Genomic DNA, 41,043 nt, shown 5'->3' with positions numbered 1-41,043 from the left:
GGCCGGCTGCTGCGCCTGCTGTGCGCCCGGGCCGGCGCGGGCCGCCTGAGCCGCACACATGTCGAGGCGATCGAGGCGCTGTTGGTCGCCGCGAACCGCGGACCGGCCTCTCTGCCGGGAGGCTGGACGGTGAACCGGTCGGCGGACCGGATCCATCTCGCGGCGCCAGGTCGGGTTGAATAGCGGCAGGCGCCCGGGGCAGCGGGTGCGCAGCCGCAGCAGAGATGTCCGACGAGCAAGCCACGGCACAGACACGGCAGACACGGGAGACACGGTGGACACCGAACACATGGGCTCGGACCTGGAGAAGGTGCTGCTGACGCAGGAGCAGATCTGGGACCGACTCGACGAACTGGCTCAGCAGATCTGGGCCGACTACGAGGGCAAGGACGTGCTGCTCGTCGGCGTGCTCAAGGGGGCGGTGCTCGTCATGGCCGATCTCATGCGGGCGCTGCCGGGCACGGTGCCGATGGACTGGATGGCGATCTCCTCGTACGGCTCGGGCACGAAGAGCTCGGGTGTCGTGCGCATCCTCAAGGATCTCGACACCGACATCACCGACAAGCACGTGCTCATCGTCGAGGACATCGTCGACTCCGGTCTGACGCTGAGCTGGATCAAGGCGAACCTCGCCTCGCGGCACGCCGCCAGCGTCGAGGTCTGCACCCTGCTGCGCAAGCCCGACGCCGCCAAGGTCGAGGTCGACGTGAAATACGTCGGCTTCGACATCCCCAACGAGTTCGTCGTCGGGTACGGCCTCGACTATGCGGAGCGGTATCGCAACCTGCGCTGCGTGGGCACACTGGCTCCGCACGTGTACTCGTGACGACGACGACGGGCGAGCCAACCGCAGGAACACGCCGGTCAACGCGGACGTTGCGCATTGATGGATCGCCGGCCGGGACCCGACGACGGACGAGGACGATGAGGAAGGACCGGGGCGTGTTCGCTCCGAAACATCGATGAATGTGAAGCGGATTCTCAAGCAACCCCTGTTGTGGGTGCTGCTCGTGTTCGTGGGTCTGATGCTGGCGCTGAACCTCACCAGCGACACCGAGTATCAGCGCGTCGACACCTCGCAGGCGGTGCAGTTCATCAACGGGGGTCAGGTCTCCAAGGCGGAGTTCACCGGCGACGACCGGATCGACCTGACGCTGAGCAGCCCGCAGACCGTGGGTGAGGCCCAGAACGTCGACAAGGTGTACACGCTCTACGTGCCGCAGCGCGGCGAGTACCTCACCCAGCTCGTGCGCGAGCACGCGCCGGCGCAGGGCTACAACGACGCGCCGCCGCAGACGACCTTCCTCGGCTCGCTGCTGATGAACCTGCTGCCGATCATCATCCTCATCGCGCTGTTCTGGTTCCTGCTCTCGCGCATGCAGGGCGGCGGCGGCCGGATCATGCAGTTCGGCAAGTCCAAGGCCAAGCTCGCCAGCAAGGACATGCCCAAGGTGACGTTCGCCGACGTCGCCGGCGCCCAGGAGGCGGTCGAGGAGCTCACCGAGATCAAGGAGTTCCTCTCCGAGCCGGCCAAATTCCAGGCCGTCGGCGCGAAGATCCCCAAGGGCGTGTTGCTCTACGGTCCGCCCGGCACCGGTAAGACCCTGCTCGCCCGCGCCGTGGCCGGGGAGGCCGGGGTGCCGTTCTACTCGATCTCCGGCTCCGACTTCGTCGAGATGTTCGTCGGCGTCGGCGCCTCCCGCGTGCGCGACCTGTTCGAGCAGGCCAAGGCCAACAGCCCCGCAATCGTCTTCGTCGACGAGATCGACGCCGTCGGCCGGCACCGCGGAGCCGGTCTCGGAGGCGGTCACGACGAGCGCGAGCAGACCCTGAACCAGCTGCTCGTCGAGATGGACGGCTTCGACGTCAAGACCAACGTCATCCTCATCGCCGCGACCAACCGGCCCGACATCCTCGACCCGGCGCTGCTGCGCCCGGGCCGCTTCGACCGCCAGATCGCGGTCGAGGCGCCGGACATGATCGGGCGGCACAAGATCCTCGAGGTGCACGGCCGCGGCAAGCCGCTGGCCCAGGGCGTCGACCTGCTCGCCGTCGCGCGCCGCACCCCCGGCTTCACCGGCGCCGACCTGGCCAACGTGCTCAACGAGGCCGCGCTGCTCACCGCGCGCTCCAACGCCCAGCTCATCGACGACCGCGCCCTCGACGAGGCCATCGACCGGGTGGTCGCCGGCCCGCAGAAGCGCACCCGGATCATGAGCGCCAAGGAGAAGAAGATCACCGCCTACCACGAGGGCGGGCACGCCCTCGTCGCGGCGGCGCTCAACCACACGGACCCGGTGAGCAAGGTGACGATCCTGCCGCGTGGTCGCGCGCTGGGCTACACGATGGTGCTGCCCGCCGACGACAAGTACTCCACGACCCGCAACGAGATGCTCGACCAGCTGGCCTACGCCCTCGGCGGGCGCGTCGCGGAGGAGATGATCTTCCACGACCCGACCTCCGGCGCCGCGAACGACATCGAGAAGGCCACCGACCTGGCCCGCAAGATGATCACGCAGTTCGGCATGAGCGAGCGGATCGGCGCCATCAAGCTCGGGCAGAGCCAGGGCGAGGTCTTCCTCGGCCGCGACATGGGCCACCAGCGCGACTACTCCGAGGGCCTGGCCGCGGTCGTCGACGAGGAGACCCGCCGGCTCATCGAATCCGCCCACGACGAGGCCTGGCACGCGCTCAACGACAACCGCGACGTGCTCGACCACCTCGTGCTGGAGCTGCTCGAGAAGGAGACGCTGAACGCCGAGGCACTCGCGCAGATCTTCGCGCCCGTGCACAAGCGGCCGGTGCGCCCGGTGTGGCTCTCCAGCGACCGTCGCACGGTCAGCGACGCCCCGCCGGTGCTGACGCCGGCCGAGCGCGCCGCCCTGGAGCGGGGGGAGAACCCGGACGGGCTCGGCGCGGAGCACGAGGAGCACCCCGTCGCGGAGACGATCGAGGTCCCCGGGGGTGGCCATGTCGACCCGTCCGCCGGCTGAGGCGGACGCATCGGAAGGTGACCTCGTGCCGCGCCGGGTCGACCGGCCGCGGATCGAGGCCGCCGTCCGCGAGATCCTGCTCGCCATCGGGGAGGACCCCGACCGGGACGGGCTGCGGGACACCCCCGCCCGGGTCGCGCGCAGCTACGAGGAGATCTTCTCGGGGCTGAGCCAAGATCCGGAGGAGCTGCTCGCCACCCAGTTCGAGATCGACCACGACGAGATGGTGCTCGTGCGGGACATCGAGCTGTACAGCACGTGCGAGCACCATCTCGTGCCGTTCCACGGCGTCGCGCACATCGGCTACATCCCCTCGACGCGCGGGCGGGTGACCGGGCTGAGCAAGCTGGCCCGGCTCGTCGACGTGTACGCCCGCCGCCCGCAGGTGCAGGAACGGCTGACGACGCAGGTCGCCGACGCGCTCGTCGAGCATCTGCAGGCCCGCGGCGTCATCGTCGTGCTCGAGTGCGAGCACCTGTGCATGTCGATGCGCGGCGTGCGCAAGCCCGGAGCCCGCACGATCACCTCCGCGGTGCGGGGCATCCTGCGACGGCCGGCCACCCGCGCCGAGGCGATGAGCCTCGTGCTGCGCAGCAGCTCCCGGTGACCGCGATGTCCACGGGCGACACCGGCACCTCGCGCGGCCCTTGCGGGGCGGGCAACCCTGCGACGCACCCGACCTCGCTGCAAAGCACCGGCTCCGGGCCGCTGCTCATGGGCGTCATCAACGTCACGCCGGACTCGTTCAGCGACGGGGGCCGCTGGTACAGCGAGAGCAACGCGGTCGCGCACGGAGTGCAGCTCGTCGCTGATGGCGCCGCCATTCTCGACATCGGGGGCGAGTCGACCCGACCCGGGGCTGCGCGCCCCGACGTCGAGGAGGAGCTGCGCCGCACGGTGCCCGTCATCCGTCGGCTCACGTCGGACGCCGGCCTCGGGAATCAGCGCGTGACGGTCTCCATCGACACGATGCGAGCTCGTGTCGCCGCCGCCGCGATCGAGGCCGGCGCCCGCGTCGTCAACGACGTCAGCGGCGGGCTCGCCGACCCGGACATGGCGCGGGTCATCGCGCAGAGCGCCGACCTCGGCGTGGAGTTCGTCGCGATGCACTGGCGCGGGCACAGCGACCGCATGCAGCAGCGGGCCGTGTACGACGATGTGGTGCGCGAGGTCGGCGACGAGCTGCTCGACCGCGTCGACGCGTTGGCCTCCGCCGGGGTCGACCCGGCCCGGATCGTGCTCGATCCCGGGCTCGGGTTCGCCAAGACCGCCGAGCACAACTGGACCTTGCTCGCCCATCTCGACCGGCTCGGGGCCCTCGGCTTCCGCGTGCTCGTCGGGGCATCCCGCAAGAGCTTCCTCGGTGCGTTGGAGGCGGGCGCCGATGGGTCGCCCGCGCCGCCGGAGCGTCGGGAGGCCGCCACCGCCGCAATCACGCTGCTGTGTGCGCAGGCCGGAGTGTGGTGCGTGCGGGTGCACGACGTGCGGATGTCCCGCAGCGTCTTGCGGGTCGCCGACGCGGTCGCCTGGCACACCGGTCAACCCTGTCAGCCGGTAATGGATCACCCGATGGCACCGGGGGAGGGCGCGTGAGCCCGGGCCGCGACGTCGTCGAGCTGCGCGGGGTGCGCGCGAATGGCAGGCACGGCGTGCTGGCCCACGAGAAGGTCGAGCCGCAGCCGTTCGTCGTCGACGTCGATCTCGAGACCGACCTGAGCTGGGCCGGAGCCAGCGACGCCCTCGGGGACACGACGAGCTACGCCGACGTGGCCGCCGACATCGTCGCCCGCCTCACCGGTCCCGGGGTCGACCTCATCGAGCGGCTCGCGCACCTCATCGCCGGGGACTGCCTGCGGCACGAGTTGGTCGAGGCGGCCACCGTGACCGTGCACAAGCCGCAGGCGCCTGTCGGGGTGGAGTTCGGTGACGTCGCCGTGCGGGTGCGTCGCGGCCAGGGCCGCACTGCCGTCGTCGCGCTCGGCGGCAACCTGCCCAGAGTCGGTTCCGACGTCGGAACCGAGGTCGGAACCGGAGCCGGCGGCGGAGTCGGCACGGGCGAGGTGGCGGGAGGCGTCGCCGACACCCTGGCGTCGGCCGCGCTCGCGCTCGACGCCCTGCCCGGCACGAGCCTGCGGGCGCTCTCGCCGCTCGTGGCGTCCGACCCGATGCCCTTGCCGACGGACCCTGGTACCCCGTTCGCCTCTGATGCTCCTGATGCTCCTGATGCCTCTGATGCGCTCGGCGGCGCCGCCGGGCCCGGTTACCTGAACGCGGTGGCCGTGCTGCGCACCGACCTGCACCCGCGCACGCTGCTGGCCCGGCTCCATGAGATCGAGGCCGACCACGGGAGGGTCCGCGCGCGGCGCTGGGGTCCGCGCACCCTCGACCTCGACCTCGTGCAGGTGCGCGGTGCCGCCGGCTCGCTGCGGCTCGACGGCGCTGTGCGGCTGCCGCACCCGGGTGCCGCCGAGCGGGCCTTCGTCATCGGCCCCTGGGCGTTCGTCGAGCCGGAGGCGGTCCGCGAGTTCCTGGCCGACGCAGGCGTTCCGGCGCCCGAGCTCGACGGGCTGCGGCCGGCACCGGCGTGGCCGGCCGCCGCGGCCCGCTTCGTGCGGCGCATCGGCGAGCTGCCGGCTCCCCTCGAGATCAACAGCGGCACGGGCACGGGCACCGATGCGGTCGCCGAAGAGCACGGCGCCATCGAGACGGGACGGCCGCGATGAGTCTGCGCGAGCACGGGGTGCGGGTGCGCGACGTGCTGACCGCCGCGGTGGCGGCCGGGGGGATCGCCTATCTGGTGCTCTCGTGGTCGTTCCGGCGTGACGCGACGCTGCCGCCGGTCTCGTGGGCTGTGGCGGTGGTGCTGCTCGTGGTGTGTGTCGGGCTGGCCCTGGCCGGCCGGCGCGTCCGCGCGACCGTGCGGCAGACCGCGCGAAAGCCGCTGGAACCACTGGCGGCCTACCGGGTGCTGCGCCTGGCGCAGGCGTGCGCGCTGACGGGGGGCCTGGTGGCCGGGGGCTACCTGGCGTACGCGGGGGTCGCCCTGCCGGATATCGACGCGTCGTCGGTGCGGGCCGCCGCGCTCAGCGCGCTGGCCGTGGCCGCCTCGGGCGGCGCGCTCGGCGTCGTCGGATTGTGGGTGCAATCGATGTGCCGCGTCGATCCGCCCGACGATTCGGGTGACGAACCGTACGCCGCGGGCGAGGCCTACGGGCCGGATTCGCATCGCGATTTCCGCGACTGAGCGCCGCGCCGACCCCGTCGCAGCGCGGTCGAGCAGCGCGCTCGAGCACCGCGAATCCGCCCGAGCCGGAGTCGATTCCGCTACTCGATCGGGCGCTGGCCGCGCTTCGGCCGGTGCGCGGAGGTGTCGTTCCGTGGGCGCCTGGGTAACGTCGGGGTATGCAGCAACGGCCGACCCGGCCGGCGCGTCTCGACGTCGGCATCGTCTCTGCGGGCCGCGTGGGCGCGGTCCTCGGAGCGGCGCTGCAGGCTGCCGGGCATCGGGTGGTCGCGGCCAGCGGGGTGTCCGACGCCTCCCGGCGCCGCGCCCGGATCCTCCTGCCCGGGGTGCCGTTGCTCGATGTCGAGCAGGTCGTCTCCCGCGCGGAGCTGCTGGTGCTGGCTGTTCCCGGCGCCGCGCTCGTCGATCTCGTCGTGGGGCTGACCGAACTGCGCAGCTGGCAGGCCGGCCAGATCGTCGTGCACACGAGCCCGCGCTACGGGCCGCAGGTGCTGGAGCCGGCGCTGGAACGACACGTGCTGCCGATCGCCCTGCACCCGGCGATGCGATTCTCCGGCAACCCCGTCGACCTGGAGCGCCTGCCGGACGCCTGCTTCGGCGTGACCTGCGCCCCCGCGCTGCGGCCCATCGGCGAGGCGCTGGCCATCGAGCTCGGCGGCGAGCCGGTGTGGGTCGAGGAATCCGCCCGGGCCCGCTACGCCGCCTCCGTCTCACACGCGGTCGACCATCTGTCGGTGGTCGTGGAACAGGCCGCCGACCTGCTGGCCGACGCCGAGATTCCCGGAGGCCGTCGCCTGCTGGCCACGCTCATGCTCACCGCGCTGGAGGGCGCCCTGCGCGAGGGTGACGACACGAGCCGCGTGGCCGCGCTCTCCGACCTCGACGCCCTGCGCGCCGACCTCGACACGCTGCATGAGAGCGCCCCCGACTCCCGCGCGGTGCACCTCGCGATGGCCAGGGCCGCGGCCTCCCGGGCGATCGCCGCGGGGCTGCTGCCGATTCCGGCGCTCGACGAGCTCTTCGACGTGCTCACCTCCCCGCCGACCGGGCCGAAGTGAGCCGACCAGGGTGCGGTCCGGCACCCCTGCGGCCCGGGGCACCGGGCAGGGCATAGCCTGAGCCAAGGCGCGTCCGCCACATCGGAGGGTTCGTGGATGAGCACGAAATCCATCCGGCCGGGGCGCCGCGCCGCCGCAGAAGTGGAGGAAGACAGTGGACCAGCTCTGGCAGATTGTCGCCGGCTTAGTGCCCTCGATCGGCATCGGCTTCTTGTTCTACAAGATCATGCGGGCGATCATCGAGTCCGACCGTAATGAACGGCTGGCGCATTCCCGCTGGGATGCCGAGCAGGATGCCCGCGAGCAGCGTTTGGATTCGATCGCCGAACAGCGGCGCGACTCGGCCCGCTGACCGCATTAGCCGGGCGCCGACCGGATCCTTGCCGAATTCTCACTCGTGGTCGCTTTTGTCGACGCGGAATTATCGACTACTCTGGGGGAGTCAGACGGCGTCGACGGCTAATTGCGACGCCAGTAAACGTGCTCGATGACAGACGGAGTGTGAGATGGCTCAGCGGGTGCAGGTGCTCCTGGTCGACGACCTCGACGGTGGAGTTGCCGACGAGACCATTTCGTTCGGATTGGACGGTGTCTCGTACGAGATCGACTTGTCGAAGTCGAATGCCGCCAAGCTGCGCGATACTTTCGGTGAGTGGACCGGTCACGCCCGCCGTGCCGGTGGGCGCCGGGCCACCGGCCGGCGCGCGGCCGCCTCGGGTCGCCGCCAGGACCTCAACGCGATTCGCGAGTGGGGCCGCCAGAACGGCTTCAAGGTGAGCGACCGCGGCCGGGTTTCCGGTGAGTTGCAGGACGCCTACGACAAGGCCAACAGCTGAACTAGGCGAACGCATCGAACGAGAGGGCCGCACCGCCGCGCGGTGCGGCCCTCTCGTCGCGCTTTCAATGCGCCTGAGCAGGATCCGAAAACTCGCGTGTGGATAACCGGGGTATTCACACCCCGGCCATGAGGTCCCCGTCGATTTTCAACCGCGACAACACTTCTCGCGGTCCCAGCTGATGCAGCACATCGGCCTCCGTGCTGGCGGCGGCCTCGATCTCGGCCCACGTGCGCGGAGCGGCGACGGTGGGAATCCCGCTGCGCCCGCGCAGCGAATAGGGGCAGATCGTCGTCTTGGCCCGCGTGTTCTGGCTCCAGTCGAGGAAAACCTTGCCGGGACGCAGGGCCTTCGTCATTCGCGCGACGACGAGATCGGGGTGTTGCGCGGCCAGCGTTTCCGCGAGACCCTGCGCCAGCGCCCGAGTTGAGTCGAGTTCGTGCAGGTGCGGCGTCGGCACGTAGATCTGCATGCCTTTATTGCCGCTCGTCACCGGCACCGGCGTGGCGGGCAGCACGCCCGCGAGCGCGTCCCGCACGAGCAGCGCGACCCGAGAGCACTCGGCGAGGCCGGCGGGCGCTCCCGGGTCGAGGTCGATGACGAGCCGGTCGGGTACCCGCGGCCGGCCCGCCGCGTCGACTCGCCACTGGTGCACATGCAGTTCCAGTGCCGACAGATTGGCCAGCCACACCAGGCCGGCGACGTCGTCGACCAGCGGGTAGGCGATGCTCTCGCCGCCCCGGGAGCCCGAGCCGCTCGCCCGCCCCGAGCCACCGGGGCGGGTACCGACGAGTTCGTCGCCGGAGCGGCGCGAGGAGTGCGCCAGCTCCACCCGGCGCACCCAGCGGGGACTCCCCGCGGGCAGGTTCTTCTCGAAGAACGACTGATCCCCGGTGCCGTGCGGCCAGCGCACCCGCGTCAACGGCCGGTCCCGCAGCTGCGGCAGCAGCGCGGGCGCCACCGCCATGAGGTACTGCATGACCTCGGCCTTCGTCGTGCCGGAGCCGGGGTAGAGCACCTTGTCGAGGTTCGTCAGCGCGAGACGGTGCCCGTCGACCTGCACGGTCGTGCGGTGCTGGTCAGGCATCGCCGAGCTCGCGCAGGTCGGCGGGGGTCAGGTCGGTGCGCACCCCCAGGAAGCTGGGTTGCCGCAGCCGCTCGCCGGCGCCCCCGGCGCCCGAGGCGCCCGAGACGTCCGAGCCGGCGGTGCCCAGCGAGCGCACGTCCACGACGATCCGCGGATGCACCCAGTGCGTGCCGGCGCGATCCGCCGCCGGCGGGGCGGGGTCGAACGGGCAGTCGGGTCGGGCCAGTTCCTGCAGCCGGGGCAGCAGCCGCGCTTCCTGGGCCGCCCCGAGCCCGCTGCCGACCCGGCCGAGGAAGCGCAGCGGCCCGACCTCACCGTCAGCGCCACCGCCGGAGCCGGCTGCGCTGTCGGCGCTGGTGCGGTGGGCGGGGCCGTGGGGACGGCCGACGAGCACGGCGCCCAGCCCGGCTCCGCGCACCGACTCCGGTCTCCAGCCGCCGATGACGACCGAGATCGTCGGGCGGTGCGGCACCTTCAGCCAGTGCGGGCTGCGCCGGCCGGGGTCGTACACCGACTCCAGGTGTTTGCTGACGACGCCCTCCAGGCCCTGGTCGCGGGTCGCGCGCAGCAGCGTCTCGCCGTCGGGGTAGGCCGGCGGCACGAGCACGCGCGGGCCGGGCAGCTCCAGCGACTCCAGCAGGCCGCGGCGGGTGCGCAGCGGCATCCGGGTGAGGTCGTGCCCGTCGAGGCGCAGCACGTCGAACACCAGGTACGTGACCGGCCGGGCCGTCGCCAGCCGCCGGGCGGTCGCGTCGCGGGCGTGAATGCGCTCGATGAGCCGGGAGAACGAGGGGAGTCCGCCGTCGAGGCTGACGACTTCGCCGTCGAGCAGCACGTCGGGGTGGGCGGTGGCCAGGGCGTCGGCGCCGGTCAGCTCGGGGAACCGGGCGGTCGCGTCGACCTCGGCGCGGGTCGCCAGCCGCACCCGCCCGGCGCGCACGTCGGCGAGGATGCGCATCCCGTCCCACTTCACCTCGTGCGACCACTGCGGACCCGTCGGCGGGCGCGGCGCCGGGGTCGCGAGCATGGCCTGCATGCCTCGATAGTGCCGCACCGGCCCGGGCGTCGCCCGCAGGCCGCGGTGGCGTCGTGACCACGATGTGGGCGATGCTGGTTCGGTCTTCGAACGCGGGCGTTCCGCGGGGTCCGCTTCGCTGGGCGCGGCGGGCGGCGGAGCCAGGACGAGGGAGGGGCGCGATGCGGGCGATCTGGAAGGGTGCGGTGTCGTTCGGGCTCGTCAGCGTGCCCGTGCGGCTGTACAGCGCCACCGAGAGCCACGACCTGCAGTTCCGTCAGGTGCGCGCCAGCGACGGCTCCCGCATCCGGTACCGGCGGGTGGCCGAGTCCGACGGCGAGGAGGTGGCCTACCGCGACATCGCGAAGGGCTATGAGACGGAGGACGGGCGCATGGTCATCCTCACCGACGACGACCTCGCCTCGCTGCCCAGCCGCAGCAGCAAGGAGATCAGCGTCGAGAAGTTCGTGCCCGCCGACGAGATCGACCCCATCCTGCTCGACCGGGCCTACTACCTGGAGCCGGACGCGGCCGCGGTCAAGCCGTACGCGCTGCTGCGCGAGGCACTGCGCGACTCCGACCGGGTGGCCGTGGTCACCGTCTCCGTGCGCACCCGGCTGACGACCGCGGTGCTGCGGGTGCGCGACGACGTCATCGTCATGCAGACGATGCTGTGGCCGGACGAGGTGCGCGAGGCCGCGTTCCCGGTGCTCGACAACGTGCCGGAGCCCAAGAAGGCCGAGACCGACATGGCCGCGATGCTCGTCGACTCGATGGCCGGGGACTTCACGCCCGAGGACTACGAGGACGACTACAAGGAGGCGGTCGACGCGCTCGTCGCGAGCAAGCTCTCCGGCGGCGAGAGCGTCGAGGCCCCCGAGCAGCCGGACGAGGGTGGCGAGGTCGTCGACCTGCTCGCGGCGCTGCAGCAGTCCGTCGAGCGCGCCAAGGCCTCCCGCGGCGGATCGAGCGAGGCGGGCCAGGCCGACGAAGCCGACAAGGGCGACGAGGGCGATGAGGGCGAGGCCACGGACGGCAAGACGTCGGGCAAAGGCTCTGCCAAGGGCTCGACCAAGGGCTCGGGCGGGGGCTCGACCAAGGGCTCGGGCCAGGCCGGTGCGAAGGCCTCCGCCAAGGGCTGCGGGAAGGGAACCGCCAAGAGCGCCAAGTCCGCCGGCAAGGGTCGCAAGGCCGGCAGCGGTCAGAACGACGACGCCGCCGCCGAAGAGAGCGGTACCGGTCGATCGCGAAAGGCGGGCTGAACGCCCTCCGACCGCGCTCGCCGGGCGGGGACGGAGCCCGCAGTAGCCTGAGTCGAGACATCTTCCGCCGGGGGAGAGGACCGTTTGGCCCGGGCGGACGAACGACAGGTCGCCCGGCGTCGGCGTAGTTTCGGGCCGTCGCGGCCCGCACGTCGACAGGGGAGTGGACGATGGCTGGGGTGGCCAGGGGCGCCCATGCGCTGGCTCGTGACGCGCGCCCGACCGCGCGCCAGGAACTGTTCGCGCGCGGCCTCATCTGGCTGCACGTGCTGGGCATCCTGGCTTCGCTGGTGCTGTGGGCGATGTTTCACCGCGGCCCGGTGCGGATGACCTGGTTCGAGCTGTTCTTCACGTTCCTGAACGTGCCCGTCTCCGGCTCGCCGGTGTCGATCGTGTTGTTGGCGTTGATGGCTCGGCTGCTCGTGGGGCGCAAACGGGCCGGCCTGGTCGTCGTGGCGATCTTCCAGGTGCTGGCGCTGCTGGCGGCCGTGGCCGCGGTGACCGCCATCGCGGTCTTCCCCGAGGACTTTCCCGAGGCCCTCGACTTCTGGTCGTGGCACTTCATCTCCGGCCTCGGCATCGACATCCTCGCCAGCGTGCCGGGGGTGCTGATGCTCGCGGGGTGCTGGTGGGCCCGCGCCTCGTTCCCCGGCCGGCTGCGCCGCGGTTCGTGGACGGTGCTCGTCGGCTGTATCGCCGCCGGCGCGGGGTTGGCGGTGCTCGTGGCCTGGGTGTCGCTGCGGTTCGCCATGCCGCAGCAGCCGACGCTGCTGTTCGTGCGCGCGGTCTTCGCGCGGTTGCTCGGCTTCGGCGGGCCGCCGCAGACGCACGGGGTGCACATCGACGCCTGGATCCTGCAGGTGCCCTCGGCCGTGCTGGCGTTGGGGCTGCTGCTCGGTGCCTTCCTGTTCACGCGGTCGGCCGACAATCCGACGCAGTGGACGGCTGATCGTGAGGTCGCGGTGCGCCGGCTCCTCGCGGAGCACGGCGACCTCGACTCCCTGGGCTACTTCTCGACCCGCCGCGACAAGGCGTCGGTGTTCAGCGACGACGGGCGGGCGGCGGTCTGCTACGACGTGGTGGCCGGCGTGTCGTTGGCCTCCGGTGACCCGGTCGGCGACCCGGACGCGTGGGGCCAGGCCATCGCCGCGTGGAAGGCCGAGGCGCGCCACTACGGCTGGATCCCCGCGGTGCTCGGAGCCGGTGAGGACGCCGCGCGCGCCTACGCCGCGCTCGACTTCGACGTGCTGGCCCTCGGCGACGAGGCGATCCTCGAACCCGACCGCTACCGCATCAACAACGTCTCGATGACCGATGTGCGGCGGGCCTGCGAGCGCGCCCGGCACGCCGGCGTGGAGGTGCGACTGCGCCGCCAGGACGAGGTGCCGCGTCCGGAGCTGGCCGAGATCATGCGCGCCGCCGAGCAATGGCGCGTCGGCGACACCGAGCGCGGCTTCTCGATGGCGCTCGACCGCCACGGCGATCCCGCCGACTGGAAGACGGTGCTGGTCACCGCGCACGAGCCCGACGGGCAGCTGGTCGGGCTGCTCAGCTTCGTGCCGTGGGGCGCGCGCGGGTTGTCGCTGGATCTCATGCGGCGCTCGCCGAAGGCTCCGAACGGCACCAACGAGCTGCTGGTCTCCGAACTCATGACGCGCGCCGGCGACATCGGGGTGCGCCGGGTGTCGCTGAACTTCGCGTTTCTGCGCGGCGTGTTCGCCGACGCCGAGCGCCTGGGCGCCGGCGTGCTCACCAGGTTCAACTCCTCGGTGCTCGGGGTGTTCGACCGCTTCTTCCAGCTGGAGCGGCTCTACCGCAGCAACCAGAAGTTCGAGCCGACCTGGGTGCCGCGCTACCTGTGCGTCGACAGCCGGGTCTCGATCCCGCAGGTGGCGGTCGCTTGCGGGATGGCCGAGGGGTTCCTGCCGAGGCCCGGTCTGCGCCGTCGCACCCCGATGCTCGACGCGGCGCACCTCGCCCAGGTGCGCGAGCTCGCGCGCGCCGAGCCGGTCGACGTCGACGCCCTGGCGCCGGCGCGTGGCGACCAGACCCGCGTGCGCCTGGGGCACCTGGAGGAGTTGTCGAAGCTCCCTAGGCGGCCGTACGTCTCCGGCTCCGTCGACACCATCGAGGTCGGCGACCTGGCCGCCGGGCTGTGGGAGCAGGAGCCGGCGCCGGCGCTGACGGTCACCGGCCGGGTGCGGGCGGTGCGCGACCACGGCGGCGTCGTCTTCGTGCGCCTCGTGCAGGGTCAGCGGCAGGTGCAGCTCGTCCTGGGACGCGACGCCCTCGGGCGGCAGCGGCTGCGCGACTTCACCCGGCTCGTCGACCTCGGTGACATCGTGTGCGTCGACGCCCGGCCCGGCTCCAGCCGCACCGGCACGCCGTCGCTGCTCGTGGGCGACTGGCGGGTGCTGGCCAAGGCGCTGCACCCGGTGCCGTACGGCGCGTTCACGGACGCCGACCTGCGGCTGCGGCAGCGCTCCACCGACCTGCTCGTGCACCCCGAGGGCGCCCGGCTGCTGCGGCTGCGCAGCGCGGTCGTCACCTCCCTGCGCCGCACCCTCGACGACGCGGGCTACACCGAGGTCGAGACGCCGATCCTGCACACCGTGCACGGGGGCGCCTCGGCCCGCCCGTTCACGACGTTCATCAACGCCTACGGGGTCGACCTCTCGCTGCGCATCGCGCCGGAGCTGTATCTCAAGCGGCTCGTCGTCGCCGGCCTGGGGCCGCTGTACGAGATCGGCCGCAACTTTCGCAACGAGGGCGCCGACGCCACTCACAACCCGGAGTTCACCTCGCTGGAGGCCTACCAGCCGTACGGCGACTACACGACGATGCGGTTGCTCACGCAGCGGCTCGTGCAGGAGGCCGCGACCGGGGTGCACGGGGAGCCGGTGCTGCCGCTGCGGCTGCCCGAAAACCTGCGCGAGGCGGCGGCGGGCGGTCAGCGGGTCGCCGTCGCCGACGACGTCGAGCCCCGCCTCGTCGACATCTCCGGAGACTGGCCGGTCGTCACCGTGCTCGACGCGGTCAGCGCGGCGGTGGGGCGCCCGGTGCGCCTGGACGACGACATCGAGAAACTGCTCGCTCTGGCCCGCGAGTTCGAGGTCCCGATCGGGCCGCAGATGGGGCCGGGGGCCATCGTCGAGGAGCTGTACGCCGAACTGGTCGAGCCGACCACCGTCTACCCGACCTTCTACGTCGACTTCCCGGTCGAGACCTCGCCGCTGGCGGGCGGGCACCGCCGCGACCCGCAGCTGGCCGAACGCTGGGATCTCGTCGTCGGCGGGATGGAGTTGGGCACCGCCTACAGCGAGCTCAACGACCCGCTCGAGCAGCGCCGCCGGCTCACCGAGCAGTCGCTGAAGGCCGCGGCGGGCGACGTGGAGGCGATGGAGGTCGACGAGGACTTCCTGCGGGCCCTGGAGACGGGCATGCCGCCGACGGGCGGCCTCGGCATCGGCGTCGATCGGCTCGTCATGGTGCTGACCGGCACGATGATCCGCCAGGTGCTGACGTTCCCGTTCGTGCGGCCGCGGGCTCGGCGCGGCTGACTCGCTGCCGACTCGCTGCTGATTCGCTGCTGGTTCGCGGGCGCGCGCCGCGCGGCGGAGAATGGGTGGATTCGGCCCTGCGTGAACGCGGTCCGAAATAGCACGGTGGGCGCGCGCCGGGCGTGCACAATGGACGACTCCGCGACGGGTGCGCCCGCGTTCGCCCTCAGCGGAACTTGAGTGTGTGGCGCTCAAGGGGTGGAACACCGATGCTCGAGGTCGCGTTGTGGCTCGTGGACACCGCGGTGAACCGCACGGAAACCGGGGTGTGACGAGGCACAGCTAGCATCGAGGTATCTCGATAGGCACAGGAGAGCTCATGTTCGAAAGGTTCACCGATCGGGCCCGACGCGTGGTCGTGTTGGCGCAGGAAGAAGCTCGCCTGCTCAACCACAACTACATCGGGACCGAACACATCCTCCTCGGCCTCATCCACGAGGGCGAGGGAGTCGCCGCGAAGGCTCTGGAGAGCCTCGGCATCTCCCTGGACGCCGTCCGCGAGCAGGTCCAGGACATCATCGGTCAGGGGCAGCAGGCCCCGTCCGGGCACATCCCGTTCACGCCGCGCGCGAAGAAGGTGCTCGAGCTGAGCCTGCGCGAGGCGCTGCAGCTGGGGCACAACTACATCGGCACCGAGCACATCCTGCTCGGCCTCATCCGCGAGGGCGAGGGCGTGGCGGCGCAGGTGCTGGTCAAGCTGGGCGCCGACCTGAACAAGGTGCGTCAGCAGGTCATCCAGCTGCTGAGCGGCTACCAGGGCAAGGAGCCCGCGGCCGCCGGCGTCGGCGGCCAGTCCACCCAGGAGGCCACCCCGGCCGGCTCCCTGGTGCTCGACCAGTTCGGCCGCAACCTCACCCAGGCCGCGCGCGAGAACAAGCTCGACCCGGTCATCGGGCGCCTGAGCGAGATCGAGCGGGTCATGCAGGTGCTCTCGCGGCGCACGAAGAACAACCCGATCCTCATCGGTGAGCCCGGAGTCGGTAAGACCGCGGTCGTCGAGGGCCTGGCCCAGGACATCGTCAAGGGCGAGGTGCCCGAGACGCTGAAGGACAAGCACATCTACACGCTCGACCTCGGTGCGCTGGTCGCCGGTTCGCGCTACCGCGGTGACTTCGAGGAGCGCCTCAAGAAGGTGCTCAAGGAGATCCGCACCCGCGGCGACATCATCCTGTTCATCGACGAGATCCACACCCTGGTGGGAGCCGGTGCCGCCGAGGGCGCGATCGACGCGGCGAGCATCCTCAAGCCGATGCTGGCGCGCGGTGAGCTGCAGACGATCGGCGCGACGACGCTGGACGAGTACCGCAAGCACATCGAGAAGGACCCGGCGCTGGAGCGCCGCTTCCAGCCGATCCAGGTCTCCGAGCCCACGCTGAGCCACGCGATCGAGATCCTTAAGGGCCTGCGCGACCGGTACGAGGCGCACCACCGCGTCTCGATCACCGACGGCGCGCTGGTGGCGGCGGCCAACATGGCCGACCGGTACATCAACGACCGCTACCTGCCCGACAAGGCGATCGACCTCATCGACGAGGCCGGCGCGCGGCTGCGCATCAAGCGCATGACCGCCCCGCCGGACCTGCGCGAGTTCGACGACAAGATCGCGCACGTGCGCCGCGAGAAGGAGGCCGCGATCGACGGCCAGGACTTCGAGAAGGCCGCCAAGCTGCGCGACGACGAGCGTCGCCTCATCGAGGCGAAGAACAAGCGCGAGAAGGAGTGGAAGGCCGGCGACATGGACGTCGTCGCCGAGGTCGACGAGGAGCTCATCGCCGAGGTGCTGGCGGCCTCGACGGGCATCCCGGTGTTCAAGCTCACCGAGGAGGAGTCCAGCCGCCTGCTCAACATGGAGGCGGAGCTGCACAAGCGCATCGTCGGCATGGACGACGCGATCAAGGCGCTCTCGCAGGCGATCCGGCGCACCCGCGCCGGGCTGAAGGACCCGCGTCGCCCGGGCGGCTCGTTCATCTTCGCCGGCCCGACCGGCGTCGGTAAGACCGAGCTGGCCAAGACGCTCGCGGAGTTCCTGTTCGGCGACGAGGACAGCCTGATCACGCTCGACATGAGCGAGTTCGCGGAGAAGCACACGGTCTCCCGGCTGTTCGGCTCGCCTCCCGGCTACGTCGGCTACGAGGAGGGCGGCCAGCTCACCGAGAAGGTGCGCCGCAAACCGTTCTCGGTCGTGCTGTTCGACGAGGTCGAGAAGGCGCACGCGGACATCTTCAACTCGCTGCTGCAGATCCTGGAGGACGGGCGCCTCACCGACGCCCAGGGCCGGGTCGTCGACTTCAAGAACACGGTCATCATCATGACGACCAACCTCGGCACCCGGGACATCTCCAAGGCCGTCTCGCTCGGCTTCTCGGCCGGGCACGACGCCGCCTCCAGCTACGAGCGCATGAAGAACAAGGTGACGGACGAGCTCAAGCAGCACTTCCGGCCCGAGTTCCTCAACCGCGTCGACGACACGATCGTCTTCCCGCAGCTGAAGGAGGACGAGATCGTCCAGATCGTCGACCTGATGATCGCCCGCCTCGACGAGCGCCTCAAGGACAAGGACATGGGCATCGAGCTCACGCCCGCGGCCAAGAAGCTGCTCGCCAAGAAGGGCTACGACCCGGTGCTCGGAGCCCGTCCGCTGCGTCGCGCGATCCAGCGCGACATCGAGGACATGCTCTCCGAGAAGATCCTCTACGGCGAGGTCGCGGCCGGCGAGATCGTCGGGGTCGACATCGAGGGCGAGGGCGACGACGCGAAGTTCGTCTTCCACGGCACCAAGAAGGAGCCGGAGCCGGCCACCGTGCCGGCGCACGCCGCGGGCAGCGACCACGGCAGCGGCGACCACATCACCGGTCTCGGTGGTGGCGGTGCGACTGGCGCCGAGCGTGGTGGCCCCGAGGGCGGTGCCGCAGCCGAGGGCTGAGTCCCGCACTCACCAGGCGTAAAGGGCCGGGCGTCTCATCGGACGCCCGGCCCTTTCGTCTCTGCCCGGGCTTGCGCTCTGCCGAACGGGCGGTATGTCGACCGATCGGCAGAGCGCCCAGGTCGGCTTCGGCTAGTCCGTCTCGAGGCCGGCGCTGCGCAGGATGAGCCGCGCGATCTCGTTCGGATGGCTGTACATCGGGAACTGGCCTGAATCCAGCTCGGTGACGCGGATCGGCGGGTCGTCGCGGCCGATCTCGTACTCGAGCCACTCGCTGCGGTAGTCCCAGCTCTCCGTGCCGTGCACGACGTCGAGGGGCACCTGCAGCTGCGCGTACAGGTCGCGGGTGGGAAAGCAGGGGTCGTCGGCGTCGAGGTCGTAGAACGTCATGATCGTCTGGCTGCTCGGCGAGGTCGTCCAGCCGCCCTCGACGCGGCGCAGGCCGGCGTCGACCTCGGCGCGCACCTCGTCTTGGGCGTCCACCATCCAGTCCGCCATGATCGCCGCCACCTTGGCTTCGGCGAGCTCCTCGATCTCGGCGCGGGTCGGCACCACCGAGTCCAGCCGAAAACGGTCGCGGAAGTAGGCGAGCATCTGGGGCGAGCGCACGACCTCGATCTCCTCCTGCGCCTGGGCGCGGGTGGGGGCGATCGTGCCGTTGATCGTCACGACGGCGCTGAACGCCTCGGGCCGCTGCACCGCCGCGCTCAGGCCCATGACGGCGGCGATCCACCCGGCGAGCACGAGCACCGGTCGGGTGAGCCCGAACTCCTGCGCCACCAGGTGCAGGTCGGCGCTGGCGACGGTGCTGGGCACGGCCGGCACCGTCGAGGCCATGTGGCCGCGCAGGGCCGGGGCGACGGCGCGGACCCGACCGCCCAGGGCGTCGATCGTGCGGGTCCATTCGAGTGGACCGAGGCCGAGGTGGTGCACGAGGAGAACGTCGGGGCCCTGGCCGCCGAAGTCGATGACCGGCAGATCGTCTCCCTCGGGCAGGCGCACGCGCTGTTGTTGCAGGAAAGGCATGACCCCCAGTGTGAGGCAGGGCACATCCGGATCGGCCCGTCCGGTTCGATCGTTCCGTCAACGGCTCTGCGCGAGCGCTCAGAGGTCGCCCGCCACGCGGTGAGCGGCGGCCTCGGTGGGCCTAGGCGGGGAGCGCGACGCGATCGTCGTCGACCGGCTCCGCGAGGCCGTCCTCGAGCAGTCCGTGCAGGCAGCGCCGCGCGCGTTGTTCGTCCTGCGGCCAGGCGGCGAGCACCTGCTTGCGCGGCACCGGGCCGGTCGCCGCGCGCAACACGGCCATGAGTGCCCCGCGCACCTGGCGGTCGGTGCCCGCCCACGCCTGCCCGCGCCGCGGTGGCCCGTCGTCAGGCGGACAACCCGCGGCCCGCCACGCGCAGGTCGATTCGATCGGGCACTGGCCGCAGCGCGGCGCCCGGGCGGTGCAGACGAGCGCTCCGAGCTCCATGATGGCGACGTTCCAGCGCGCGGCCAGTGCGGCCGGTCCGGTCCGCTCGGGCGGATCCACCTGGTCCGGCCGCCCGGGTTGCTCGGGTTGCTCGGGCGGCTGGGCGGAGCCGGGCACGAGCCGCCGCGCGAGCGCCGACTCCGCGGCGGTCAGCGCTTTAGCCGGGAGTGCCCGCCCGGAGACGGCCCGGGCCTGGACGCGGCGCACGTTGGTGTCGACGACGACGCTGTGCCGCCCGTACGCGAAGGCGGCGACCGCGGCGGCCGTGTAGGCGCCGACGCCGGGCAGCGTCAGCAACGTCTCCACGGTGTCGGGCACCCGGCCCCCGTGGTCGCGCACCATGGCCGTGGCCGCCTCGTGCAGTCGCAGCGCGCGCCGCGGGTAGCCGAGCCGGTCCCACATGCGCACGGCCTCCCCGGGGGAGTCCTGCGCGAGCGCGGCGGGCGTCGGCCAGCGCTGCATCCACCGCAGCCAGGCCGGTTCGACCCGCGCCAGCGGAGTCTGCTGCGACATCACCTCCGAGACGAACACCCCCCACGGGGTGGCGTCCGGGCGGCGCCACGGCAGATCGCGCGCATGCGCGTCGAACCACGCGAGCACCGGCTCGTGCAGGTCGACGCGGATCTCGGCCTCGCGCAGCTCGCCGGGCAGCTCGGGGCGAGCCGGCAGTTCGCGCGGAAGTCCGGGCAAGCCGGGCAGGCCGGCGCGCGACCCGGCCCGGGCGCAGGGGTGGCTGCCCACCTCAGACGTAGCGCTCGAGGATGCTCGACTCGGCGAGCCGGGACAGACCCTCGCGCACCGCGCGGGCGCGGCCCTCACCGACTCCGTCGACGGTCTGCAGGTCTTCCAGCCCCGCAGCCAGCAGCCGCTGCAGCGTGCCGAAGTTGTCGACGAGCCGATCGCGGATGATGCCGGGCAGCCGCGGCACCTTCGACAGCAGCCGGTACCCGCGTGGACTGACGCTCTCATCGAGGGTCTCAGGCAGCGTGGAGTGCCCCAGAGCGGCAGCGCTGGCGGCCAGGTCGAGCAGGTCCGGTGCGGACAGCGCGGCCATGCTGTCGAGCACGTCCTGCGGGCGGCGGCCGGACTCGGCGGGCAGGTAGTCGCGGATGACCAGGTCGCGCTCGTCCTCGATGCCGGCGATGAGCTCCTCCAGCTGCAGCGTCATGAGCCGGCCGTCGGTGCCGAGCTCGACGACGTAACCACTGACCTCCTCGTTGATGCGGCGCACCATCTCCAGGCGCTGTAGCACGGCCGTGACGTCGCGCACGGTGACCAGGTCTTCGATCTCCAGCGCCGACAGGGTGCCGGACACCTCGTCGAGGCGGTTCTTGTAGCGCTCGAGCGTCTGCAGGGCCTGGTTGGCCTTCGACAGGATGACCGCCGAGCCCTCCAGCACGTGTCGCTGCCCCCCGACGTACAACGCGGCGAGCGACATCGACTGGCTCACCGACACGACCGGGAAACCGGTCTGCTTCGCGGTACGTTCCGCCGTGCGGTGCCGGGTGCCGGACTCGCTGGTGTCGATCGACGCGTCGGGCAACAGCTGGGTGGCCGCGCGCACGATGCGGGTGCGCGTCGAATCCAGGACGACCGCGCCGTCCATCTTCGCCAGCTCGCGCAGTCGGGTCGCGGAGAACTCGATGTCCAGCGGGAAGCCGCCGGTGGAGATGCTCTCCACGCCCTCGTCGTGCCCCAGCACGACGAGCGCTCCGGTGCGGCCCCGGATGATCCGCTCGATGGCGTCGCGCAGCTCGGTGCCCGGAGCGACCGCGGCCAGCGTCGATCGCATCAGGTCGTCCGCGGCAGCACGATCCACACCCGGTGTCCTTCCTGCTCGGCTGATCCCCAGCGCCGATCCGGGGTGTCGCCCGCGCACACACCGGTGTCCACATCTTAGGCAGGCCCCCGAGCGGATCGGACATTGCGCTGGTCAGGATGCCTGTCACGGTTGACATCAGGCCGAGCGCGGCCGTCGCGCGGGCCCGCCACGCCGCCGAGAGCACGGCCGTCGCCCGGGCCCGCCACGCCGCCGAGAGCACCCCCGACAGCACTGCCGTCCGCACCGTTCGCGCTCCCGTCAGCACCGCCGGCTGCGCAAAGCTCTGCACCATCGTCGGCACCTCCTCATCGCAGGGCTGGGGCGTCGTTCATCGCCCGCACGGCGGCGGCGATGTCGTCGACCGGGCGCAGAGACAGCCCGCGCGGGATCTCGTCGGGTTCGAGGGCCGCGGGCGGCACCAGCGCGTAGCGGAAACCCAGCCGGGCCGCCTCCCGCAGCCGCCGGGGCAGGCCGTCGACGCGGCGGATGTCGCCGGCCAGCCCCACCTCCCCGATCGCGATGGTGTGCGGCCGGGGCGCGACGTCGAGCGCGGAGCCGGCGACGGCCAGGGCGAGGGCGAGGTCGGCGGCCGGTTCGCCGAGCCGCACGCCGCCGACGGTCGAGACGTAACAGTCGCTCTTGCCGGTCTTCACCTTGGCGTGCCGCTCGAGCACGGCCAGGATCATCGCCGTCCGCGAGTAGTCGACGCCGCTCGTCGTGCGTCGGGGCGAGGGAGCCTGCGTCGCGTTGAGCAGCGCCTGCACCTCGCAGACCAGTGGGCGACGCCCCTCCAGTGCCACGGTGACCGCCGTGCCCGGCACCGCGGCGTCGCGCGCCGACAGGAACAACCCGCTGGGGTCGGGCAGCCCGAGGATGCCGCGCTCGCCCATCTCGAAGCAGCCGACCTCGTCGGTGGGGCCGTACCGGTTCTTCACCGCCCGCACGAGCCGCAGCCGGGAGTGCCGCTCGCCCTCGAAGGACAGCACGACGTCGACGAGGTGTTCGAGCACGCGGGGCCCGGCGATCGAGCCGTCCTTGGTGACGTGCCCCACGAGCAGCGTGGCCATGCCGCGCGACTTGGCGGCCTGGATGAGCGCGGCTGCGACCTCACGGACCTGGGACACGTTGCCGGCCGACCCGTCCACCTCGTCGCTGGCCACCGTCTGCACCGAGTCGACGATGAGCAGCTCCGGCCGGATCGCGTCGATGTGGGCCAGCACCTGCGCCAGATCGGTCTCGGCCGCCAGATACAGCGACGACTCGAGGGCGCGGATGCGTTCGGCCCGCAACCGCACCTGCCCGGCCGACTCCTCACCGCTGACGTAGAGCACCCGACGGCCGCGGGCGGCCCCGCGCGCCGCCGCGTCGAGCAGCAGAGTGGACTTGCCGATGCCGGGCTCGCCGGCGACGAGCACCACCGCGCCGGGCACGAGCCCGCCTCCGAGCACCCGGTCGAGCTCGCCGATGCCGCTGCTCACGGCCTGGGTCGTGGCGGGATCGACCTCGGCGATCGGCACCGCGGCCCGGGCGGCCACCGGCGCCGCAGCGGTGCGCAGCGTCGGACTGCCGCTCGCGGCGCCCACCTCCTCGACCGTGCCCCAGGCCTGGCATTCGCCGCAGCGCCCGACCCAGCGCACGGCGGTCCAGCCGCACTCGGCGCAGCGGTAGGCGGGCCGGTCGCGGCGGGTGCGGGCGGTGTTCCTCGTCGACATGAGGCACACCGTAGGTGTGAGCACCGACAAGACCGCGCAGGGCCGAGCTCGCGGCCCGGTGCGGCGGCGAGATTCCCTGGTGGCGCGGGGGCGTCCAGGGGCGAGGATGGGGGGATGAGCCGACTCGAGATCGACCCGAGCGAGCACCGACCCGGTGACGTCTACCGCCTGCTGACGGCCGTGGTCGTGCCGCGCCCGATCGCCTGGGTGTCGACGCGCTCGTCCGCCGGCGTCGACAACCTCGCGCCGCACTCGTTCTTCACCGTGGCCAGCGCGAACCCGCCGATCGTGCAGTTCACGTCGGTCGGCGTCAAGGACACGCTGCGCAACGTGCGCGCCACCGGGGAGTTCGTCGTGCACCTGGCGCCCGCCGCGCTCATCGACGAGGTGAACGTCAGCGGCGCGGACCAGCCCGCGGGCGTCAGCGAATTCGACGTCGCGGGGCTGGCCACGGAACCGGCGGCGACGGTCGACGCGGCCCGGGTCGCCGACTCTCCGGTGGCCCTGGAGTGCCGCCTGCACGCGGCCCTCGACCTGGGAGCCTCGACGATCGTGCTCGGCCGCGTCGTGCACGTCGCCCTCGCGCGGGACGTGCTGGAGGAGCCGGAGCCGGAGCCGGGCCGGTTGCCGCACCCGCGGTTCGCCGACCTGGCGCCGCTGGCCCGCCTCGGACGCGACGAATACGCGCTGCCCGGTCCCGTGCGGCGGCTCCGGCGGGCCACCCACCCCGGCGGCCGCGATGCCGACGGGCGCGATGCCGGTGAGGGCGCGCCGGCGACTCGACGATGACCGGAGGGTGACCTCCCTCTCGCGGCGCGCCGCGGGTGATGCCAAGGTGGGGCCATGACCGACGCCTTGGACCCGCAGTCCCAGCTCGCCGACGACCCCGGCGCCCCGCCTCCGGACGTGCCGACCGACGGCGCCGCACCCAGCCCCGAGGAGCTCAACGAGGGCGAGCGCGACGGCAGCGGTGGCGAACTCGTCGGCGGGCTGCCCACCGACGAGAGCCCCGACGCGGTGGCGCAGGCCCGGGAGCGCGCGGCCTGGGACGACGACGCGCAGGAGAGCGCCGGGGTGCACCCGGCCGACGAAGAGGGCGAGTAGGCCCCTGGGAGACCGGGGAGCCGGTGGGGCTGAGCCTCAGTACCGGCGCCACCACAGGTTGACCGCGTAGTCCACGCCGGTGCCGGCGTGCTCGCGCAGGATGCTCGCGGCCAGCTGGGGGTCGAACTCGATGCCGACGACCGCCTCGAACTCGGCCCGCGTGGGCTGGTCCCAGCGGATCAGCAGCGGCTCGCGCTGCCACCCGCGGCGCCGCCAGAAACGCTCGATGGCCGTGTGGTCGTAGGCCGGCCACTGCCGACGGAACCAGCCGCCGAACGTGGAGCGGGAGGCGTCGTTGTCGATGACGAAGGCGGTGCCGCCGGGCGCCATGACCCGCTCGAGTTCGGCGAGCCCGGGTTCGCAGCCGGGGCCGAAGAAGTACGCCCAGCGGGCGTGCGCGACGTCGAACGAGTCGTCCTCGCACGGCAGTTCCTGGGCCAGCGCCTCGATGACCTCGACGTTGTCGAGCCCCGCGCCAGCGGCGTCACCGGCGATTCTCCGGCGGGCGGCGGCGACCAGCGGGGGATGCGGCTCGACGCCGACCACCCGCGCCGCGTCGGCCGCGAACATCGGCAGATGGAAACCGGATCCGCATCCCACGTCGAGCACCCGGGTGCCCCGCCAGTCCGCGATCCGGCGCATCTCTCTCGCGAGCACCCCGTCCGGGTCGACGCCCCGATTCTCCAGTTCGTAGATGTCCGGGTGCTCCCAGATGTTCGGGCTCGGCCGGGCCGCCGGCGACGGAGCCGGGGACGGCCCCGTCGCCGCGGAGGCGACTCCCGGAGCCGGGAAACCCGCGCCCGGCTCCGTCATCGCGGATCCTCCCCGCGGTCGCGCCCCAGCGCTCGCCCGCCGTGCGCGGCGAGGGTGGCCGGGTGCACGAACAGCGGCAGCAACTCGCGGGTCGGCCCGGCGTCCAGGGCCCGGACGGCGGTCAGGTGGGCGTCGCAGTGCCGCACCAGTTCGGCGTAGCCGGCTGCCCCCATGAGCTCGGTCAACTCGTCGGCGTGGCTGACGTACAGCGGCTCGTCGTGAGCGTGGGCGAGCGCGGATCCGGAGCAGTACCAGTCGAAGTCGTGGCCGCCGGGACCCCACCGACCACGTTCGTACTCCCCGATAGTCACCTCCAGGTAGCTGGACTCGTCGGGCAGCTCGACCGTGCGGTAGTCGCGGTAGATCGGCAGCTGCCAGCACACGTCGGGTTTGGCCAGCACGGGCGAACGGCCCTGCCGCAGGGCGTGCGCGTGCAGCGCGCACCCGGCTCCGCCGGGGAATCCCTCGCGGTTGAGCAGGATGCACGCGCCGTCGACGACCCGCGTCTTGCGTTCCCCGTCCTCCAGCTCGGTCCACCCGCAGTACGGTCCGGCCGCGTCGGCGGCGCGTGCCGGCGCGTCGTCACCCGCTCCGTTCGATGCGCCCGCGAGTCCGGCGAACTGCCAGGTGTCGGCGGTGAGTTCGGCGACGACCCCGGCCACGCGGGTGAGGTCGTCGGCGTCGCAGAAGTGGGCGCCGAGGCCGCAGCAGCCGTCGTGCGGGCGCTGCGCGGACAGCCCGCGGCAGCCCGCGCCGAAGATGCACCGGTACCCGGACGTGAGCCACGCCAGGTCGAGGCGGAACCGCTGAGCCGGCTCGGCCGGGTCCTCGAACTCCACCCACACCCGGGCGGGCGAGGCGGTGGGCGACTGTGCTGCTGACCACTCCATCGCCGACACTGTAGGCCGCGAGGTGACGCGGCGACCGCAACGGATAGCGTGCGGGCATGCGCCTCGGGGTCATCGACGTCGGATCCAACACCGTGCACCTGCTGGTCGTGGACGCCCACTGGGGCGCGCAGCCGCTGCCGGCGACCAGTCACAAGATCGATCTGCGGCTCTCCGAGCACACCACCGCCAGCGGCGACATCTCCGCTGAAGGAGCCGACCGACTCGTCGCGTTCGTGCACGAATGCCGAGAGCTGGCCGACGATCTCGGCATCGAACAGCTGATGGGGTTCGTCACCAGCGCGATCCGCGAGGCCCCCAACGGCGACGACGTGCTCGCTCGCGTGCTCGCCGAGACCGGCATCGATCTGGGCGTCCTGTCCGGGGAGGCCGAGTCGCGGCTGACGTTCCTGGCGGCCCGACGCTGGTTCGGCTGGTCCGCGGGCCGGCTGCTGCTCGTCGACATCGGCGGCGGCTCGCTCGAACTGGCCTCCGGCGCCGACGAGGACCCCGACGTGGCGCTCAGCCTCCCGTTGGGGGCCGGCCGGCTCACCCGCGAGCGCCTCGTCGGTGACCCGCCCGACCCGGCGGACGTCAAGGCGGTGCGCACCCACGTGCGGGTGCAGGTGGCCGGGGTCATGCGCGAGCTGAGCCGGGTCGGCGAACCCGACCTGTACGTCGGCACGTCGAAGACCATCCGGTCGCTGGCGCGCCTGGCGGGGGCGGCGCCCAGTGGCGAGGGCCCGTACGTGCGGCGCACGCTCGAGCGCGCGGACCTCAAGAAGATCGTGCCCAAGCTGGCCAAGCTGGGCGCCAAGTCGCGCTCGAACCTGCCCGGGGTGTCCAACCACCGGTCCCAGCAGATGCTCGCCGGGGCGCTGGTCATCGAGGCCGTCATGGATCTCGTCGGCATCGAGCAGCTCGTCGTGTGCCCGTGGGCGCTGCGCGAGGGCATCATCCTGCAGCACCTGGACCTCATCCCGGCTCCCTGAGCCGTCGCGGCCGCTCGCTATGGTTGAGGCCATGTCGGAGAAACGGCGGACGCCGCGGACCCCTGCTGCGGCCTCCTCGCCGAGTCCCTCGTCTGGCACTCCGGCCCGCCCGGGTTCTCACCGCCACCACCCGGACTCCGGCGCGCAGCCCGACGCCGAGCCCGCTGGGGTGCCCGCCGCGAGCCCAGCGCGGGTCACCCTGTCGACCGCCTCGGTGTACCCGATGGGCGTCGCGGCGGCCTTCGAGACCGCGGCCCGGCTCGGTTACGACGGCGTCGAGGTCATGGTTCTGTCCGACCCGGTCACGCAGTCGGCGGCCATCCTGGGGCGCCTCGCCGAGCGGCACGGGGTGCCGGTCACCTCCATCCACGCCCCCACGTTGCTCGTCGCGCAGCGCGTCTACGGCGCCAGCGACCCGTGGACAAAGATCGACCGATCCATCGACCTTGCCCACGAATTGGGTTGCCCGACAATTGTTTTGCACCCACCGTTCCGCTGGCAGCGGGAGTACGCCCGCACGTTCGTCGACGGGGTGGCCGAGCGCGAGCACGAGCGCGACATCACGCTCGCGGTGGAGAACATGTTCCCGTGGCGGGCGCGACAGCGGCATGTGCAGGCCTACCTGCCCGCCTGGGACCCGGTGTCGCAGCCCTATGACCACGTGACGATCGACCTCTCGCACGCCTCGACCGCGCACAGCGACGCGCTGGCCATGCAGGCGGCGCTCGGTTCCCGGCTCGCGCACGTGCATCTGGCCGACGGCAGCGGCTCGCTGAAGGACGAGCACCTGGTTCCGGGGCGCGGCAACCAGCCGTGCGCCGAGTTCCTCGCGGGCCTGGTGCGCGACGGCTATACCGGCGACGTGACGATCGAGGTCAACACGAGGCGGCGAGGAGGCCGACACCGACAGGCCGACCTGCGCGCGTCGCTGGCCTTCGCCCGCACGCACCTGGGCCAGTCGAACGACCCCGAGGAGGCCGAGTTGGTCGACGAATCGACTACTGCGACAGGCGATTCCGGCGAACGGTCGGAACCGATGGCGATGGCTCGGCGACTGAGCCGAGGCGGGCGGGAGCGGGCATGACGGCACGACCCGGCGCGAGTGAACTGGTGACACGCGTCGTGCAGGACCCCCGGGCCCGCCGGTTCGTGGAGTCGCGCGGCGTGAGCGCGCGCCTCGTGCGCCGCTGCATCGCCGGCGAGTCGCTGACCGCCGAACTCGACGTCACCGGCGAGCTGCTCGCCCGCGGCCGCCTCGTCAGCGCGACCTACCTGGCCGCCGACCCGATCGACCGCAGCGAGGCCAAGGACCGCCGCAAGCGGCTGCGCAAGCTGCTGCGTCGCCTCACGCAGGCCGGCTACGCGCAGGACGGCCGCACCGACATCAGCCTGCGGCTGGGCCTGCTCGGCGCCCACGTGGGCCGCGACGGCCTGGCGATGGCCACCGAGATGACCGGCGACATCGTCGCCGGCGCCGCGGAGGCGGGCACGCGCGTGACCGTGGAGACCGAACCCGGCCTCGACCAGGCCGCGGTGCTGGCGGCGGTCGCCCGACTGCGCCGCGATCTCAACGCCGACGTGGGAGTGGCGCTGGGGGCCAGCGTGGCCCGCACCGAGAGCGACTGCGCCGAACTCACCCGCGCCGGGGTGCCGGTGCGGCTCGTCCGGGGCCCGGTGCGCGCGCCCGGCACCGTCCGCGGCCGCCGTGAGGCCGACCGCGCCTACGTGCGCTGCCTGCAGCTGCTGCTGCAGCCGGGCGCGCACCCCACCGTGGCCACCCACGATCCGCGGCTCATCGCGATCGCCGAGGAGCTCGCGCGCCGCCGCGGCCTGGGCCCCGACGACGTGGAGTACCAGCTGTCGTACGGCGTGCGGCCACGCCGGCAGACGGTGGTCGCCGACCGCGGCGGACGGATGCGGGTCTACCTGCCCTACGGGCCGGACTGGTATCCCTACCTCGTCGAGCGGGTGGCCGAGCGCCCCGGCGACGTGCCGTCGCTGCTGGGCGCCTCGGGCTCCCGATGACCGAGCGAACCAGAGCGTGAGGAGCGCCTGATGGCAGAACACATGCTGGCCCTGCTGGGAGCCGGTGCCATGGGGTCGGCGGTGCTGGAGGCGGTGCTGCGGGCCGGGATCGTCACGCCCGAGCGGGCGCGCATCACGACGCTCGACGAGGCCGCGGCCGGCCGCTGGCGCGAGCGGGGCGTGGTCGTCGCGCCCGACAACGCCGCCGCCGCCGACGGCGCCGACCTGGTCGTCGTGGCGGTCAAGCCGCCGGATGTGCCCGGGGTGCTCGACGACATCGCCCCCGCGCTCGGCGCCGACGCGCTCGTCGTCAGCCTCGCGGCGGGGGTGGCGGCTGGCGACGCTGTCGCAGCATCTGCCGGCGGGGGCGGCCACCGTGCGGGTCATGCCGAACACGCCCGCGCTGCTCGGTGAGGGCATGGCGGCGCTGAGCCCGGGGGAGCACTGCGGCGCGGAGCAGCTGGACCTCGCTCGCGAGCTGCTGAGCGCCTGCGGCCAGGTGGTCGCGGTGCCGGAGAAGCAACTCGACGCGGTCACCGCGCTGTCCGGCTCCGGGCCGGCGTACGTCTTCGCGATCGCCGAGGCCCTCATCGACGGGGGCGTGCTGCTCGGGCTGCCGCGGCCGGTGGCCACCCAGCTTGCCGTGCAGACCCTGCTGGGGTCGGCGACCATGCTGCGGGATTCGGACACCTCGCCCGGGCTTCTGCGCGAGCAGGTCACGAGCCCCGGCGGCACCACCGCGGCGGCGCTGCGCGAATTCGACCGACACGGGCTCCGATCGGCGATCATCGCCGGCATGGAGGCCGCCCAGGCTCGGTCCCAGGAGCTGGGCGGCTGAGGGCGCCGGGCGGCGCGCGAACCCCGGCGTTTCGCCACGTTTCGTCGCCGGGCGCCGTTCGCGCTGCTGTGAACAGCTCGAATTCACCGGGGGACCGGAGCGGGTTACGGTCGCCTCGCCGCTGTTACTGTGGGACCGGTCCGGGGGTATGCCCCTGCACGAAAGGTGAGCCGCGTGAGCGAAATCAGTATCCGGGTCCTCGGGGAAGACGAGTGGGAGCAGTACAAGGAATTCCGCCTGCGCGCACTGAAGGAGTCGCCGGAGGCCTTCGTCGCCGACCACGCCACCGAGGCCGAGTACGACGAGAAGTTCTGGCGCACGCGCATGCGGCGGTCGCTGCGGCTGCTGGCCGAGCGTGACTCCGAGCCGGTGGGCATCCTGTCGCTGCGCGCGAACACCGACCTGTACGAGAACGCGGCGGAGATCTTCGGTCTCTTCGTGCCCTCGGAGTTGCGCGGCAGCGGTGTCGCCGCGGCGCTGGTGCAGGCCGCGGCCCGGCGGGCGCACGACAATGGCCACACCCAGCTCGTCTACTGGGTCGGCACCGACAACGGCCGCGCGGTGGCGTTCGCCAGCAGCTACGGCTTCCGGCCCACCGGCTACCGACGCCCGATGGCGCACCAGGGCGGCGAGGACGACGGCGACCAAGAGGCCGCCATGGTGCTCGCCCTGCACCGCTGAACCGGGCTCGCCCGTCCGGGCCGACACAACGCTGATCCGCTCGCGGCCTGCGCCCGTGCGTGAACCGCAGGGTTCGCACATGGCGCACGGCTGACTCGGCGGTCCCGACCAACAAATCGCTAGGGTGCGGTCATGGCAACGCAGGCCCACGTCATCTGGGACGACGGATTCACCGGGTACAACTTCGGGCTCGGCCACCCGATGAGCCCGGTGCGCCTGGACCTCACCGCGCGGTTGTGCCGCGAGTTCGGGCTGTTCGAAGGGTCGGACGTGCAGGTCGACGCGCCGGAGGCGGCCACCGACGAGGTGCTCGCGCGCATCCACGACGAGGCGTACATCGCGGCCGTGCGCAAGGCGTCCCTCGACCCGTCGGCCCCGCTCGAGCAGTTCGGGCTCGGCACCGAGGACGACCCCGCGTTCGTCGGCATGCACGAGATCAGCGCCCGCATCGCCGAAGGCAGCCGGCTGGTCGCGGAGTCGGTGTGGACCGGCTCCGCGCAACACGGCGTGAACTTCACCGGCGGGCTGCACCATGCGATGCCCGATCGAGCCTCCGGATTCTGTATCTACAACGACGCCGCGCTTGCCATCGACTGGCTGCTGGACAACGGCGCGAAGCGGGTCGTCTACGTCGACGTCGACGCCCACCACGGCGACGGCGTCGAGAAGATGTTCTGGAACGACCCTCGCGTGCTGACGATTTCGGTGCATGAGACCGGGGCCGTGCTGTTTCCCGGCACCGGCTTTCCCCGCGACCTGGGCGGGCCCGACGCCGAGGGTTATGCCGTCAACCTGCCCCTGCCTCCGGGAGTCGGTGACGGCGCCTGGCTGCGGGCGTTCGACGCGGTCGTGCCGGCGCTCGTGCGCTCCTTCGAGCCCGACATCATGGTCACCCAGCACGGCGCCGACTCGCATTTCACCGACCCGCTCGCGCACCTGTCGATCTCGGTCGACGCTCAGGTCATCGTCGCGCAGACGCTGCACGACCTGAGCCACGAACTGTGCGGTGGCCGCTGGGTGGCGCTCGGCGGCGGCGGCTACGAGGTCGTGGGAGTCGTGCCCCGCTCGTGGACCCACCTCGTGGCCATCGCGGCGCACCGCGACATCAGCGTGGAGACCGAGGTGCCGCAGCGCTGGCTGGAGGACGTGGCCGAGCGATTCGGTGTGCAGGCGCCGCCGAACATGGGCGACGGCACCTCCGAGCGCGGCCGCATCTGGTGGCGCTCCTGGGAGTCGGGGTACGACCCGGAGACCGCGATCGACCGGGCGATCATGGCGGCCCGGGAGGCCTCGTTCCCGCTGCACGGCCTGGACCACTGGTTCGACTGACTCGCCCTGACTCGCCCTGACTCGCCGGACGCGCCCAGCGGCGCCGGCCCGGGCCGGATGGCCGGCGGACCTCGCGATTACCGGGGCACGGACGGCGCAGAGTAAGGTGGGTCGAACTGTCCGACGCGTCGGCGCAGCACACGCACCGCCTCCCGTGCCCACTTCGGCACGTTCGGCCCGCGCCCGCGAGGGCGGCGGCAAGCCGGTGGCGTGCGCGTTGCGTCGATGTCGCCGGGTCGCCGCACGGCACCCGGATCGCGGGCAGCCCGACCGAACGCACTTCACGACAAGGACGACACATGGGCTCTGTCATCAAGAAGCGCCGCAAGCGCATGGCGAAGAAGAAGCACCGCAAGCTGCTTCGCAAGACGCGGCACCAGCGTCGCAACAAGAAGTGATGTCCGGCGGCGGCCGCGACGACGCCGGCCGCCGCTGCCAGTGGCTCATCGGCCACGGCTGACGGCCACCTGGAGGTGCGATGTCGACGGTGCTCGTCACCGGCGTGTCCCGCTACGCCGGGGCGCGGCTGGCTCGGGAGCTGAGCACACGAGCCGGGGTCGACCGGGTCATCGGCGTGGACCTGCCCGAACCGCAGTTCCCGCTCGGTGAGGCCGACTTCGTGCGAGCCGACATCGGCAACCCGCTCATCGGACGCATCATCGGGCAGGCCCGGGTCGACGTCGTCGTGCACCTGTCGATGAGCGCCGACGTGCGGTCCGGCACCGCGCGCGACTCTCAGAAAGAACGCAACGTCATCGGCACGATGCAGCTGCTGGCCGCCTGTCAGGCCCGGCCCGAGCTGCGCCGCTTCATCCTGAAATCGACTGCCTCTGTGTACGGTTCGTCGCCGAAGGATCCGGCCGTGTTCACCGAGGGCATGCCGACGGGGGCGCGCATCCGCGGCGGGTACCTGCGCGACGCGGTCGAGGTGGAGGGCTACGTGCGCTCGCTCGCGCGGCGGCGCCCCGATGTCGCGACCTGCGTGCTGCGGATGGCCCACATGGTCGGCAGCCAGGTGCAGTCGAGTTTCACCGACTACCTGCGCTCGTCGGTGCTGCCCGTGCCGCTCGGCTACGACGCGAGGCTGCAGCTGCTGCACCCCGACGACGCGGTCGACGCGCTGGCGGCCGCCGCGACCGGCACCTGTGAGGGCGTCGTCAACGTCGCCGGAGACGGGGTGGTCACCCTGAGCCAGGCCGCCCGCCTGCTGGGCAGCCCGACCCTGCCGCTGCCGACGGTGCCCGGCCGGCGCCTCGGCTCGCTCGCCCGCCGCTTCGGCGCCCCGACGCTGACCAACGACCAGATCGACTACCTGATGTGGGGGCGCGCCCTCGACACGGCACGCATGCGCACCGTGCTGCGGATGGAGCCACGGTGGTCGACCCGAGCCACCCTCGTCGACTTCGCCGCGGGTGTGGCCGCGCGCACCCCACGCGAACGCCCCGAGGGCCCGGAACGCCCTGAACGGGCCGGCCACCCGGGCCTCGGGCTGCCTGGGGTAGCAGGGATCACGGGGATGACGGGGCTGCCTGGGGTCGCGGGGATGTCACGGGGGGCGCGCGAATGAGCACCGACCGCGAATCCGCTCAGGCGCAAGCGGAGTTGGCACAGCGGCTCGAGCAGGGTGTCGAGACGCTCATCGCGGCGCTGCGATGGGCGGTGCGCGCGGCGGGCGGAGATCTCACCGAGCGTGAGGTCGAGCAGCGGGTGGCGGCCCTGTTGGCCTACCTGCGCCGCCGTCTCGCCGGCGAACTCGAGGTCGACGCCTACGGATTCGATGAGGACTTCACCGAGCACATCTACCTGCCGGTGCTCCGGGTGCTGTACCGGCGCTGGTTTCGGGTGGAGGTGCGCGGCATCGAGAACATCCCCGACGACGGCGCGGCGCTCATCGTCGCGAACCACTCGGGCACCCTGCCGATCGACTGCCTGATGACCCAGGTCGCCGTGCACGACACCCACCCGCGCGGGCGGCACCTGCGGCTGCTGGGGGCCGACCTGCTGTTCCGGCTCCCGGTGTTCGGTGAGACGGCGCGCGCCGGCGGCACCACGCTGGCCGCCCCCAGCGACGCGCAGCGCCTGCTCGCGGCCGGCGAACTCGTCGCCGTGTGGCCCGAGGGCTTCAAGGGCCTGGGCAAGCCGTTCGCCGACCGGTACCGGCTGCAGCGCTTCGGCCGCGGCGGCTTCGTCGGCACCGCGCTGCGCACCCGCGCCCCGATCGTGCCGTGCGCGATCGTCGGCGCGGAGGAGATCTACCCCAAGATCGGCGACCTGACGGCTCTGGCCCACCTGCTCGACGTGCCGTACTTCCCGGTCACGCCGACGTTCCCGCACCTGGGGCTGCTCGGGCTGGTGCCGCTGCCGAGCCGGTGGATCATCGACTTCTCACCCCCGGTCGAGGTGGCCGACCTCGGGGCCGAGGCCGCGGAGGACTCGTTGCTCGTGTTCGAGCTGACCGACCGGGTGCGCGAGACCATCCAGAGCCGCCTGCACGTGCTGCTGGCCGACCGCGGCTCGGCGTTCTGAGCACCCCCTGAGCAACCCCTGAGCACACGGTCCGAGCGACGCGCCCTGTCCACACTGTGTTCTCCAGGCGTTCGCCTGACCACCGGTTCCATAGAGTGGAGCGATGAGCACTGACGAACCTCGCGTCACCTTGATCACCAAGCCCGGTTGTCATCTGTGCACGCTGGCCCGGGAGGTCGTCGTGCGCGTGACGGACGAACTCGGCGTCGGGTGGCAGGAGCAGTCGATCCTCGACGTCGAGAACCCCGACCCGATGTGGTGGGAGCAGCTGCCGATCACGCTGGTCGACGGGCGCCCGCACGACTACTGGCGGGTCAGCGAGGGTCGGCTGCGCACCGCCCTGACCGCCTCCGGGCTGAGGTCGGCCTGAGAAACCTGGCCGTCCCGGGCGGGGCGTCCGCGCAACCGATCCGCCGGGAGATCTGCCAGGGGTGTGCAGGTCGCACACGCATCGCGGGCGTCGGGACCCGTGGGTCGCTGTTCCGCAGGCCGGTCCAGGCGGCGTTCAGGGTTTGGAACAAGACGACGCGCGCACATAAGGTAAGCACGGTCGTCATGTTTCCTGTGACGCGACTTTCGCCACACCGCCCCCGGGCGGGGTGACAACCCGAACGCCGAAGGAGCCGGTGACTTCCGTTGCCTGCCGACACCGCAACACCTCGTGACATCCCTGATGCCACGGTGGCGCGGCTGCCGGAGTACCTCCGGGCGCTGAGCGACTTCCTCCGCCACGACATCGACACGGTATCGTCCGGCGATCTGGCCGCTGCCGCGGGGGTGAACCCGGCGCAGTTGCGTCGCGATCTGTCCTACCTCGGCTCGTACGGCGTGCGTGGGGTCGGGTACGACGCCGCGCATCTCGCCGCTGAGATCGGCCGGCGACTGGGGGTCGGCGGTTCGCGCCCCATCGTCATCGTCGGGGCCGGTCGGCTCGGGCAGGCGCTCGCCGGGTATCCCGGGTTCGTCGGGTCCGGTTTCCGGGTCGTCGCCCTGCTCGACCGCGACCCGGGCGTCATCGGGCGCCGCGTGGGAGACGTCGTCATCGGAGACGTGGCGACGCTCGCGCAGGTCGTGACCGAGGAGGGTGCCGGGATCGGCGTGGTGGCCACCTCGGCCGAGGGAGCGCAGGAGGCGTGTGACGCGTTCGTCGACGCGGGGGTCACCTCGCTGCTGACGTTCGCGCCGGGCCCGCTGCAGGTGCCCGAGCGGGTGCTGGTGCGTCGCGTCGACATGGCCACCGAGCTGGCGGTACTCGCCTTCCGCTCGCGGGCCCAGGCGGCTGAGAACACTTCCGACGACGGCGGCGGCGCGGGTGACGATGTGGCCGGCGACCTGGGTGACGACGCGGATCTCGATCGGGGTCCGCGCAGGTTTTCTGGCGGCCTTTCGGCCGCGCTGACGGGCCGCAGCATCGAAGATGTCGATACCCCGGCCCACGAGACGACGGCACGGGTGGATACGGAGAGGCAGGTGGCGCGATGAGTCTGGTCGTCATGGGGATGTCCCACCGATCGACGCCGATCGACGTGCTCGAGCGGGTCGCGCTCGATGCCGACGGCGGCGCCACCCTGGCGCAGCACGTGCTGCGCGGTGAGAACGTCTCCGAGGCGGTCGTCGTCGCGACGTGCAACCGGCTCGAGGTGTACGCCGAGGTCAACGCCTTCCACGGCTCGGTCGACGACATCGGCGCGGCCCTGGTCGCGGCCACCGGCATGTCCCGCTCGGCGCTGGCCGACCACTGTTACGTGCACTACGAGGACCGCGCGATCGCGCACGTCTTCCAGCTGGCCTGCGGGCTGGACTCGATGGCGGTGGGCGAGCCGCAGATTCTCGGGCAGCTGCGGGCCTCGCTCGAAAGTGCCCGGGGAGCGGGCACCGCCGGCCCGGCCCTCAACGCGCTCTTCCAGCAGGCGCTGCGCGTCGGCAAGCGCGCGCACGCCGAGACCGACATCGACCGGGCCGGGCGCGATCTCATCTCCGAGGGGCTGGCCGCGGCCATCGACTACGTCGGTCCGCTGTCCGCCGCGCACGTGCTCGTCATCGGCGCCGGCGCGATGAGCGGTCTGGCGGCCACGACGATCGCCCGCGGGCGGCCCGCCTCCCTGACGATCGTCAACCGCACCTGGGCCAAGTCGCAGCGGCTGGCGCAGGACAGCGGGGGCCGGCCCCTGCCCTGGGACGAGCTGCACGAGGCCTTCGTCGACGCCGACGTCGTGCTCACCTGCACCGGCTCCCTCGGGTACGTCGTCAAGGCCGACGCGCTCGCCGAGGCGGCCGAGTCGGCGCCGGGGCGGGCCTCGCGACGCGCGATCATCGACCTCGCCCTGCCGCGCGACGTCGACCCCGACGTGGCGCTGCTGCCGAACACCCGGCTCGTCGGGCTCGCCGAGATCGGCGAACGCCTCGCCGCCCGCGCCGACGGAGCCGGAGTCGGTGCCGTGCGCGACCTCATCACCGCCGAGGTCGCCGCCTATCTCGTCGCGCGTCGCGGCCAGGAGGTCGGGCCCACCGTCGCGGCGTTGCGCACCCACGCGGCCGACGTGGTGGCCGCGGAACTCGCCCGGCTCGACGCCAAGGCCCCCGGCATGGACGACCTGACCCGCGCCGAGGTGCAGCTGACGATCCACCGGGTCGTCGAGAAGCTGCTGCACACGCCGACCGTGCGCGTCAAGCAGCTGACCGGCGCCGACGGCGCCGACTACGCCCGCGCCCTGCGCGAACTGTTCGACCTCGACCCGGGCAGCGCCGCGACCAGCGGCGCGACGCCCTCGCCGGGGGTGACGCGGTGACCACCCGCACGACCGAACCGCGCCGGACCGACGCCGCGCAGGCGCCGTTCACCGGCACGCTGCGGCTCGGCACCCGACGCAGCCGGCTCGCCACGACCCAGTCGCAGTGGGTCGCCGACCTGCTGACCGACCGCGGCCACAGCGTCGAGCTCGTCGAGATCGTCACCGAAGGCGACGTCAACGCCGCGCCGCTGACGCAGATCGGCGGCACCGGGGTGTTCGCCAGCGCGCTGCGCCGGGCGCTGCACGACGGTCGCATCGACCTCGCCGTGCACTCCCTCAAGGACCTGCCGGTGGCACCCGAACCCGGGCTCGTCGTCGCCGCCGTGCCGACCCGCGAAGACCCCCGCGACGCCCTGTGCGCCCGCGACGGCCTGACCCTGGAGGCCCTGCCTCCCGGGGCGCGTGTGGGCACCGGCTCCCCGCGGCGGGCCGCGCAGCTCGCGGTGCGACGACCCGACCTGCAGATCGTGCCGATCCGCGGCAACGTGGAGACCCGGCTGCGACGGGTCGGTGCCGACCTCGATGCCGTCGTGCTCGCCTGCGCCGGCCTGGCCCGGCTCGGGCTGCGCGGACACATCACCCAGACGCTGCCCACCGACGTGTTGCTGCCCGCCGCCGGCCAGGGCGCCCTCGCGCTGGAGTGCCGCGCCGACCGGCCCGACCTCGTCGCGGCGCTCGGTGCGCTCGACGACCCCCGCACCCGCGCGGCCGTCGAGGCCGAACGCGCGTTGCTGGCGACGCTCGAGGCCGGCTGCACCGCCCCCATCGGTGCGTTCGCCCGGCCCGAGGGCCAGACCGGGCTGCAGCTCGACGCGTTCCTCGGCGCCCAGGCCTCGCTCGTGGCGACCGTCAGCGCCGAGGCCGTCGCGGCCGGCGCGGACGCCGCCGACAGTGCTTCCAGCGCGGCCGCTGCCGGCAGCACGGACAGCACGGATACGGGCTCCGGCGCATCGGTCTCGAAGCCTGCGGTCGACACCGCCCGCCGCGGCAGCCTCACGGGCACGTGGGACGCCGCCACCGACCTGGGCCGGGCGCTCGCGCACCGGCTCCTCGACGAATCGCCGGAGGCGCCACCCCCATGAGCGGCCCCGGCCCGACCAGAACCCCTTCCGACGCCCGCGTGAGCAGCGCGGACGACACCGACCAACAGGAGTGCCAGACGTGAGCGTCACCGGCCGCGACCGCACCACCGCGCCGACCCAGGGCGCACCCATCCCCATGTCCGGCTCGGCACCTCGACCGGCCCGCGTGGCCTTCGTCGGAGCCGGACCGGGCGACCCGGGCCTGCTGACCGTGCGCGGCCGCGATCTCATCGCGGAGGCCGACGTGCTCGTCGTCGACGCGGGTGTCTCGCCCGACTTCGTCGCCCACCACGCCCGCCCCGAGGCCCGCATCGTCGACGCCGGCATCGCCGACGAGAGCGTGGAGTTGAACCGCGCGTCGCGGGCCAAGCTGCTCGTGCGCACCGCGCAGCAGGCGACGCCGGTGGCTCCGGCGACCCAGCCGGCCTCGGCAGCCTCGACGGCCTCGGCAGCCTCGACGGCCTCGGCGGCGACAACGCCCGAGCGCACCGACTCGACCGACCCGCGCGGCGCCCAGGGGGCCACGGACATGGACGAGAAGACCGACTCCCCGACCGGATCGACCGCGCCGAGCGCGCCGGCCGGTGCGGCGGGTGCGGAGCGCTCCGCGGACCGGCCGCTCGTCGTGCGGCTCATGACCGGCGACCCCGGCACGTTCAACGGCCTGGCCACCGAGCTGGGAGCCTGTCACCGGGCGGGTCTGGAAGTCGAGGTCGTGCCGGGCGTCAGCACCGCGCACGCCGCCCCGACCTACGCGGGCGTGCCGCTGACCTCGAACGACTCTCCGACGGTCGTGACCAGCTGCGGCGACCCCGAGCGGGCCGACTGGAGCAGCGCGGCCGCCGACACCGTCACCGTCGTGCTCACCGGCGACGGCCGGCAGATCGCCGCGGGCCTGTCCCGGGTGCTCGCCGCCGGGCGCGACGCGCAGACGCCCGTGGCGCTGACCGCCGACCCGACGACCACCGCGCAGCGCACGGTGACGACGACGCTGGAGGAGGCGGTCGGTCTCATCGAGTCCGAGGCCATCGAGCCCGCCTCCGCGGTCGTCGGCTGCACCGTGGCTGCCCGTGAGGAACTGTCGTGGTTCGAGACGCGGCCGCTGTTCGGGTGGCGCGTGTTGGTGCCGCGCACCAAGGACCAGGCCGGCGGCACCCTGACGCGGCTCGCCCGGTACGGCGCCGTCGGCGAGGTCGTGCCGACGATCAGCGTCGAGCCGCCGCGCACGCCGCAGCAGATGCAGAAGGCGATCAAGGGCCTGGTCACCGGACGCTACGAGTGGGTCGGCTTCACGTCGGTGAACGCCGTGCGCGCCGTCAAGGAGAAGCTCGCCGAGATCGGCCTGGACGTGCGGGCCTTCGCGGGCCTGAAGATCGCCGCCGTCGGCGGGGTCACCGCGCAGGCGCTGCGCGACTGGGGAGTCGAGCCCGACCTCGTGCCCGCCGGTGAGGAGTCCGCACGCGGGCTGCTCGAGGTGTGGCCGCCGTACGACGACGTGCTCGACCCGATCAACGGCGTGCTGCTGCCGCGGGCCGACATCGCCACCGACACCCTCGTCGCCGGGCTGCAGGAGATGGGCTGGGAGGTCGACGACGTCACCGCCTACCGCACGGTGCGCGCCGCCCCGCCGCCCGCGCCGACCCGCGAGGCGATCAAGTCGGGCGCGTTCGACGCGGTCGTCTTCACGTCGAGCTCGACGGTGCGCAACCTCGTCGGCATCGCCGGCAAGCCGCACCCCAACACCGTCGTCGCGTGCATCGGCCCGGCCACGGCCAAGACCGCGCAGGAGCACGGGCTCACCGTCTCCGTCATCGCGGAGACGGCCAGCGGCGACGCTCTCATCGACGCCCTCGCCGACTACGGCACCGTGCTGCAGCAGCAGGCCCGCGCCGGCGGGGAGCCGCTGCGCCGGCCGAGCGAGGCCCGCACGACCGGTCGCCGCAAGGCCCGCTGATGGCGTGGGCCGGATCCCGGATCCGGCCGCGTCGGCTGCGCACGACGCCCGCGCTGCGGGCCCTGGTGCGCGAGACGCGGCTGGACCCGGCGCAGTTGATCCTGCCCGTCTTCGTCGCCGAGGACCTCGGCGACGACGGCGAGCCGCGGCCGATCACCTCGATGCCGGGGGTCGTGCAGCACTCGATGAACTCGCTGGTGCGCGAGGCGCGGGCGGTGGCCGACGCGGGCCTGGGGGGCATCATGCTCTTCGGCGTGCCGGTCGCCAAGGACGCCGTCGGCAGCGGCGCCACCGACTCCGACGGCGTGCTCAACCGGGCGCTGGCCGCGGTGCGCGCCGAGGTCGGTGACGCGACCTCGGTGATGGCCGACCTGTGCCTCGACGAGTTCACCGACCACGGGCACTGCGGGGTGCTGAGCACCGACCCCAGCGGGCGCACGGTCGTCGACAACGACGCGACGCTGGAGCGGTACGCCGACATGGCGGTGGCCCAGGCTCGCGCCGGCGCCCACGTCGTCGGGCCGTCCGGGATGATGGACGGCCAGATCGGCGTCATCCGCGACGCCCTCGACGCGGCCGGTCACGCCGACGTCGTCGTGCTCGCCTACTCGGCCAAGTACGCCTCCGGCTTCTACGGCCCGTTCCGTGAGGCCGTCGCCTCGACGCTGACCGGCGACCGCAACACCTACCAGCAGGACTCGGGCAACCTGCGCGAGTCGCTGCGCGAGGTCGCGCTCGACGTCGAGCAGGGCGCCGACATCGTCATGGTCAAGCCGGCGCTGCCCTACCTCGACGTCGTGCGCGCCGTCTCGGAGTCGGTCGACGTGCCGGTGTGCGCGTACCAGGTGTCGGGGGAGTACGCGCAGATCGAGGCCGCCGCCGCCAACGGCTGGATCGACCGCGACCGCGTCGTGCTCGAGACCCTCACCTCGATCCGCCGCGCCGGCGCGAGTTCGATCCTCACCTACTACGCCCTGTACGCGGCCCAGCTCCTGCGCGCCTGACCGACCCTGCCCGGCCTCCCGGTTCACGTGCCC

39 protein-coding genes are annotated in these 41,043 nt (G+C 72.7%); 31 read left to right on the top strand and 8 right to left on the bottom strand.

Going from position 1 to position 41,043, the window contains the following annotated elements; genetic code table 11:
• The 10 genes from PINTE_RS22600 to PINTE_RS06820 all read left to right on the top strand — a co-directional run.
• A partial coding sequence (locus PINTE_RS22600; protein ID WP_174523995.1) for a TilS substrate-binding domain-containing protein occupies positions 1–183 on the top strand: 183 nt, incomplete at its 5' end.
• Between the two features lie 91 nt (positions 184–274).
• A complete protein-coding gene (hpt, locus tag PINTE_RS06860) occupies positions 275–826 on the top strand; it encodes a hypoxanthine phosphoribosyltransferase (protein ID WP_068427790.1) in 552 nt (183 codons plus the stop codon).
• Positions 827–962: 136 nt separating this feature from the next.
• On the top strand, positions 963–2,993 hold the full coding sequence (gene ftsH / locus PINTE_RS06855; RefSeq protein WP_068427788.1) for an ATP-dependent zinc metalloprotease FtsH: 2,031 nt from the start codon (positions 963–965) through the stop codon (positions 2,991–2,993).
• On the top strand, positions 2,971–3,600 hold the full coding sequence (gene folE / locus PINTE_RS06850) for a GTP cyclohydrolase I FolE (protein WP_068427802.1): 630 nt from the start codon (positions 2,971–2,973) through the stop codon (positions 3,598–3,600). Before ftsH ends, folE begins: the two co-directional genes overlap by 23 nt.
• A gap of 5 nt (positions 3,601–3,605) precedes the next feature.
• The gene (folP, locus tag PINTE_RS06845) at positions 3,606–4,586 is read left to right on the top strand and encodes a dihydropteroate synthase (protein WP_306304846.1); all 981 of its coding nucleotides are present in this window, start codon (positions 3,606–3,608) and stop codon (positions 4,584–4,586) included.
• Positions 4,583–5,716: a dihydroneopterin aldolase gene (gene folB / locus PINTE_RS06840; protein WP_068427785.1), complete on the top strand. Its 1,134-nt coding sequence runs from the start codon at positions 4,583–4,585 to the stop codon at positions 5,714–5,716. Before folP ends, folB begins: the two co-directional genes overlap by 4 nt.
• A 23-nt stretch (positions 5,717–5,739) precedes the next feature.
• Entirely contained in the window at positions 5,740–6,237 is a 498-nt protein-coding gene (locus PINTE_RS06835; protein ID WP_169798477.1) for a DUF3180 domain-containing protein, read from the top strand.
• Between the two features lie 158 nt (positions 6,238–6,395).
• Positions 6,396–7,295 (top strand): Rossmann-like and DUF2520 domain-containing protein, encoded by a 900-nt coding sequence (locus PINTE_RS06830; RefSeq protein ID WP_068427781.1) that lies wholly within the window; start codon positions 6,396–6,398, stop codon positions 7,293–7,295.
• Positions 7,296–7,449: 154 nt separating this feature from the next.
• Entirely contained in the window at positions 7,450–7,647 is a 198-nt protein-coding gene (locus PINTE_RS06825; RefSeq protein ID WP_068427779.1) for a hypothetical protein, read from the top strand.
• 154 nt (positions 7,648–7,801) lie between these two features.
• Positions 7,802–8,131 (top strand): histone-like nucleoid-structuring protein Lsr2, encoded by a 330-nt coding sequence (locus PINTE_RS06820; protein ID WP_068427777.1) that lies wholly within the window; start codon positions 7,802–7,804, stop codon positions 8,129–8,131.
• A 115-nt stretch (positions 8,132–8,246) separates the two neighbouring features.
• On the opposite strand, the gene ligD is transcribed toward PINTE_RS06820, so the two are convergent.
• The gene (ligD, locus tag PINTE_RS06815) at positions 8,247–9,218 is read right to left on the bottom strand and encodes a non-homologous end-joining DNA ligase LigD (RefSeq protein ID WP_068427774.1); all 972 of its coding nucleotides are present in this window, start codon (positions 9,216–9,218) and stop codon (positions 8,247–8,249) included.
• Positions 9,211–10,254 carry an ATP-dependent DNA ligase gene (locus PINTE_RS06810; protein WP_068427772.1) on the bottom strand — a complete coding sequence of 348 codons (1,044 nt, stop codon included), beginning with the start codon at positions 10,252–10,254 and terminating at the stop codon, positions 9,211–9,213. The genes ligD and PINTE_RS06810 overlap by 8 nt, the downstream gene beginning before the upstream one ends.
• 161 nt (positions 10,255–10,415) lie before the next feature.
• On the opposite strand from PINTE_RS06810, the gene ku reads away from it, so the two are divergent.
• The 3 genes from ku to PINTE_RS06795 all read left to right on the top strand — a co-directional run bounded on the left by ku (position 10,416) and on the right by PINTE_RS06795 (position 17,978).
• The gene (gene ku, locus PINTE_RS06805; RefSeq protein ID WP_084343334.1) at positions 10,416–11,495 is read left to right on the top strand and encodes a non-homologous end joining protein Ku; all 1,080 of its coding nucleotides are present in this window, start codon (positions 10,416–10,418) and stop codon (positions 11,493–11,495) included.
• A gap of 179 nt (positions 11,496–11,674) precedes the next feature.
• The gene (gene lysX / locus PINTE_RS06800; RefSeq protein ID WP_245642833.1) at positions 11,675–15,055 is read left to right on the top strand and encodes a bifunctional lysylphosphatidylglycerol synthetase/lysine--tRNA ligase LysX; all 3,381 of its coding nucleotides are present in this window, start codon (positions 11,675–11,677) and stop codon (positions 15,053–15,055) included.
• 319 nt (positions 15,056–15,374) lie between these two features.
• Positions 15,375–17,978, top strand: coding sequence for an ATP-dependent Clp protease ATP-binding subunit (locus PINTE_RS06795; protein ID WP_068427768.1), 2,604 nt, complete (start codon positions 15,375–15,377; stop codon positions 17,976–17,978).
• A gap of 132 nt (positions 17,979–18,110) precedes the next feature.
• Here PINTE_RS06795 and PINTE_RS06790 read toward each other — a convergent pair whose 3' ends face one another.
• The 4 genes from PINTE_RS06790 to radA form a co-directional block, all read right to left on the bottom strand.
• A complete protein-coding gene (locus PINTE_RS06790; RefSeq protein WP_157087118.1) occupies positions 18,111–19,004 on the bottom strand; it encodes an alpha/beta fold hydrolase in 894 nt (297 codons plus the stop codon).
• Positions 19,005–19,125: 121 nt separating this feature from the next.
• Positions 19,126–20,088 carry an iron-sulfur binding domain-containing protein gene (locus PINTE_RS06785; protein WP_217996521.1) on the bottom strand — a complete coding sequence of 321 codons (963 nt, stop codon included), beginning with the start codon at positions 20,086–20,088 and terminating at the stop codon, positions 19,126–19,128.
• Between the two features lie 103 nt (positions 20,089–20,191).
• Complete coding sequence (disA, locus tag PINTE_RS06780) at positions 20,192–21,241, bottom strand: DNA integrity scanning diadenylate cyclase DisA (RefSeq protein ID WP_068427798.1); 1,050 nt, start codon at positions 21,239–21,241, stop codon at positions 20,192–20,194.
• Positions 21,242–21,576: 335 nt separating this feature from the next.
• The gene (radA, locus tag PINTE_RS06775) at positions 21,577–22,983 is read right to left on the bottom strand and encodes a DNA repair protein RadA (RefSeq protein WP_068427764.1); all 1,407 of its coding nucleotides are present in this window, start codon (positions 22,981–22,983) and stop codon (positions 21,577–21,579) included.
• Between the two features lie 114 nt (positions 22,984–23,097).
• Between radA and PINTE_RS06770 the strand changes: the two genes are divergently transcribed.
• The gene (locus PINTE_RS06770; RefSeq protein ID WP_068427762.1) at positions 23,098–23,772 is read left to right on the top strand and encodes a flavin reductase family protein; all 675 of its coding nucleotides are present in this window, start codon (positions 23,098–23,100) and stop codon (positions 23,770–23,772) included.
• Between the two features lie 54 nt (positions 23,773–23,826).
• On the top strand, positions 23,827–24,087 hold the full coding sequence (locus tag PINTE_RS06765) for a hypothetical protein (protein WP_068427760.1): 261 nt from the start codon (positions 23,827–23,829) through the stop codon (positions 24,085–24,087).
• Positions 24,088–24,123: 36 nt separating this feature from the next.
• Here the strand turns inward: PINTE_RS06765 and PINTE_RS06760 are convergent, their stop codons facing one another.
• Together PINTE_RS06760 and PINTE_RS06755 are read right to left on the bottom strand one after the other, a co-directional pair.
• Complete coding sequence (locus tag PINTE_RS06760; RefSeq protein WP_084343333.1) at positions 24,124–24,900, bottom strand: class I SAM-dependent methyltransferase; 777 nt, start codon at positions 24,898–24,900, stop codon at positions 24,124–24,126.
• Complete coding sequence (locus PINTE_RS06755) at positions 24,897–25,790, bottom strand: DUF3109 family protein (RefSeq protein WP_068427758.1); 894 nt, start codon at positions 25,788–25,790, stop codon at positions 24,897–24,899. Before PINTE_RS06755 ends, PINTE_RS06760 begins: the two co-directional genes overlap by 4 nt.
• A gap of 56 nt (positions 25,791–25,846) precedes the next feature.
• On the opposite strand from PINTE_RS06755, the gene PINTE_RS06750 reads away from it, so the two are divergent.
• The 16 genes from PINTE_RS06750 to hemB all read left to right on the top strand — a co-directional run bounded on the left by PINTE_RS06750 (position 25,847) and on the right by hemB (position 41,010).
• Positions 25,847–26,779, top strand: a complete 933-nt coding sequence (locus PINTE_RS06750) for a Ppx/GppA family phosphatase (RefSeq protein WP_068427756.1) — start codon at positions 25,847–25,849, stop codon at positions 26,777–26,779.
• Positions 26,780–27,002: 223 nt separating this feature from the next.
• Entirely contained in the window at positions 27,003–27,863 is an 861-nt protein-coding gene (locus PINTE_RS06745) for a sugar phosphate isomerase/epimerase family protein (protein ID WP_084343335.1), read from the top strand.
• Positions 27,860–28,804, top strand: coding sequence for a proline dehydrogenase family protein (locus PINTE_RS06740; protein WP_084343332.1), 945 nt, complete (start codon positions 27,860–27,862; stop codon positions 28,802–28,804). The genes PINTE_RS06745 and PINTE_RS06740 overlap by 4 nt, the downstream gene beginning before the upstream one ends.
• Before the next feature lie 30 nt (positions 28,805–28,834).
• Positions 28,835–29,218 (top strand): pyrroline-5-carboxylate reductase family protein, encoded by a 384-nt coding sequence (locus PINTE_RS24880; RefSeq protein WP_306304845.1) that lies wholly within the window; start codon positions 28,835–28,837, stop codon positions 29,216–29,218.
• Positions 29,190–29,642 (top strand): pyrroline-5-carboxylate reductase family protein, encoded by a 453-nt coding sequence (locus tag PINTE_RS24875; RefSeq protein ID WP_306304844.1) that lies wholly within the window; start codon positions 29,190–29,192, stop codon positions 29,640–29,642. Before PINTE_RS24880 ends, PINTE_RS24875 begins: the two co-directional genes overlap by 29 nt.
• A gap of 174 nt (positions 29,643–29,816) precedes the next feature.
• On the top strand, positions 29,817–30,323 hold the full coding sequence (locus tag PINTE_RS06730) for a GNAT family N-acetyltransferase (RefSeq protein ID WP_068427752.1): 507 nt from the start codon (positions 29,817–29,819) through the stop codon (positions 30,321–30,323).
• A 132-nt stretch (positions 30,324–30,455) separates the two neighbouring features.
• Positions 30,456–31,652 carry an acetoin utilization protein AcuC gene (locus PINTE_RS06725; RefSeq protein ID WP_068427750.1) on the top strand — a complete coding sequence of 399 codons (1,197 nt, stop codon included), beginning with the start codon at positions 30,456–30,458 and terminating at the stop codon, positions 31,650–31,652.
• A gap of 299 nt (positions 31,653–31,951) precedes the next feature.
• Entirely contained in the window at positions 31,952–32,050 is a 99-nt protein-coding gene (locus tag PINTE_RS21780) for a 30S ribosomal protein bS22 (RefSeq protein WP_003792170.1), read from the top strand.
• 80 nt (positions 32,051–32,130) lie between these two features.
• Positions 32,131–33,219, top strand: coding sequence for an NAD-dependent epimerase/dehydratase family protein (locus PINTE_RS06720; protein ID WP_084343331.1), 1,089 nt, complete (start codon positions 32,131–32,133; stop codon positions 33,217–33,219).
• Positions 33,216–34,178: a lysophospholipid acyltransferase family protein gene (locus PINTE_RS06715; RefSeq protein WP_084343330.1), complete on the top strand. Its 963-nt coding sequence runs from the start codon at positions 33,216–33,218 to the stop codon at positions 34,176–34,178. The genes PINTE_RS06720 and PINTE_RS06715 overlap by 4 nt, the downstream gene beginning before the upstream one ends.
• A gap of 103 nt (positions 34,179–34,281) precedes the next feature.
• The gene (locus PINTE_RS06710; RefSeq protein ID WP_068427748.1) at positions 34,282–34,548 is read left to right on the top strand and encodes a glutaredoxin family protein; all 267 of its coding nucleotides are present in this window, start codon (positions 34,282–34,284) and stop codon (positions 34,546–34,548) included.
• Positions 34,549–34,814: 266 nt separating this feature from the next.
• The gene (locus tag PINTE_RS06705; protein WP_084343329.1) at positions 34,815–35,660 is read left to right on the top strand and encodes a redox-sensing transcriptional repressor Rex; all 846 of its coding nucleotides are present in this window, start codon (positions 34,815–34,817) and stop codon (positions 35,658–35,660) included.
• On the top strand, positions 35,657–36,967 hold the full coding sequence (locus tag PINTE_RS06700; protein WP_068427746.1) for a glutamyl-tRNA reductase: 1,311 nt from the start codon (positions 35,657–35,659) through the stop codon (positions 36,965–36,967). Before PINTE_RS06705 ends, PINTE_RS06700 begins: the two co-directional genes overlap by 4 nt.
• A complete protein-coding gene (gene hemC / locus PINTE_RS06695) occupies positions 36,964–38,052 on the top strand; it encodes a hydroxymethylbilane synthase (RefSeq protein WP_084343328.1) in 1,089 nt (362 codons plus the stop codon). Before PINTE_RS06700 ends, hemC begins: the two co-directional genes overlap by 4 nt.
• Before the next feature lie 136 nt (positions 38,053–38,188).
• Positions 38,189–40,006 (top strand): bifunctional uroporphyrinogen-III C-methyltransferase/uroporphyrinogen-III synthase, encoded by a 1,818-nt coding sequence (locus tag PINTE_RS06690; RefSeq protein WP_068427792.1) that lies wholly within the window; start codon positions 38,189–38,191, stop codon positions 40,004–40,006.
• On the top strand, positions 40,006–41,010 hold the full coding sequence (gene hemB, locus PINTE_RS06685; RefSeq protein WP_068427744.1) for a porphobilinogen synthase: 1,005 nt from the start codon (positions 40,006–40,008) through the stop codon (positions 41,008–41,010). Before PINTE_RS06690 ends, hemB begins: the two co-directional genes overlap by 1 nt.
• Positions 41,011–41,043: the final 33 nt, after the last annotated feature.

The organism is Piscicoccus intestinalis NBRC 104926, from assembly GCF_001515525.1.
Lineage (GTDB): Bacteria > Actinomycetota > Actinomycetes > Actinomycetales > Dermatophilaceae > Kineosphaera > Kineosphaera intestinalis.
This window is presented reverse-complemented; position numbering and strand designations above follow the sequence as displayed.

Bases quoted from the DNA above. Each gene is read 5' to 3' on its own strand.
- PINTE_RS06795 (WP_068427768.1), top strand. From the start codon at position 15,375: ATGTTCGAAAGGTTCACCGATCGGGCCCGACGCGTGGTCGTGTTGGCG.
- PINTE_RS06720 (WP_084343331.1), top strand. From the start codon at position 32,131: ATGTCGACGGTGCTCGTCACCGGCGTGTCCCGCTACGCCGGGGCGCGG.
- ku (WP_084343334.1), top strand. From the start codon at position 10,416: ATGCGGGCGATCTGGAAGGGTGCGGTGTCGTTCGGGCTCGTCAGCGTG.
- ftsH (WP_068427788.1), top strand. From the start codon at position 963: ATGAATGTGAAGCGGATTCTCAAGCAACCCCTGTTGTGGGTGCTGCTC.
- folE (WP_068427802.1), top strand. From the start codon at position 2,971: ATGTCGACCCGTCCGCCGGCTGAGGCGGACGCATCGGAAGGTGACCTC.
- PINTE_RS06690 (WP_068427792.1), top strand. From the start codon at position 38,189: ATGTCCGGCTCGGCACCTCGACCGGCCCGCGTGGCCTTCGTCGGAGCC.
- PINTE_RS06750 (WP_068427756.1), top strand. From the start codon at position 25,847: ATGCGCCTCGGGGTCATCGACGTCGGATCCAACACCGTGCACCTGCTG.
- folP (WP_306304846.1), top strand. From the start codon at position 3,606: ATGTCCACGGGCGACACCGGCACCTCGCGCGGCCCTTGCGGGGCGGGC.
- PINTE_RS06740 (WP_084343332.1), top strand. From the start codon at position 27,860: ATGACGGCACGACCCGGCGCGAGTGAACTGGTGACACGCGTCGTGCAG.
- PINTE_RS06760 (WP_084343333.1), bottom strand. From the start codon at position 24,900: ATGACGGAGCCGGGCGCGGGTTTCCCGGCTCCGGGAGTCGCCTCCGCG.
- PINTE_RS24880 (WP_306304845.1), top strand. From the start codon at position 28,835: ATGGCAGAACACATGCTGGCCCTGCTGGGAGCCGGTGCCATGGGGTCG.
- PINTE_RS06770 (WP_068427762.1), top strand. From the start codon at position 23,098: ATGAGCCGACTCGAGATCGACCCGAGCGAGCACCGACCCGGTGACGTC.
- PINTE_RS21780 (WP_003792170.1), top strand. From the start codon at position 31,952: ATGGGCTCTGTCATCAAGAAGCGCCGCAAGCGCATGGCGAAGAAGAAG.
- disA (WP_068427798.1), bottom strand. From the start codon at position 21,241: ATGCGATCGACGCTGGCCGCGGTCGCTCCGGGCACCGAGCTGCGCGAC.
- PINTE_RS06790 (WP_157087118.1), bottom strand. From the start codon at position 19,004: ATGCCTTTCCTGCAACAACAGCGCGTGCGCCTGCCCGAGGGAGACGAT.
- PINTE_RS06765 (WP_068427760.1), top strand. From the start codon at position 23,827: ATGACCGACGCCTTGGACCCGCAGTCCCAGCTCGCCGACGACCCCGGC.
- radA (WP_068427764.1), bottom strand. From the start codon at position 22,983: ATGTCGACGAGGAACACCGCCCGCACCCGCCGCGACCGGCCCGCCTAC.
- PINTE_RS06830 (WP_068427781.1), top strand. From the start codon at position 6,396: ATGCAGCAACGGCCGACCCGGCCGGCGCGTCTCGACGTCGGCATCGTC.
- PINTE_RS06725 (WP_068427750.1), top strand. From the start codon at position 30,456: ATGGCAACGCAGGCCCACGTCATCTGGGACGACGGATTCACCGGGTAC.
- PINTE_RS06745 (WP_084343335.1), top strand. From the start codon at position 27,003: ATGGGCGTCGCGGCGGCCTTCGAGACCGCGGCCCGGCTCGGTTACGAC.
- PINTE_RS06710 (WP_068427748.1), top strand. From the start codon at position 34,282: ATGAGCACTGACGAACCTCGCGTCACCTTGATCACCAAGCCCGGTTGT.
- PINTE_RS06755 (WP_068427758.1), bottom strand. From the start codon at position 25,790: ATGGAGTGGTCAGCAGCACAGTCGCCCACCGCCTCGCCCGCCCGGGTG.
- hemB (WP_068427744.1), top strand. From the start codon at position 40,006: ATGGCGTGGGCCGGATCCCGGATCCGGCCGCGTCGGCTGCGCACGACG.
- PINTE_RS06820 (WP_068427777.1), top strand. From the start codon at position 7,802: ATGGCTCAGCGGGTGCAGGTGCTCCTGGTCGACGACCTCGACGGTGGA.
- ligD (WP_068427774.1), bottom strand. From the start codon at position 9,218: ATGCCTGACCAGCACCGCACGACCGTGCAGGTCGACGGGCACCGTCTC.
- PINTE_RS06810 (WP_068427772.1), bottom strand. From the start codon at position 10,254: ATGCAGGCCATGCTCGCGACCCCGGCGCCGCGCCCGCCGACGGGTCCG.
- PINTE_RS06700 (WP_068427746.1), top strand. From the start codon at position 35,657: ATGAGTCTGGTCGTCATGGGGATGTCCCACCGATCGACGCCGATCGAC.
- PINTE_RS06715 (WP_084343330.1), top strand. From the start codon at position 33,216: ATGAGCACCGACCGCGAATCCGCTCAGGCGCAAGCGGAGTTGGCACAG.
- PINTE_RS24875 (WP_306304844.1), top strand. From the start codon at position 29,190: ATGCCGAACACGCCCGCGCTGCTCGGTGAGGGCATGGCGGCGCTGAGC.